A 47,097-nucleotide genomic window follows, 5' to 3' on the forward strand; every position below is an offset into this window, starting at 1 on the left:
TCCCCCTCCCCAAGCAAGCTTGGGGAGGAATTAAACTCAACCCAGCTTCTCCATGACCTCGTCGGATACTTCGTAATTGCCCCATACGGTCTGGACGTCGTCGTCATCGTCGAGTGCGTCGAGCAGCTTGAACAGCGTCGCCGCATCGTCTTCGCCAACCGACACCATCGTCTGCGGCCGCCATGCGAGCTTGGCACCTTCCGCCTCGCCCAGCACCGGCTCCAGCGCCTTGGCGACTTCGTGCAGGTCGCCCTGCGCAGTCCAGATTTCGTGGCCGTCCTCGCTCGACGTCACGTCCTCGGCCCCAGCTTCCAGCGCCGCTTCGAACACCTTCTCGGAATCGCCCGCCTTGGCGGGATAGTTGATCAGACCGACCCGGTCGAACCCGTGGCTGACCGATCCGGCCGTGCCCAGGTTGCCGCCATTCTTCGACACGGCGGTGCGCACGTTGGTCGCGGTGCGGTTGCGGTTGTCGGACAGCGCTTCGATGATGAGCGAGACCCCCGCCGGGCCAAAGCCTTCGTAGCGGATTTCCTCGTAATTCTCCATGTCGCCCTTCGACGCCTTGTCGACCGCGCGCTGGATATTGTCCTTGGGCATCGACTGCGCCTTGGCGGCGTTGATCGCCGCGCGCAGGCGCGGGTTCATGTCGGGATCGGGCAGGCCCATCTTCGCTGCGACGGTGATTTCGCGGCTGAGCTTGGAAAACATGCCCGACCGCTTCTTATCCTGCGCACCCTTGCGGTGCATGATGTTCTTGAATTTGCTATGGCCTGCCATCGGTGCCTCTTTAGGTTCCTGCCCGCTCTTAGGCGGTAGGCGCGGTTCGCGCCAGCGCGTCGATCTTCGCCTCCAGCGCCGCCAGCCGGTCGATCACGTCGGTGTCGAGCTTGGCATGCAGCGCGAGGATATCGATCTCTGCCCGCAAATTGGTTTCATAGTCCAGCCGCGCCGCCAGCCGATCCTTTTCCGACTGCCGGTTCTGGCTCATCATGATGACCGGCGCCTGGATCGCGGCCAGCGTCGACAGCATCAGATTCAGGAAGATGTAGGGGTACGGATCGAACGCCAGTCCGAAATGCGACAGTATATCGGAGTTGAGCAGCATCCAGCCGAGCAACACCGCCGTGAAGGCGATGATGAACCCCCACGACCCGCCGACCGCCGCGACGCGGTCCGCCAGCCGGTCGCCGAAGGTCGAGCGCAGGTCCGATTCGTCGGCAGCATCGCGCGAGATCGGCGCGCCGCGTTCGATCGCGGACAGGACATGCGCTTCCTCCTCGCCATGCGGATCGCCATGCCCTTTCAGCAGGCGCGTCGCGAAGTGAAAGACACTGGCCATGTCCCTGCCCCCTTCGATCGGTGATTAGATACCGAGTGCCTGCTTGTAGGTTTCGAGCAGCATGTCCGCTTCGTCGCGGTGATGCTTTTCCATCCGGCGCAGGCTGATGATCTTGCGCATCGTCTTCACGTCGAATCCGGTCGATTTGGCTTCGGCATAGACGTCCTTGATGTCGTCACTGATGCCCTTCTTCTCTTCTTCCAGCCGCTCGATACGCTCGATCAGCAGGCGGAGTTGTTCCGCCGAAACATTGTCGGTCATGCAGTCCTCGGAATTCATATGAATAGGGAACGGGCGCGCCTAGCCGATCCGCGCGCGCGCCTCAACCGATCAACGCGGTTCGGTGATCGCCGGCGGGTCGCTGGCCGGGAAACTGTCCTCCAGCGCTTCGTCGAGCGCGTCGTCGGTGCGGTTCTTTGCGACGCTCGCTTCCATCTTCGCGATCTGTTCGGGGGTGGCGGGAAGCTGGTGCGTCGCCTTCCACTGGGCATAGGGCATGCCGTACACCGCCTCGCGTCCGGCTTCCTTCGACACGCCGGCCGCCTCGCCCAGCCAGTCGCCCAGGCAGTTTCGGCAGAATCCGGCGAGGCCCATCAGGTCGACATTCTGCGCATCGGTGCGATGTTGCAAATGGCGGACCAGCCGGCGGAACGCGGCGGCCTGAGCCTGCTCGCTGATTGAATCGATTGTTGCCATCACATCGGCCTCCAAGGTTGAACCTTTACGAATAGGCTTTAGAGGCAGGCGCGCAACGCCCGGAGAGTGATTATGACCAAGGCCATCAGCCCCCGTTCGCGCAAGGTCCGCGTTCTCGCCACACTCGGCCCCGCCAGCAACACACCGGAAATGATCGCCAAGCTGTTCGAGGCAGGCGCCGACGCGTTCCGGGTCAATATGAGCCATGGCGACCAGCAGTCGAAGGTCGCGGTCATCGAAGCGATTCGCGGGCTGGAGCGCCAATATGGCCGCCCTACCACGATCCTCGCCGATCTTCAGGGACCCAAGCTGCGCGTCGGCCGCTTTGCCGAGGGCCGCGTGATGCTGGAAACCGGGCAGCACTTCACGCTCGACCGGTCGAGCGAGCCGGGTGATGCGACCCGTGTCGAACTACCGCATCAGGAAATCTTTGCCGCGATCGCGCGCGACGCGCGCCTGCTGCTCGACGACGGCAAGCTGGTGCTGCGCGTGCTCGACCATGACGACGAAAAGATCGTGACCGAAGTCGTGGTCGGCGGCGCACTGTCCAATTCGAAGGGGCTGAACGTCCCCGACGTCGTGCTGCCGATGGCGGCGCTGACGCCAAAGGATATTTCCGACCTGCATTTCGCGGTCGAACAGCGGGTCGACTGGATCGCGCTGTCGTTCGTGCAGCGGCCCGAGGATCTGGCCGAAGCGCGCAAGCTCATCCAGGGCAAGGCGGCGCTGCTCGCCAAGATCGAGAAGCCGTCGGCCGTCGCGCGGCTGGAGGAGATCGTCGAGCAGTGCGACGGCGTGATGGTCGCTCGCGGCGATCTGGGCGTCGAACTGCCGCCGCAATCGGTGCCGCCGCTGCAGAAGCGCATCGTCGAAACCGCCCGTCGCCTCGGGCGTCCGGTCGTCGTCGCGACGCAGATGCTCGAATCGATGATCGCCTCGCCTTCGCCGACCCGGGCGGAAGTGTCGGACGTCGCGACCGCCGTCTATGACGGTGCCGATGCGATCATGCTGTCGGCCGAGAGCGCGGCGGGAAGCTGGCCGGTCGAATCGGTCGCGATGATGAACGACATTTCGCACGCCGTCGAACGCGACCCGGCGCATGGCGACCGCGTCCACTTCACCGTGCTGCGTCCCGACCCCACCACCGCCGACGCACTGGCCGAAGCCGCCAAGAACATCGCCGCGACGGTCGATGCGAAGGCGATCCTGTGCTTCACCAAGTCCGGTTCGACCGCCCGTCGCATCGCGCGCGAACGTCCCGCCGTGCCGATCATGGTGCTGACGCCGCAGATCGACACCGCGCGCCGGCTGGGACTGCTCTGGGGCGTCCATGCGGTCCACACCCGTGACGTCGCCTCGTTCGAGGAGATGGTGGCCAAGGCCAAGCGTATGGTGCTGCGTCACAATATCGCCAAGGCCGGCGACCGCGTCGTGGTCTGCGCGGGCGTGCCGTTCGGGACGCCGGGGTCGACCAACGTGCTGCACGTCGTCCAGATCGTCGGCGACGAATTGAAGAACTACAAAGGCTTCGAAGCGTAACTCCAAGCTCCTCCCCGGCACGGGGAGGAGTTCAGGCTTCCTCTACCCTGACATCGACGTCGAGGACTTCTTCGCCGGCGCCCATGCGCACGCCCGCAATAGGCGCTGCACCGGCAGCGTCGAGCGCGACCGCGACGCGGATATGGTCGAGGCCCGATCGCCCGCCCATCGCCGGGTCGAACGCATACCATCCGCCCGCGACATGCGCCTCCGCCCAGGCGTGCGGCGCGGCGGTACGGCGTTCGTCATCGCCCGACAGGCTGTATCCCGACACGTAGCGCGCCGGCACGCCTTGCGCCCGCGCAGCCGCGACGAAGATCTGCGCCATGTCGCGCGATGACAGCCGTTCGCCAGCCGCCGCCTCGATCGCACTTCGGATTGCCGGGGCCGGTTGCCGGTCGACCGACCAGCGACCATGGATCGCACCCGCCAGCGCGGTCATCCCCGCCAGATCGCTACCTGTCGCCAGAGCGGCGATCGCGTCGTCGGCGCCGGTCAGCGGCGTCACCCGCCGGAACAGATCGGGCGGAAACGGCTCGTCGGTCGCCTCGCTTGGGCCGTCGCTTTCGCTCAGCAGCGCTTCGCCGCTTACGGTCAGGCGCAGCGTTTCGACCGGTCCCTCGGCATAGAGCATCCGCGTCAGGTTGCCGTAACCATCGATGCTCTCACGCAACCGCGCATCGCAATCGACGTCGATCCGCCAATTGACTACCGTCTGGTGGCTGGTGTCGCCGGGAAAGAGGCGCAGCAACTGGACGATGCGCGCCTGCGGTTCGGTGAAGCGATACCGCGTTTCGTGGCTTACCGACAGCCGCATCAGATGAAGCGGAACTGGCGGGCGATCGCGGCGTCGAGCATCGCATTCTCCCGGATGAAGGCGGTCAGATATTCGTGCAGCCCGTTGACGATTACTTCGTGCGCGCGGGTCTTCTGCATTCGGGCCAGCCGGGCGCGGGCCATGCGGTCGGCCTCTCCCTGAAAGCCGGTTCGCTTGCCGAGCATGTTGAGCATCTCGACCGTCTCGTCGACGCACGCCGCCAGACTGCGTGGCACTTCGCCGCGCGACAACAGCAATTCGATGACGCTCGCCGGCTTCAACCCGTCGCTATACAACCAGCGATAGGCGGTGACCGCCGACACGGTCTGCAGGATCGTGGTCCATTGATCGCGGTCGATCGCACCGCCGATCCGTTCCCCTTCTGGCAGCAACAGGTGGTATTTGACGTCGATCAGCCGCGCGGTGTTGTCGGCCCGCTCGATCGCGGCGCCCAGCTGCACGAACCACGTCGCCTCGTTCTTCATCATGCGCTGCACCGCGCCTTCGAAACCGCGTGCCTCGGCCTTGATCGCCTCGACCAGGTTGAGAATGTCCTCACCCTCTTCACCACGCGGCGAATTGAACACGATCCATGCCCGGTTGATCGCGGTCCACGCGTCGCGGGTCAGCGCGGTGCGCACCGCCTTCGCATTATTGCGCGCAGCGTCGAGGCACCACAGGATCGATCCGGGATGGCTGCGGTCGCAGGTCAGGAACCGCGCGACCGATCCTTGGCCCACCGCCTGTCCGGTCTCGGCGAAACTGTCCTCGGTATAGCTGACCGCCAGCGCGCTGGCCCAGGCCGCGTCGCCCGCCGGACGCGACGACAGTGCATCGAGCCGTACCGTCGCCTCGACCAGCCGGGCGAGAAAGTCGGCACGTTCGACATAACGGCCCAGCCAGTAGAGCGAGGCGGCGGTGCGCGACAACATCGCCATGTCAGCGCCGTCCCTGCGACTGGGTCATGCCGCCCATCGTCTGCGTCTGTGTCTGTGCGGGCGCATCGTCCATCAGCACGAAACTGTCCTTCGTCCCGCCGCCTTGGCTGGAATTGACGACCAGCGATCCTTCCTTCAGCGCGACACGGGTCAGCCCGCCCGGCACCACCTGCACCTTGTTCGCGCCGGTCAGCACGAACGGGCGGAAATCGACATGGCGGGGGCTCAACCCCGCATCGGTCAGCGTCGGCACGGTCGACAGCGCCAGCGTCGGCTGCGCGATATAGCGTTGCGGTTCGGCGATCAGCGCGCAGCGGAACTCCTCGATCTCCGCCTTCGACGCCGTCGGACCAACCAGCATGCCATAGCCGCCCGACCCGTCGACCAGCTTCACCACCACCTGATCGAGATGGTCGAGGACATATTTGAGCGCCTCCGGCTCGCGGCAGCGCCACGTCTCGACATTGGGTAGCAGCGGATCGGTTTCCGAGTAAAAGCGGACAATCTCCGGCATATAGCTGTAGATCGCCTTGTCATCGGCGATGCCGTTGCCCGGCGCATTGACCAGCGCGACATTGCCCGCACGATAGGCGGCGATCAGTCCTGGCACGCCCAGCAGCGAATCGGGCCGGAAGACGACGGGATCGATGAAGTCGTCGTCGATCCGGCGATAGATGACGTCGACCCGCACGCGTCCGGCGATCGTCTGCATCCACACGACATCGCCATCGACGACCAGATCGGCCGGCTCGACCAGCTCGATCCCCATCGAGTCGGCAAGGAAGCTGTGTTCGTAATAGGCCGAATTGAAATGCCCCGGCGTAAGTACGACGCAGGTCGGATGCGCCCCCGCCCCCGGCGGCGCGACCGATCGCATCGTTTCCAGCAGCAGGTCGGGATAGCTGTCGACCGCCGCCACGCGGAAATTGCGGAACAGTTCGGGACACAGCCGGATCATCGCCTCGCGATTTTCCAGCATGTACGATACGCCCGACGGGGTGCGGGCATTGTCCTCCAGCACGAAGAATTCGTCCGGCCCGGTCCGCACCAGATCGATGCCACAGATATGCGCCCACACGCCGTGGGGCGGGCGGATGCCGGCGATTTCCGGTCGGAACTGGCTGTTGCCGAAGATCAGGTCGGGCGGCAGCACCCCGGCTTTCAGGATGCGGCGTTCGCCATAGATATCGTCGAGAAAGGCATTGATCGCCTGCGTCCGCTGGATCAGCCCCTGCGACAGGCGGGCCCATTCAGCGGCCTTGAACACGCGTGGCACGATATCGAACGGGATGATCCGTTCCGCTGCCTCGCTCTCGCCATAGACGGCGAAGGTGATGCCGAGCTGGCGAAAGGTCGCTTCTGCCGATTGCAGGCGTCGCTTCAACTCATGGGGCGGCACCTCGCGCATCCAGCGTGCCAATGCCGCAAGGTCGTCGCGCGGATTGTCCGGCCCACCCTGTCCCCAAATTTCGTCGAACGCCTGCCCCATCCGTTCTCCAACGCCGCCAGCCGGGAATTTCTCCCCATGCTGCGATGCAAAAACGACGCTGGCAAGCGGGTTCGGATCTCAGGAAACCAAATCGGTCAGCGTGGCGGGCGTAAGTACCTGTGGCAGCACCCGTGCATCGCCGCTGCCTGGCGCATAATAAAGATAGAGCGGCACGCCGGCGCGGTTGTGCGCCTCGATAAACCGGCCCAGCACCGGGTCGCCATCGGTCCAGTCGCCGACCAGAACCTTGACCCCGCCCTTGCCGAACGCATCGGCCACCGCCCGGGTCTCGATCGCGGCGCGTTCGTTGACCTTGCAGGTCAGGCACCAGTCGGCGGTGAAATAGGCGAAGACCGGCTTGCCCTCGGAACGCAACGCGGCCAGTCGCGCCTCGCTGAACGGTTCGGCCCCGGCGATGCCGGTCGGCGCGGCGCCGGCGGGGGCGGCGCGCTCGACCAGCGCGGTCGTCCCGATCGCCAGCACCAGCGCCGCCAGCCCCGGCCACCATGGCCGGTCGCGCCCGCGCAACTGCCGCCGCCCGGTCCACCACAGGCCCAGCGCCGCCAGCAGCAGCGCGGCAAGCCCCATCGCCATGCCGTCGACGCCCGACTGCCGCCCCAGTATCCATGCCAGCGCCAGTGCGGTCAGGAACATGGGCACTGACAGGACTCTGCGAAACACGTCCATCCATGCGCCCGGCCGCGGCAGCCGGCGGCGCAGCGCGGGCACGAAACCGAGCAGCAGGAACGGCAGCGCCAACCCGAAGCCCAGCCCGGCGAACACCGCCATCGCCGCGACCGGCGGCAGGACCAGCGCCGATCCCAGCGCCGCGCCCATGAACGGTCCGGTGCACGGCGTCGCGACGAACGCGGCCAACGCGCCGGTGGCGAACGCCCCACCCCGGCCGCTGCGCGTGCCGACTTGCGGCGTCGGCAGCTCGAACAGTCCGGCGAGGTTCAGCGCGATCGCGCCGGTCAGCACCAGCAGCAACAGCACGACGCGCGGATCGGTCAGCTGGAACGCCCAGCCCGCCGCGACCCCCGCCGCCCGGATGACAAGCAGCACGCCGCCCAGCGCCAGGCACATCACCACCGCCCCGGCGGTGTATGCCACCCCTTCCGCCCGCGCATGCACCGCCGACTCGCCCGACCGCGCAAGGCTCAGCGCCTTCAGGCTCAGGATCGGAAATACGCAGGGCATGATGTTCAGCAGCAGCCCGCCGAGCAACGCGCCGGCAAAGGCGATCAGCGCCGCGCGCAACGGGGCCGGTTCGGCGGGTGCGGCAACGGTGCCGGGCGTGGCGCGGATTGCGAACCCTTCGCCCGGTCCGGTCGCCAGCACCCCTTCCAACACCCCCGGGCTGCCATTGCCCTTCGTCGCCACGACGATCGCGTCGCCATCGCGCTCGATGCGCTGCGGCGCGTCGTAATCCAGCGCATTCTCGGTCAGCGGGAAAAAATAAGCTTTGCCGATCGCGACATCCGCCGGAAATGGTACCCGCAAGCGCAACTGCTCGCCCGGCTGGAACACCGCCGGCGATCCGATCGGCTTGGGCAGGGCGCGCCGCCAGCCATCGAACTGCGCCCGCCGCACCGGATCGATCACGCCGTCGCCGATCGTCAGGTCGGTGGTCAGCGTCGCCTTCTCCGGCACGCAGATCTCGCGGGTACAGACCAGATAGTCGATCGCCAGCCGCACCGGCAGCTTCGTGCCCGGTGCCAACCCCGCCGGCACGCGGAGCTCGGTCAGCACCGTCCACGGCCGTTCATAGACATAGTTCATGATCCCGGCGACGGTCAGCCGTTCGGGCACCGGATAGCGCAGCTCGCCGACGCCGGCGCCTGTGGGCAGCGTCCAGTCGAGCCGGGGTTGCGTCCCAACCGCGCCGGGATTGCGCCAATAGCCGTGCCAGCCGGCATCGGGCACCGACACCAGCGCGATCGCGACGGTCCCCCCCGCCGCCGGCGTGTCGCTTTCCGCGACCATCCGCATCTGGACATGCCGCTGCCCCGGTGTCTGCGCCACCGCCGGCAATGCGCCGAACAGCAACGCGAGGAGCAGGACGATTCGATACCATACTATTCTTGCTGCTGTCATGGACGCGGAGTAGCGGAGTTCTCGGACGGATGCACCGTCCGCGGAGTACCCGATGCGTCTCGTTTCCCTCGCCGCGCTGTTGCTGGCGACCGTTACCCCCGCCTTCGCCCAGACCGCAGCACCGGCGCTCGCCGCCCAGTCAACGCCGCCGACTTATCCGGCGACTCCGCCCAAGCTGATCGTCGCGATATCGGTCGATCAATTTTCGGCCGATCTGTTCGCCGAATATCGCGGCCGCTTCACCGACGGCTTCGCGCGGCTGATGCAGGGGGCGGTCTTTCCCTCCGGCTATCAAAGCCATGCCGCGACCGAGACCTGCCCGGGCCACTCGACGATCCTGACCGGATCGCGCCCGTCGCGCACCGGCATCATCGCCAACGACTGGATCGACCAGCGCAGCAACACCCGCCCCGGCTTCAAGGTCTATTGCGCCGAGGACGAGCGCGTGGCCGGCTCCACCTTCGACGACTATACCGTGTCCGACGTCCATCTGATGGTGCCGACGCTGGGCGAGCGGATGAAGGCAACCGATCCGCGCACCCGTGTCGTTTCGGTCGCTGGCAAGGACCGCGCGGCGGTGATGATGGGCGGGCACAAGGTCGACGAATTGTGGTGGTTCGGCAAGAACGGCTTCGTCAGCTATGCCGGCCGCGCGATGCCGCCGGTCGTCACCCGCGCCAACGCCGCCGTCGCCAAACGCATCGCAACGGCGCAGCCGGCGATGACGCTGCCGACCTTCTGCCAACCGCTCGCCCGTGCGGTGCGGGTCGGCGACAAGACGATCGGTACCGGCCGGTTCGAACGCGCTGCGGGCGACGTCGCGAATTTCCGCCGATCGCCCGAATATGACGCTGCCGTCCTCGCGCTCGCCGCCGGGCTGATCCAGGACATGAAACTCGGACAGGGACCGCAGACCGACATCATCTCGATCGGCGCATCGGCCACCGACTATGTAGGCCATGGCTATGGCACCGAGGGCAGCGAAATGTGCCTGCAACTCACCTCGCTCGACCAGAGCCTCGGCGAATTCTTCCGCGTGCTCGATGCGACCGGCGTCGATTATCAGGTGGTGCTGACTGCCGATCACGGCGGCAGCGACGCCAGCGAGCGACTGGCCGCCCATGCCGTGCCCGACGCGGTCCGACTCGACGGCGAGTTCACCGTCGACCGCATCGGCAAGGCGATCGGCGAGAAACTGAAGATCGCCGGCCCCGTACTGTTCGGCGGAGTGAACGGCGATGTGTGGTACGACATCAAGCTGACCCCCGCGCAAAAGGCTGCGGTCGAGCGCGAGGCGATCGCCATGTTCACCGCGCACCCGCAGACGCAGGCGGTGTTTACGCGGGCGCAGATCCTCGCGACGACCGTACCCAGCACGCCGCCCGAAACCTGGTCGCTCCTCGAACGTGCGCGGGCGTCCTATTACCCACCGCGCTCGGGCGACCTGCTGGTCGCGATGAAGCCGCGCGTGTTGACTATCCCGCATCCGGTCGTCGGCACGTCGGTCGCGACACATGGTAGCTTCTGGGACTATGACCGGCGCGTGCCGATCCTGTTCTGGCGAAAGGGTCAGGGCGGGTTCGAGGAGCCGTTCGGCGTCGAGACCGTCGATATCCTGCCGACCCTGGCGGCGACGATCCGCCTGCCGGTGCCAAAGAACGAGATCGACGGCCGCTGCCTCGATCTCGATCCGGGCGAGGGAACGACGTGTAAGTAACCCGGAAGCCTTGCGAAACGTTCGTCGGGAACCGCACCCGACGGACGGTTCGTCAGGGAAGCGTCACCAACGCGGTCGCCGCCGACGACGGGTCCAGCCGCTCCCGCAACGACGCAACGATCGCCGCCGCCGTACGCGGCACCCGGCCGTCTAACGCTTTCCGACCGTTGACGATCACCCGCACCCGCCGGTCGAGATTCAGCAACCGGTCGGACAGACGCAAGGTCGTCCCGGCCGGAACCTTTCCGGTCAGGGTGATCGTCTGCCCGTCGACGGCGGCATCGATCCGATCCCCGGCCTTCGCCGCCACGGCGTCGGGGATGCGCAGCCAGTAGAAGCGGTCATGGGGCACGTCGTCCTGTACCCACACGATCCGCTTCGGCCACGGGTTGCGCGTGAACTGCGCCATCCATGGCAGTGCTTCGGCGTCCTTGCGGTCCATCCAGTGCGGCAGTCCCGGGTAGATACGCGTCATCGATACATAGCCCCCCGGATCGGCGGCATGCAGCCGTTCCAGTTCGGCGCCACGTTCCGCCGCGATCCGGTTGCGGTCATAGGCGCTGTCGGCCCCGCCCATAAAAATTGCGAACGGCAGGTTGCGCAGCGATGCGACGCCCGCCTCGTTCGGATGTCCGGCCATCATCGCCGCCGCGGCGAACCGGTCGGCCATGCGCGGTGCCAATTGCCACACGCCGTCACCTCCCGCCGAATAGCCGAGCAGATAGACGCGATCGGGATCGACACCGTTCACCGCCACCTGCACATCGATCAGGCGCTGGAACAGCGGATCGATATGCGCCTCATGCCACAGGTTCCACGTATCGGTCGGCGCACGCGGGGCAAGATAGATGCCCTCCGCCGGCTGATAGAGACCGATCTGGTTGCGCCATTGCCGGTCGTTGACGGACGAGGCGGCATTGCCGCCGCCATGCATCGATATCCACAGGCTGCGCTTGCCGAACGGCGCATCGCCGAAGCGGCGGCTTTCCCAGCGGAGCGTCCGGTCGCCGATCGTGATCGCCTTGGCACCGATCGCCGACTTCGCCGAAGCAGCAATCTTACGCCCTCGCGCGGCGTCCAGCAAGTCGACGGCCGTCTCGGCTTCCGCTCGCGACAGTGACCGCCGCAAGACCGGCGCGTCGAGGGATTGCGCGTCAGGCCGCATCGCCCAGTTGGACAGTTCGTTCAAGGTTCGCGCCGGCGGCGATTGAGGCGGTCGGGCCGGAACCGGGAGGGCGAACAGCAATGTCAGCGGAGCAAGGATGAAACGGTTGCGCATGCGTGCAGAGCTACCGCTTGCCGCGCGATAGTAGAAGCGGAAACCATATTCCCTCACTGGCGCCCCCGACCATGCGCACGGGGCGCCGCGTGACCGGCGCCATTCACACGATAATCGGAATGGAACGACTTTCTGTTCGAGGATCAACGCTTCTCGAACGTCCGCACCCCCGGCCCCAACCGGTTCGTCCCGACCGCGACGCCGTCGCCGGTGTAATCCGCGACGAACGCCGGGCTTTTCGTCATGCCCGGAGCCAGTCGCGCATCGTTATCCTCGACACGCAGGCCGCTCGCCGGGAAGGTCTGCTTTTCCGCACCGACGACGATGAAGCCGGTCCAATTCTCCTTCGCCTTGCCCTGGACGAAGGTGTTGCGCGCGATCAGCCCGGTGGCCCCTTCGGGAAGGTCGATCATATAGTTGGTCCTGCTGCCGCGGCTGTCGTCGAAGCTCGAATCGGTGATCTCGATCCGGGGGGCGCGGATCTTCACATAATGGCCGCCGGTGCCGCGTTCGAAGCGCGAGCGCTTGATGACGATCGCGCCGTTATTGCCCAGATAGACCGCATGCGAGCAATCGGTCGTCTCGCACTGGCCAAGCCCGGCAAAGGTCGATCGGTCGATGGTGATGCGCTGCTGCCCGTTGGGATTGCCGCCCAATATTCCTTCCTGACTGTCGAGGAAGGTCGAGTTGGTAACGGTCAGGTCACCGATCTCGGTACGAATGCCGGCGCCATTGCCATCGGGCACGCGAATTCCACGAAAGATGATGCCGTCGACCGTCGAGCGCCGCCCCCGCAGGACGAAGGTCGCCTTGCCCTCGCACGCACCGCCATCGAAGATGACGGTGCCCGGCACGCGCGCGCGGAACGTGATGTCGCCGCCTGTCTGGACGGTGCAGTCGCGATAGGTGCCGGGCGCGATTAGGATCGTCGCCGTCCCGTCGCGTACCGCGCTGACCGCCGCGTCGATCGTCGGATAGCTATCGCCGGTCTGTTCGATCACGAACGGCGCGGCGCGTTGCTGCGCGGGCAGCGGCGCCGCGCCCAGCAGCAGGACGATCGGCAGGAAGCGGCGTAGGGTCATGCGGCGGGCCTCGATAAGGATCGGCCCGCTATGCGCCGTGCGCGCGGCCGACGGAAGCGGCGGATATGTATCGCTCCCGTCCCAGCGCGATTCGTCCGATCAGACGTTCAGGCGCGCGCGCATTTCCTTACCCGGCTTGAAATAGGGAACGCGCTTGGCATCCACCTCGACCGCTTCGCCGGTGCGCGGGTTACGGCCGGTGCGCGCATCGCGAGCGCGGGTCGAGAAGGCACCGAAGCCACGCAGTTCCACCCGGCCGCCGTTGCGCAGTCGTTCGGTAATGGTGTCGAAGAACGTCGATACGATCCGTTCGACATCGCGCAGCGGTAAGGTGGGGTTTTCCTGCGCAATCTTCTGAACCAGTTCGGAACGGATCATCTTTCCCTCGGCATTCCAAGCATCTAGGCCCAAACCGGTCCGGTTTGGTGCGCCACGCCTAACCTGAATTTATTTGAAACGACAATCCGCCTTTCGAATGAACGAAAAACGGGGCGCTCCGATTTGGAGCACCCCGTTGATCGTCCTGCAAAGGAAGGAGAAGCTTACTTCTGCTCGCCGCGAGCCTTCAGCGCTTCGCCGAGGATGTCGCCGAGCGACGCGCCCGAATCCGACGAACCGTACTGCGCAACGGCCTGCTTCTCTTCGGCGATCTGCATCGCCTTGATCGAGAAGGTCGGCTTCTTCGAACGATCGAAGCCGGTAACCATCGCGTCGAACTTCTGGCCGACCTGGAAACGCTCCGGACGCTGTTCGTCGCGGTCGCGGCCGAGATCGGTGCGCTTGATGAAGCCGGTCGCGCCATCGTCGCCCTGCTGCACTTCGAGGCCCGCATCGCGGACTTCGAGCACGGTCACGGTCACGGTCGCGTTCTTGTTCAGGCGATCACCCGCCTGCGCTGCGACCGGGCCACCACGCTCCAGTTGCTTCATGCCGAGCGAGATACGCTCCTTGTCGGGCTCGACCGCCAGCACGACGGCCTGAACCGTCTCGCCCTTGCGGTGCAGGTTGAGCGCGTCCTCGCCCGAAATGCCCCATGCGATGTCCGACATGTGGACCATGCCATCGACGTCGCCGTCCAGGCCGATGAACAGGCCGAATTCGGTCGCGTTCTTGACTTCGCCCTCGACGGTCGAACCGACCGGGTGATCCTCCGCGAACTTCTCCCACGGATTGGCCTGTGCCTGCTTGAGGCCCAGCGAGATGCGGCGCTTGTCCTGATCGACTTCGAGGACGATCACGTCGACTTCCTGGCTGGTCGACACGATCTTGCCCGGATGGACGTTCTTCTTGGTCCAGCTCATTTCCGACACGTGGACCAGACCTTCGATGCCCGGCTCCAGTTCGACGAACGCACCATATTCGGTGATGTTCGTGACGCGGCCCGACAGCTTCGCGCCGACCGGATACTTGGCACCGGCGCCATCCCACGGATCGCTTTCAAGCTGCTTCATGCCGAGCGAGATGCGCTGCGTGTCGCGGTTGATGCGGATGATCTGAACGCGGACGGTATCGCCGATGTTCAGCACTTCCGACGGGTGACCGACGCGCTTGTACGACAGGTCGGTGACGTGCAGCAGGCCGTCTATGCCGCCCAGGTCGACGAACGCACCGTAATCGGTGATGTTCTTCACGACGCCGTCGATCACCTGACCTTCGGCCAGCGACTGGATCAGGCCCGAACGCTGCTCGGCGCGGGTTTCTTCCAGCACGGCACGACGCGACACGACGATGTTGCCGCGCTTGCGGTCCATCTTCAGGATCTGGAACGGCTGCGGAATGTCCATCAGCGGCGTGACGTCGCGCACCGGACGGATATCGACCTGCGAACCCGGCAGGAACGCCACGGCGCCCGACAGGTCGACGGTGAAGCCGCCCTTGACCCGGCCGAAGATGACGCCTTCGACGCGCGCGGTCTTCGCGAATTCGGTTTCCAGCTTGTCCCACGCGGCTTCGCGACGGGCGCGATCGCGGCTCAGCATCGCTTCGCCGTTCGCATTCTCGACGCGGTCGACATAGACTTCGACTTCGTCACCGACCTTCAGATCGGCCTTCTGGCCCGGCGCCGCGAATTCGCGCAGCGGCACGCGGCCTTCCGACTTCAGGCCGACGTCGATGACGGCAAGGTCGTTTTCGATGCCGGTGACGGTGCCGATGACAACGCGGCCCTCGAAGCTTTCCGAGGCACCGAACATGTCGTCGAGCATCGACGCGAAATCGTCACGGGTGGGATTTGCCATGCTGGCCATATAAATCTTGGTTCCTAAACGTACTAATTTCCGGCCGGCCGGTTGTCTCCGGCGGTCTTTGACCGGGATTGCCCCGTGCGCCGAATGCGACACGCAGCATCCGGCGATCATGTCGTCACGAAAGGCATGACCCGGCTATGCGGAAAGGACGCAGGAGCGCCCGGCCTTCGCGAGTCTGTGCTCGTCGAACCGGCGCGCCATACGCCTTTTGGCGGTGGCGCGCAACGGTTGGCGGTGCGGCGTCGGGGGCGAAGGAACGGTCGGTTCACACGAAGGCGCGAACACACGGAGAAGAACATAGATTTCGCGCAGAGGCGCGAAGGCGCAGAGAGGTTGCTTACCGGGCGACTGATACATTCCCGGCGAAGCCTTCACACTTCGCTGCGACGATAGAGGATGGCCGCTGACGCGGCAGAGAGCCGCCCCGTGTGCAACCTCTCTGCGCCTCTGCGCCTCTGCGCGAAATCCACCTGCTTCTTCTTTCGTGTATCCGCACCTTCGCGTGGAAGAATCTTTCTTACACCGACCGGAAGATCAACCCCGGCGCCCGCCGCGATACGGCTTGGCCGCATGGCGCGGCGGCGCACCGCTGGTCCGGCGCTGCGGTGCCGCCGGCGGACCCGACATCTGCTCGAACATAAGATCGTCGTCGGGCGTCGCCGTCCGCTTGACCGATGCCATGAACTTGCCCGCGATCGCCTTGGGAATCTCGAATGCTGATTCGTCGTTGGCGATGCGGATCGCGCCGATCTCGCCCTTGGTGATATGGCCGCGACGGCACAGCAGCGGCAGCAGCCAGCGCGGATCGGCATTGTGGCGCCGGCCGACATTCATGCGGAACCAGACGGTATCCTCAAAGCCGGGGCGCGGCCCTTCCTGCCGCTCACGCCGTTCGGGCATGCCACCCGCCGACAATTCCTCGGGCGCAGGTAGCTTGGCGCGATAGGCCCGGACCAGCAGCGCGGCGATATCTTCGGGCGTCTTTTCGGTCAGCAGGCGTGCGCCCAGTTCGACATCGGCTTCGTCGAATTCGACCGGCTCGGCCAGCTTGGCGAGCAGACGTTCGCGATCGGCGGCATGAATCTGTTCGGGCGTCGGCACGCCGATCCATTCGGCATTGATCTTAGCATCGCGCAACAGACCCTCGACCCTGCGACGGCGCTGGAACGGGACGATCAGTGCGGCGATGCCCTTTTTGCCCGCGCGACCGGTACGGCCCGAACGGTGCTGAAGCGCCTCGGCGTCGCGCGGCAGTTCGACATGGACGACAAGACTGAGCGACGGCAGATCGATCCCGCGCGCGGCGACATCGGTCGCGACGCAGACCCGCGCACGACGGTCACGAAGGGCCTGCAACGCATGGTTGCGCTCCGACTGCGAATGCTCGCCCGACAGCGCGACCGCGTCGAAGCCACGCTCGACCAGATTGGCGTGCAAGTGGCGCACCGCCTCGCGCGTCGCGCAGAACAGGAACGCGGTGTCCGGTTCGTGCAGGCGCAGCAGGTTGACGACGGCATTCTCGATATCGTTCGGCGCGACGGTCATCGCCTGATAGCTGATGTCACCATGGCCGCGCTCCGCCTCGCGCGTATCGATGCGGAACGCGTCCTTCTGATAGCGCTTGGCGAGCGCCACGATCGGCTTGGCGAGCGTCGCCGAAAACAGCAGCGTGCGGCGCTCCGCCGGCGTGCCGTCGAGAATGCCCTCGAGATCCTCGCGGAAGCCCATGTCGAGCATCTCGTCGGCTTCGTCGAGGATCGCGACCTTCAGCCCCGACAGGTCGAGCGCGCCACGTTCTAGGTGATCGCGCAGACGGCCGGGCGTGCCGACGACGATATGCGCACCGTGGCTCAGGTTCCGGCGTTCGCGTGCGGCGTCCATGCCGCCGACGCACGATACGATGCGCGCACCGGTGGGGCCATAGAGCCACAGCAGCTCACGCGCGACCTGCAATGCCAGTTCGCGAGTCGGCGCGATGGCGAGCGCGAGCGGCGTACCGGCGCGCGGCATCTTGTCGTCGGCGTCGAGCAGGTCGCGCGCCATGGCGAGACCGAAGGCAACGGTCTTGCCCGATCCGGTCTGTGCGGACACGAGCAGGTCGCGTCCCTCGGCTTCGGGGGTCAGGACGGCCGCCTGCACGGCGGTCGGGGCTTCATAGCCGCGCGCGGATAGCGCCGCGGATAGCGGTTCGGGCAACGTCGAAAAAGGCATAATGCGCCAGATGGCCCCAAATTGCGGCTACGGCAAGGCCGCGCATCGTCCAATCTTGGCGTTCGGCACACACGTAGCGCCGTTTGGGGCCGGAATTGCTTTGCTTGGTCGGCTTGCGTACCCGGCGTTGCCGCCCGCCGCGTGCGAACCCACATCGGCGAAACGAAAGGATTTGCCATGTCGATCGACCGCCGCCGCCTGCTCGAACTGACCGGATTGTCGGGCCTTGCCGCCCTGATCGGCTGCGCGCCCGAGACGAGCGAGGCCGCACCGAATTTCCCGTTCAAGCTGACCGATGCGCAGTGGAAGGCACGGCTGACCCCGGCGCAATATAATGTGCTGCGACAGGAAGGGACCGAGCGACCCTATAGCAGCCCGCTTAACGGCGAAAAGCGCAAGGGCGGGTTCGCCTGCGCCGGCTGCGGCCACCCGCTATTTTCCTCAATGACCAAGTTCGAAAGCGGCACCGGCTGGCCGAGCTTCTATGCGCCGCTGAACCGTGCAGTGGTCACGAAGACCGATCGCTCGCTGATGATGACGCGGACCGAAGTGCTGTGCGCGCGTTGTGGCGGGCATCTCGGCCATGTGTTCGACGACGGTCCCCGCCCCACCGGCAAACGTTACTGCATGAACGGTGTGGCGATGACCTTCCGCCCCGCCTGAACCGACGCAAGCTCAGTCGTTGAGCGCGACGACCTGCCGGGCATGCCCCGGCTGGACGCTCGCACCGCCGGTCGGTGCCGGCGGATCGACCTTCGCGATTTCCATCGGTGCGGAGAATTCGGCAGGTGCCGGGGCATGGCCAGAATAGATGAAGCCGTTGGTCGGATAGGCCGAGGTGCCAAGGCCACCGAGCGGACCGAACCACACCTTCACTTCGCTCCAGTCGCCTGCCGTTGATACGTCGATCGCACGAACGTCGCGCTCGATGCCGCCGCGCTGCGACCAGTTGGCATGGGTCAGCAGCACTTCGCGCTCGCTGACGACCTTCGACACCATGGCGACATGACCGAAGCGCATCTTGGACGTCGCGGCGAACGACAGGACGGCGCCTTCCTTCGGGGCATGACCGCGTTCGTACTTGCCAGCGGCCTGGCTCCACCAGGTGTGGGCGTTGCCGAAAATCTCGACGCCCGAGATTTCGCGGGCATAGGGCGCGCATTGCCAGAACCGGGCCTGAGCCGGAGCCACCATCGCCAGAGCGCACGAAACCACCAGCGCGAAACGCGCTGCCAAAGCACCAAAATTCATCTGACCCCCACGGCCCCACGAATGTCTCGAGCGGCATGAAGCAGGGTTTCGCGCCTCCGAAAACCCCATGACCGGCCAAACGGGAACCAATTCCGACGAAGCGTGTTTGCGCGGCGATGACTGGCGGATGAACCGATCCCTCGTACTCGTTCAGCCTCCTCGACCTCCGATACATCGCTTCGTCCGCTTCCGCACGATGCGACGAACCGCGTGACAATGATGTTGCAATGCAGCACGCGACATGATCGGATATGTCGTCGACCGGTTTTCGCAACGATCGTTCAGCAAGCTGTTAACCGTTTCCGCGTAACATCCGGTCGTTGGCTATTTGGGCGGGGAGTTGATGATGGCGATTGCACGCAGACCAGCCGAAGGTGCGATGACGCTGGCCGAGATGAAGGAATTCGCGACATTCTCGTCGGCGACGCAGCGTTATATCCGCCGCTCGCTCGACATCGGCCTCGATCGTGACGACGCGATTCGCCGCTGGTCGCGCGACGTGGTGGAGGCCGCCAGCATCCGCGCACAGGCGCGCATCTACGACCGCCTGCCCGATATTCGCGCGTGCATTCCCGAAGACAGCGGCCTCGATGCGACCGAACCGTTCATGACGCCGTTGTTGATGGTCACCGCCTTCGATCTGGGTCAGGGTCGGTTGACGACCTTCGGCGCCTATCGCTTTCTCTACGAACGGCTGGTCGGGGCCGAGGCGCGGCCATGGTTGCCCGCCGCCTTCTGCGCGTCGGCTGCGCTACCGCATCTGCACCCCGAACTGCGCCGCAAGTTGTTGCAGTCGCTCAGCGAAGCAGCAGCAACCGCGTCGGGCTGGTCGCTGCGCCAACCGGCCTTCTATCCGGCCTGGGTCGAAAAGGTCGAAGCCGGCGCACCGATGCATTGACCGGTCGGCGGGGTCAGCGACACGCCCCGCCGAACCCGCGCGCCGCCTGATCGAAGTGAAAATGGTCGCGGTGCGCGGCGTTGTAATCGGGGGACAACACCGTCGAGAACACGCCGCACGCCCCGTCGCGCACCTCGCGCAGGAACGCCGCCTTGGCCGCGTCGTCACGTCCCTGCCCTGCCGTCCAGTCGCCGACGACGCTGATCCGGCGACCATCGTCCAGCACGAAGGCGGCGATATCCAGCGCGTTGGCGGTCGCGTGTTCGCTGAACGCGCCGCTGTCGCGCCCGTACAGGCGACGGCAGTTATAGCTGCCGAAATTCTGGATGCGCGCGACCTGCGTGCCGAAATGCTTCTGCGCCGCGGGCTGCACTACCTGCCATTCCCATAGCGCCATGCCGGTCGCAACCCGGCACGACACGCCGACATCGGGGGTAACGGCAATGGTGCGCGATCCGCCGCCGCGCATCCGCACCGCATCGTCATAGCCGCATTGCGCAGGCCCCTCTCGCGGCGGCAGCGCGGTATAGCGCACGCCGGCTGCATCGAGCAGCGCCTGACACCCGGCAAAGTCGCCACGCAGATCGCCGATCTTGGCTCGGGTGAACATGCCGATCGGCTGCGACAGGTCGAGCGGCGTCCACGGCACGTCCTGTGGCCGGCTGCGGGCAAAGGCATAGAGCGCAAAGGCGATCGCGGCGAGGATGGCGAGCCAGACGAGCGTGCGTATGCCCGCCGACAGCGCCTTCATCCACGCACCGCGCGCGACGCCGGTTCGGCTGTGACCGGATAGCCGAGTTCGTTGGGAATGCAGATCCAGTCGCCATCGGCACGCGTTTCGACCCATGGCGTGATCGTCCGTACCGGCCAGCGCGCTGCCGATGCGAAGGCGGCATCGCTATCGCTATGTTCGGCCAACCGCTCCAACACGCGCCGGGTCGGAAACAGCAACATCGCCTCGCCCCGATCCGCCGCAGCCAGCGCCGCCGAAGCGCTCGTCCATAGCACGCGGCGATTCTCGGTCGCATCGACCCGCGCCTCGGGTGCCGTGTCGGGCAGGCGCGAGAGGAAGAAATGCGTATCGAACACCCGCACCGGCACATGATCGGGGCGCCACCGGGCATAGGGAACGAGGGGGCTCGGATCGACCGGGCCGAGTGTGGCGAGGGTCGCGCCGCCAGCAAGCGCGGTCCGCATAGCCTCGACATCGCCGTCGATGCCGATCGCGATGCCGGCTTCCTCGATCGTCTCGCGAATCGCCGCCAGTCGCGGAGCCAGATCAAGGTCACCCATTGCCATAGCCAACGCCTCGTCCCCAGGGTCGATCCGCCCGCCGGGAAACACCAGCGCCCCGCCGGCAAAGGCCATCGTCGCCGCACGCTCGACCATCAAGATGTCGGGCGGGCCGTGCGGTCGATCGCGCAGGACGATCAGCGTGGCGGCGGGAATGGCGGCGGTCATCACCGCCGACTTGGGGAATGGCGGGTCCGATGTGAAGTCAGTTCGGCGCCACGGGCAGCGGAGCGGGCGGCGTTATGGGCAACGGTGCGGCCGGCGGGGCGACCAGCAACCGCCAGCCATCGGGCAGATAGTCGAGCGACATGTAGTAATAGAAGACACAGGAACCATCGGGGCGGTAGCTGCCGCCTTTCAACAATCCGATCGCGGTCCCGCCCAGAAACACCGGACCGCCGCTGTCGCCGCCCCGACATCCCGGCCCCGCCACGGCCACCCAGGTCGGCAGGCACGGTCCGCCGCACAGATCGCCCGCTGGCGCGAAATCGACCATCATCACCTCGGCACAGCTATAGCCGCTGCTCTCGCCGCGATGACATACGATGTCGCCTACGCGCGTACTCGCCCGGCTGCGCTGGGCCTCGACGGTACGGATGTGCGTCCGGGCCGCGTCGGCGAAGAATAGCGGACGGACGGCGTCCGGCGTCGCGTTGACCTGTACGTCGTGAAAGCCCCAGCCCCATTGCCCGACGAAGCGGGTCGGCGTGACCGACCGGTCGGGCGCGATATGGTCCAGCTGATCGGGACAGTGGGCGGCCGTCACGATGCCGGTCTGCGTGCCATCGGTTACCACGAACCCGGTCGTGCAATAATAGCGGCGACCATTTGCCGGATCCGGACCGATCAACCGCGACCCGCCGATCACCTCGCCCGCCAGATCGAGGTCGGGCCGCCCGGTCGTCGCCAGGCGGATCGGCACACCGGTCAGTTCGGTCAATCGTCGCCGCAACGCCGCGACATCTCCGCCGGCATCGGCCGCACCGATCTGGATCAGCAACGTACCTTGCCGGGCGTCGATGCCGATCGCTGGTGGCCGGCGCAGCATCGCGCGAATATCCGCCTGATGGCGGTTCAGCGCGGCGAGCAATTCCACCCGCGTCGATTTGGCACCGATGCGGAAGCGGACCGGTATCGTCAGGTCGCCCGTACGGATTTCGGCATCGGCAACCGGGCGATTGCCGGTCAACAGCACCGATACCGCGCCGTCGGTTTCGATCGCGATGCCGGCCAGTCGTTCGCGATAGCGCCCCTCGATCCAGTCGGTCGCGGCGATGCTGGCGACCTGTTTGCGCAGCAGGACCAGCGCGGCGGCCGGATCGATTCCGCGAATGCGCGCGACGTCGGCGGCATCCTGCGCCAGTGCCGCCTCGGCAGAAACGACGGTGGCGGCGTCCTGCGCCGCGGCGGGACTGCCCGCCACCAGCGCATGCGCCGCCACCATCCAACGCAGCATGTCGATCAGTCGAGACGCCGCGCCAGTTCCTTGTTCAGAGCCAGCGCCGCCAGCGTGCCGAACGCACCCGACAACAGGTACAGGCCCGACGCGATCAGGCCCAGCTTGTCGGCCAGCGCCAGCGCGACCAGCGGCGCGAAGCCCGCGCCGAACAACCAGGCGAGGTCCGACGTCAATGCCGCACCGGTATAGCGCGAATCCTTGGCGAAGTTTGCGGCGACCGTACCCGACGACTGACCGAACGACAGGCCGAGCAGGATGAAGCCGGTGATCATGAACGCGATTTCACCGGCATCGCCACCGTTCAGCAGCAACGGCGCAAGCCCCGAGAACAGCGCGATGGCGACCGCACCGATGCCCAGCAGCGTCCGGCGGCCGACATGGTCGGCAAGGACGCCCGAGATGATGATCGCGAAGATGAAGAAGATCGCGCAGGCGGTTTCGATCCACAGGAAGCGCGCGATTTCCTGTTCGGTGAACAGCAGGATCCACGACAGCGGGAACACGGTGACCATGTGGAACAGCGCGAAGCTGGCCAATGGCACCAGCGCGCCGATCACGATCGTCTTCCACTCACGACCGACGGTCGGCAATACCGGCGATGCCTTCAACTCGCGATTCTCGAACAGTGCGGTATATTCGGGCGTCACGACGATGCGCAGCCGGGCGAACAGCGCGACGACGTTCAGCGCAAAGGCGACGAAGAACGGATAGCGCCAGCCCCAGCTGATGAAATCCTCGGCACTCATATAGGCGGTGAAGAACGCGAACAGGGCGCTGGCGACCATCAGGCCCAGCGGCGCGCCGAGCTGCGGGATCATCGCATACCAGCCGCGCCGATCCTGCGGCACGTTGAGCGCGAGCAGCGAGGCAAGACCGTCCCATGCCCCGCCGAGCGCAATCCCCTGCAGGATGCGCAGCGCCGCCAGCAGGATCGCCGACCATGCCCCGGCCTGCGCATAGCTGGGCAGGAAACCCATCGCCACCGTCGCGGTGCCGAGCAGGAACAGCGCCATGGTCAGCTTGGTACCGCGCCCGTGCCGCCGGTCGATCCACATGAACAGCAGCGTTCCAAGCGGGCGCGCGAAAAACGCCAGCGGAAACAGTGCGAAGGAATAGAGCGTGCCGGTCAGCCGGTCGACATAGGGGAACACCAGCTGCGGGAACACGATCACCGACGCGATCGCATAGACGAAAAAGTCGAAGAATTCCGACGTACGCCCGATGATGACGCCGATCGCGATCTCTTCGGACTGGACGTTCACCTCACCGTCGCCACTGTTGACGGCGCGAGCGTCGGCCTCGATCTCGCGGGAATGGACGGCCTCGGCCATAGGGACTCCAAGAGCAGCGCGAAGCACGCGCGGTAAGATTGAATGTGTGCCCGTTATCGCAATGCACCAAACGCGGGGATAGGACAAAATGTCCTATCGCAGTGCAGCATCGCTCGGCATAGGGCGCGGCCATGATCCTGCCCCGCTCGCTTCCGTGGCAACGGCCACTGCGTTCGCTCCTGCCTTTCGCGGCATTGCCGTTGCTCGGCGGGTGCGACATGGTCGTGCTCAATCCCGCCGGCGACGTCGCGCGCCAGCAAGCCGACGTCCTGATGATCTCGGTCGGCCTGATGTTGCTCATCATCATTCCGGTGATGGCGCTGACCGTCTGGTTCGCGTGGAAATACCGCGCGTCCAATGAAAAGGCGACGTACAAGCCGAACTGGGATCATTCGACCGCGCTCGAACTGGTCATCTGGTCGGGGCCGCTGCTGATCGTCATCGCGCTCGGCGCGCTGACGTGGATCAGCACCCACCTGCTCGACCCGTATCGCCCGATCGGTCAGATCGCGCCGGGCAAGCCGGTGCCGGAGAATCAGAAGCCGCTGGAGATCCAGGTCGTCTCGCTCGACTGGAAGTGGCTGTTCATCTATCCGGAACAGGGCATCGCGACCGTCAACCGCCTGGTCCTGCCGGTCGATCGCCAGGTCAGCTTCCGCCTGTCGTCGTCGTCGGTGATGAACACCTTCTACGTCCCCGCGATGGCGGGCATGATCTACACCATGCCGGGCATGGAGACGAAGCTCCACGCCGTGATGAACAAGCCGGGCACGTATGAGGGCATGTCGGCGCACTATAGCGGCGCCGGCTTCTCCTATATGAACTTCAAGACGACCAGCACCGACACCGCCGGCTTCGACCGGTTCGTGGCCGGCGTGAAGGCGATGCCGAACCGGCTCGACACCGCGCGCTATCTCGAACTGGAAAAGCCCAGCGAGAAGGTGCCGCCGATGGGCTTTGGCGGCGTCGAACAGGGCTTGTTCATGCGCATCGTCCAGATGTGCGTGAAGCCCGGCACGCCGTGCATGACCGAGAGCATGCACCATGGCGGCGGCCATGGCTCGGCGGTCAACAGCCGCCTGCCCGAGGACGGCGAGCGCACCAAGGGCGCACTCGAAAAGGCGCCGTCCGATTATGGCGTCAGCCCGCACAGCAGCGGCGACGCGCCGCAAGGGTCGAAGGCCGCCCCCGGCGCCGCCGATCCGGGCAGCGACGCCAACCGCAACATGACCCGCATCGCGCCGCCGCGCGCGATGCCGGGCCGCCCCGCTTCGGCGCAAGGCTGAGACACGAGATCATGTCCGATACCCTTACCAAGCTGATCTTCGGGCGACTGACGCTCGAAAGCTTCCCGATCCACGAACCGATCGTCGTCATGACCTTCATCGCGGTCGCCATCGGCGGCGCGGCGTTGCTGGCGGCGCTCACCTATTTCAAGCTGTGGGGCTATCTCTGGAAAGAGTGGTTCACGACGGTCGATCACAAGCGGATCGGGATCATGTACATGATCCTCGGCATCGTCATGCTGCTGCGCGGCTTTGCCGACGCGATCATGATGCGCGGGCAGCAGGCGATCGCGTTCGGCGCGAACGAAGGCTATCTCAACGCCCATCACTATGACCAGGTGTTCACCGCCCACGGCGTGATCATGATCTTCTTCGTGGCGATGCCGCTGGTCACGGGTCTGATGAACTACATCGTCCCGCTCCAGATCGGCGCGCGCGACGTGTCGTTCCCGTTCCTGAACAATTTCAGCTTCTGGATGACCGCGTCGGGCGTCGTGATCGTCATGGCCAGCCTGTTCGTCGGCGAATTCGCCCGCACCGGCTGGCTGGCGTTCGCGCCGCTGTCGGGGCTGGATTACTCGCCCGACGTGGGCGTCGACTATTATATCTGGGCGCTCCAGCTGGCTGGCGTCGGCACCTTGTTGTCGGGCGTCAACCTGATCGCGACCATCGTCAAGATGCGCGCGCCGGGCATGGGCCTGATGAAGATGCCGATCTTCACCTGGTCGGCGCTAGTCACCAACATCCTGATCGTCGCCGCCTTCCCGGTCCTGACCGCCGTGCTCGCGCTGCTGTCGCTCGACCGCTATGTCGGCACCAACTTCTTCACGAACACGCTCGGCGGCAACCCGATGATGTACGTGAACATGATCTGGATCTGGGGCCACCCCGAAGTCTACATCCTGATCCTGCCGGCATTCGGCGTGTTCTCGGAAATCGTATCGACCTTCTCGGGCAAGCGGCTGTTCGGCTATACGTCGATGGTCTACGCGCTGCTGGTCATCACCATCCTTTCGTACCTCGTCTGGCTGCACCACTTCTTCACCATGGGGTCGGGGGCGAGCGTCAACTCGTTCTTCGGCATCACGACGATGATCATCTCGATCCCGACGGGCGCGAAGATCTTCAACTGGCTGTTCACCATGTATCGCGGTCGTATCCGCTACGAACTGCCGATGATGTGGGCGATCGCCTTCATGCTGACCTTCACCATCGGCGGCATGACCGGCGTGCTGCTCGCGGTGCCGCCTGCCGACTTCGTCCTGCACAACTCGCTGTTCCTCGTCGCCCACTTCCACAACGTCATCATCGGCGGCGTGGTGTTCGGGATGTTCGCAGGGATCAACTACTGGTTCCCCAAGGCGTTCGGCTTCAAGCTGGACAAGAAATGGGGCCTGGTCAGCTTCTGGTGCTGGTTCGTCGGCTTCTGGGTTGCCTTCACCCCGCTCTATGTGCTGGGCCTGATGGGCATCACCCGCCGTCTCCGCCACTTCGACGATCCGAGCCTGCAGATCTGGTTCGTCATCGCCGCCGTGGGTGCCGCGATCATCGCGGTCGGCATCGCCGCCTTCCTGGTGCAGATCGCCGTCAGCATCATGAACCGCGACAAGCTGCGCGACTTCACCGGCGATCCGTGGAACGGTCGCAGCCTCGAATGGGCGACGTCGTCGCCGCCGCCGGACTATAACTTCGCGTTCACGCCCGTCGTCCACGACATGGACGCGTGGTACGATATGAAGGAGCACAAGTACGCCCGACCGGTCGATGGCTTCACCGCCATCCACATGCCGAGCAACACCTGGGCCGGGATCGTGCTAGCGGGCCTGTCGACCGTCTTCGGTCTGGCGATGGTCTGGTACATCTGGTGGCTGGCGGCGCTGTCGTTCGTTGCGGTGATCGGCGTCGCGATCTTCCACACCTTCAACTACAAGCGCGACTTCCACATTCCGGTCGAGGAAGTCATCGAGACGGAGCGCCGGCGTACCGCCGACCTCCAGGCCGCGGGGGCGTAAGGAATATGAGTTCGTCGGTTCAAGTCCCCGCAGGTGCGTCCGAGCGCGCCTATCATCTGGCGGAGGAGCATGAGCATGAAGCTGGGTCGAGCACGATGCTCGGCTTCTGGCTCTACCTGATGAGCGACTGCCTCATCTTTGCCATGCTGTTCGCGTCCTATGGCGTCTATTCGGCCAGCACCGCGGGTGGCCCGGACGCCAAGGAGTTGTTCGACCTGCCGCTTGTCGCGCTCAACACCGCGATGCTGCTGTTCTCGTCGATCACCTACGGCTTCGCGATGATCGCCGCCGAACAGGGTAAGAAGGCAGCGACGCTGCGCTGGCTCGCGATCACCGGCGTGTTCGGCCTGTGCTTCCTCGGCATCGAAATGTACGAGTTCAGCCACCTGATCCACGAAGGTGCCGGACCGCAGCGCAGCGCGTTCCTGTCGGCGTTCTTCACGCTGGTCGGCACGCACGGCCTGCACGTCACCTTCGGCATCGTCTGGCTGGTGACGCTGATGGTGCAGGTCGCGAAGTTCGGGCTGGGTGCTGCAAATATGCGCCGCCTGATGTGCCTGTCGCTGTTCTGGCACTTCCTCGACGTCGTCTGGATCGGCGTCTTCACCTTCGTCTATCTGCTGGGAGTGCTGTAATGGCCGGCCACGCACATCACGACGCGCACGGACATGGCCATGGCGGTCATGGCGATGCGCCCGCGCACGGCTCGCGCCGCGAATATGTCATCGGCTTCCTGTTGTCGGTGGTGCTGACCGCGATTCCCTTCGCGCTCGTCATGACCAACGCTTTTGCCGACACGCGGATCACCGCTGCGATCGTCATGATCTGCGCGGTCGTGCAGATCGTCGTGCACATGATCTACTTCCTGCACATGAATACGAAGTCCGAGAATGGCTGGACGCTGATGGCGCTGATCTTCACCGTCATCCTGGTGGTCATCGTGCTCGCCGGGTCGTTGTGGGTCATGTACCATATGAACCTGAACATGATGCCGCAGATGTCCGGAGAAATGAGCGCGATGTGACCCGGCCGGTGGCCATGCGACGCATCCTGATCGGAACCCTGATCGGATGCGTCATCGCCGGCCTCCTCGCGCTGGGGGTGTGGCAGTTGCAGCGTCGGACGTGGAAGCTGGACCTGATCCAGCGTACCGAAACGATGCTGCGCTCCCCCCCCGTCCCCGCCCCGCCCCCATCGGCATGGGGCGCGATCTCCACGGACGACGTCTATCGCCCGGTAACCGTTACCGGCCGCTACCGGATTGACTCCGACAGCTATACCCAGGCCGCGACCGCGCTCGGCGGCGGCTTCTGGATCCTGACCCCGCTCGATACCGGGCGCTTTACCGTCCTCGTCAATCGCGGCTTCGTGCCGCCTGAACAGCGCGGCAAGGTACCGCCCCCGTCCGGCACCGTGACCGTTCGCGGACTGCTGCGCATGACGGAGCCAAGCGGCGGCTTCCTCCGCAACAATGATCCCGCCGCCGACCGCTGGTATTCGCGCGACGTCGCCGCGATCGCCGCCAAGCGCGGCGTGTCCAACATAGCCCCCTATTTTATCGATGCCGCCGCGACGCCCGGCACGGCATGGCCACGCGGCGGGCTGACGGTGGTCAGCTTCCGCAACAATCATCTCGTCTATGCCCTCACCTGGTTCGGCCTTGCCGCGCTGCTGGTGGGCATGACATGGTTTGTCGCGCGGCCGAACAAACGGGCGTAACATGCGCCCGATGCAACCCGCCGCTTCGCCAACCCAATATGTTCCGCCGGCCGAGGGGGTCGGGCGCAACATGCTGTTGCTGGTCCAGCTCCGCTGGTTGGCGGTCGGCGGGCAGCTGGCGACGATTCTCGTGGTCGATGGTTTGCTCGGCATCCGCCTGCCGCTGGTACCGATGGCGAGCGTGCTGGCAGCGCTGGTGCTCCTCAACCTCGTCACCCTTGCCCGCCGGTCCAGGTGGAGCGACACCAACCTGCCGCTCTTTGCCGCGCTCGTCCTCGATGTCGCGGCACTGACCGCGCAGCTCTACCTGTCCGGCGGGGCGCGCAACCCGTTCGTGTCGCTCTATCTGTTGCAGGTGGTGATCGGCGCGATCCTGCTGGAAGTCTGGTCGAGCTGGGCGCTGGTCGCGATTACCAGCCTCACGTTCGCCCTGCTCGGCCCTTTTCACCGGCCGCTGCAACTGCCGCCGACCTATGCCAGCAGCCTGTCGGATGCGTTCCTGTTCGGCAACTGGATCAATTTCGTGCTGGCAGCCACGTTGCTGGTGGCCTTCGTCACGCGTATCGCCGCCAATCTGCGCGACCGCGATACCAAGGTCGCGCAACTTCATCAGCGCGCGGTCGAGGAGGAGCACATCGTCCGGATGGGCCTGCTCGCCAGCGGGGCGGCGCATGAACTGGGCACGCCACTTTCGTCGATCTCCGTGCTGCTCGGCGACTGGAAGAACGAACCGGCGGTCCGTGGCGACCCCCGCTTCGCCGCCGAAGTCGACGACATGCGGGCCGAGGTCGCGCGCTGCAAGGAAATCGTGTCGGGCATCCTGTTCGCCGCGGGCGAGGTGAAGGGGGAGGCCCCAACCCGGACGACCCTGCGCACCTTCCTCACAAACACGCTCGACCGCTGGCGCGGCAGCGACCCGATGCGCGCAGGATTCGAGGACCGGCTCGGCCCGGACGTCCCCATCGTCGCCGACCGCGCGCTGGCCCAGGCGCTGACCAATCTGCTCGACAACGCCGTCGAGGCCGGCGGCCGCGACATCGCGCTGATCGCCCTGCGCGATGGCGCCATGCTGCACCTGACCGTCCGCGATGACGGCAATGGTTTTGCCGACCGCATTCTCTCCAGCCTCGGCAAGCCCTATAATACGAGCAAGGATCGGCAGGGCGCCGGGTTGGGCCTCTATCTCGCCACCAATGTGCTCCGACCGCTGGGTGGTACTATCGAGGCAGTTAACCGGGACGGTGGCGGTGCGGAAACGACACTAATCCTGCCGATCGAGTCGCTGGCGCTGGAGAAGACAAGATGACCGATCGCCGCCTGCTGATCGTCGAGGATGACGCGACCTTTGCCCGCACCCTGTGCCGATCGTTCGAACGGCGCGGCTATGTGGTCGAGGTGATCGACGGCCCCGACCGGCTGGACGATGTCGCGCGGGCGTTCGAACCCGAATATGCGGTCGTGGATTTGCGGCTGGGCGGCGCGTCGGGCCTCGCCTGCGTCTCGGCGCTGTCGGCGATCGACCCGACGTTGCGTATCGTCGTCCTAACCGGCTTCGCCAGCATCGCAACCGCGGTCGAGGCGATCAAGCTGGGGGCCACCAACTATCTGACCAAGCCCGCCAACACCGACGAGATCGAGGCAGCCTTTGCCAAGGTCGAAGGGAACCCGGAGGCCGACCTGACCGCCGCGCCGACCTCGATCAAGACGCTGGAATGGGAGCATATCCACCAGACGCTGGCGGATACCGGCTTCAACATCTCCGAAGCGGCGCGGCGGCTGGGCATGCATCGCCGCACCCTCGCCCGCAAACTGGACAAGCGGCATCTTTCCTGAAGCATAGGGGTTCGAAACCGCTCCCGGCTTGTGGTAACAGGACGCCAAAGGGGAACGGTTCATCGTGCGGCAGGTTGGAATCCGTATAGGACGATCGTCGTACCAAAAGAGTCTGGGATGAAAGCGATTACCGATCACCACCTCTGTTTCGTCGCCACGCTGCGGCGCGCCCTGCTCGCCGGCGCGGGCCTGACACTCGCGAATGCCGCAACGGCGCAGGTGCTGCCGCCGCCGGTTGTGCCAACCGTACCGACGACCATGCCGATGGTGCAGCCGATCCCGGCACCCCTGCCGCTGCCGACACTGACCGCGGCGCAGGAAAGCGAACTTGCCCGCCTGCTAGCGCGCGATGCCGTGGCGCAGGGACTCAAGGACCGCGAGCCGTTGCTCGGTGCGCTGAGCGGATCGGCACTGGTGCAGGCCGCGCTGGACCATGCCCATGCGGTGCGCGCCGGACGTCTCGACACCGCCGATTTCCAGAAGGACTGGGCAATGCGCCCGCAAAGCTATGATCCGCTGCCTGCCTTCCGCGATGCGGTGGCGAAGGGTCGGCTGGCGGCGTGGGTCGCCTCGCTGCCGCCGCCCTATGCCGGGTACGACACGCTGGTCGCCGGCCTCGCCCGCTATCGCAAGATTTCGGCGAATGGCGGCTGGCCGACCGTGGCCGCCGGCTCCGAACTGCGCATGGGTGGCCGCGGGGCGCAGGTCGCGGCGCTGCGCAAGCGGCTTGCGGTCGAAGACCCCGACTTGTCGGCCAGCGGTGAAACCTTCGACCAGTCGCTGCTCGACGCGGTCCGCCGCGCACAGCGCCGTTATGGCCTCAACCCCGCCGGACAGGTCGGTGCGCAGACCATCGCCTCGCTGAACGTGCCGGTCGGAGAACGGATCAAACAGATCAAGGCGAATATGGAGCGGTGGCGCTGGCTGCCGACCGAGCTGGAAAAGAACCGTATTCAGGTGAATATTGCCGCGGCGGTGCTGACGGTGTTCGACGGCGACCAGCCGGTGACCTCGATGAAGGCGGTAACCGGGCGGCCCGGTGACGAGACGCCGATGCTGACCTCGACGATCCATTCGATCGTGCTCAATCCGCCGTGGAACGTACCGTCGTCGATCGCGGACAAGGAATTGTGGCCGAAGGAACGCGCCAATCCCGGCTATCTGAAGCGCAACGGCTTCCGCGTCATCGAGACAGAGGGCGGCGGCCGTCGCCTGCAACAGGCGTCGGAACGCAGCGCGCTCGGCCGGTTCAAGTTCGATTTCGACAATCCGTTCGCGGTCTATCTCCACGACACGCCGGCGCAGTCGGGCTTCGCCAATTTCGACCGGCTCGCCAGCCATGGCTGCGTCCGCCTCGAAAAGCCCGAGGATCTGGCGCGCCTGTTGCTGCGGACCACACCGGACTGGCCGGCCGAGCAGATCGACACGACGCTGGCATCGGGCAAGACCGTACGGGCACGGGTCGCCGATCCGGTAAAGGTCTATCTGCTCTATTGGACCGCGTTCGCGACGCCCAACGGCACGATGAGTTTCCGCGAGGATCCGTATAAATGGGACGGCGTGCTGGCGAACAAGATCGCCGCGCGCGCCGAGGCCAGCCAGTTGGCGGCACGATAAGGGGATGACGATGAAGAGCGGATGGCGCGTAGCGCTGCTGGCCGGCAGCGGCCTGTTGCTGGCGACCGGCCTCGCGGCCTGTTCGAACGACAATGTCGACGAAGCGCCGATCGAAAACAGCGCGTTCGATGAAGAAGCGCCCCCGCCAACGCCACTACCCGAGGACAATTACGAAGCCGCGCCGCCGGTAACCGAAAATCTGAGCGCAGTAGCGCCGGCAGAGGAACTCCCCCCGCCCCCGCCGATCGAACCGGACCAGCAGGTGCTGGACGACGCGTCCGCCACCGGCATGACGTCGCGCTCGACGCGTGGCGAAGCGCAGCCGGCGGACGACGCGGTGGTCGATGACGATGCGATGGCGAACCAGCAGGGGGAATGAGGGAGACTGCCGACGGCTTATCCGCCCTGCGCGGGCGATGCATCGACCGGGCCGATCGATGCCGGGCCGGTAGCACCCGGCTACATCGCTTCGATACGGGTTCTCGACTTCGCTCAGCCGCTACTCAGCACGAACGGTTCTACCTACTGCCCTCACAGGCTATAAGTCCGCTTCAAGGTAGTCCCGCGAAAGCGGGACCGTTGCCAAACACGAACCCTCGATCGCAAATCTATCGCGCCCCGGCTAAGGCCGGGGTGCTGTTGGCAGGCCTTACAAATATACGGGCATACCCCAACCGGTCTCGGCCTTCGCCGGGGTAGGGAAATGAGAGTTTCGCGGCGGTATCGCCCATACGGGTCGCAGCAGAGTTTGCGTTGGCCCAGGACGTTCGGATCCATGGCCACGTATAAAGTTTTGTCAGTACGCCCCCTGGCCGGACGTCGAAGTACTATCGACGCGACAAGCCGCCGACCGCACCGCCATGATCAACACGGCAACCTCAAGCCGCCGCGGCAGCGATCTCCACGCTTGGGGCGCTATCGGAATAGGCTTTGTCGAGGTACAGGTTGGCCAGTTCGTAATGCGCATGCACAACCTGTTCATGGTTGGCCTGCTGCGCCAGTTCCAACTGCTGTTCCGCACGGCGTACAAAATAGGACATTTCGTCCGGTCCGACTAAAGACACGACAACCTCTCATAGGGCGTTTGCCGCCCGTTATTGAACTCGCCCGGTGCAACCGAACCTGCCTGAAACGCATGACGGCCACGAGGGATGCCTGTCGCTGCGAAATCTGACGTGGTCATTACACCGGTCGGCGCCGGTTCAGATGCGGCGATGCTTTCCGCCATAGCGGCCGCCGATATACGCGCCCAGCCTGTTCATCTCGCTGGCGGCGGCGACCACCGCATCGGATTGGCAGGGCAGCGGATCGCGGTCATGTTCGGCGGCACGGCTCGCGACCTTGGCAGCAAGCTCTTCGATATCGGCGCGCGACAACAGGTTTTTCTCGCGCAGCAGGCAGAGCAGGCTTTGCAGGATCACCATGCTCTTTTCGCCCGCGGCATCGCCCGGCTCGATCGGATTCATCGTTCCTCTCCTTATATTTATACACGGGAGGATATGCCGATCGCCGGGCGATGCAAGAGGGGTGGCTAGTTCAAGCCGCCACCGAGTGTCCGGTACAGGGTCACCAGATTGGTCGCACGGGCCAGCCGCGTCTGCACCAGCGTCTGCCGCGCGGCATAGCTGGTCCGCTGGGCATCCAGCGTGTTCAGGAACGAGTCGATCCCGGCGCGATAGCGCGCGTCCGACAGGCGTTCTGCGGTCGCCGCCGCCTGCGCCCGCGCGGTTTGTGCCGACAATTGCTCGCCGATCGTGCCGCGCGTCGCCAGCGCATCGGCGACTTCGCGGAACGCCGTTTGCAGCGTCCCTTCATAGGTCGACACCGCCGCCAGCTGCTGCGCACGAGCTACCTCGACATTGCCACGCCGCTGGCCGCCGTCGAACAGAGGCAGGGTAGCAGCAGGCGAGATCGAAAAGTTCTGCGTACCCGCGCCGAACAATCCACCCAGCGCGGTGCTGATCGTACCCAGCGTCGCGGTCAGCGAAATCGTCGGAAACAGTGCCGCTCGCGCCGCGCCGATATTGGCGTTGGCGGCATAGAGGCGGCGTTCGGACTGCAACACGTCGGGCCGGCGCAGCAATACCGCCGACGACACGCCGGTCGGCAGATCGGCGAGCACCGCGCCCCCCTCGCCCAGTTCGGCGGGAAGCTGTTCGAGCGGCACCGTCGTGCCGGCGAGCAGGTTGATCGCATTCTGATCCTGCGCGATCTGCGCGGTCAGCGTGGCGATGTCGTTGCGCGCCTGCTGATAGCTGGTTTCGGCCTGCTGCACCTCCAGTTCGGAGATCACGCCGACGCGGAACTGGGCGCGGGTCAGCTCCAGCGTCCGCCCGAAACTGCTCAGCGTCTCGCGCGACAGGCGCAACTGGTCCTGATCGGCAGCCATGGTCAGCCACGCCGTCGCGACTTCGCCGACCAGCGAGATGCGGGCGGCGCGTTGCGCTTCCTCGGTCGCGAAATATTCCTGAAGCGCGGCCTGGCTCAGATTACGGACGCGGCCGAACAGGTCGAGTTCGAAGGCGGAGAAGCCGACCGACGCCTGATAGATTTCGAGATTGCCGGTCTGCGCCGGAACCCCGCCCGCGCCGCCGGCCTGTCCACCGGCGCCCCCGGCCCCGCCCAGCGCACCGAACGGGTTGTTGGTATAGGTGATGCCGCCATTGGCCGACGTCGTCGGTACCTGGCTGGCGCGCGTCACGCGATATTGCGCGCGCGCGATCAGCACATTGGCCGCCGTGACGCGGTAGTCGCGATTATTCTCCAGCGCGGTCGCGATGACCGACTGCAACCGCGGGTCGGTGAAGAAGTCGCGATAGGCGATTGCGGTCACGTCGGCCTGTTCGGCACCCAGCGGCGGATAGGCCCCGCCCTGTGGCAGCGTCAGCGGGATCGCCCCCTCCGGCCGGACATTCTTCGGCGCGAGGTTGCATCCCGCCAGCGCGGTCGTGGCGGCAAGGAGGATCAGGCTACGCAGCGTCATCATGTTGCTCATGGTCATGCCCCCTGCGGCGCAGGCTCGCCGCCGTCGGAGGACCGGTTGCCGCCATCGGGTTCGATGTCGCGGTTGGCGGACGGGGTGTCCTTGTCGCCGCCGCCATGGCCGAACAGGCGCAGGACGACGACGAAGAACATCGGCACGAAGAAGATGGCGAGGATCGTCGCCGACAACATGCCGCCGACCACCGCGCGCCCGATCGCATTCTGCCCACCGGCACCCGCGCCGGTCGACAGCGCCAGCGGCAACACGCCGAAGACGAAGGCGAGCGAGGTCATCAGGATCGGCCGCAATCGCAACCGCGCCGCTTCCGCTGCCGCATCGATCGGCTTCATGCCGTCCGCCATCCGTTCCTCGGCGAATTCGACGATCAGGATCGCGTTCTTCGCCGACACGCCGATGGTGGTGATCAGGCCCACCTGCAGATAGATGTCGTTGTTCAGACCCGTCAGCCACGCCGCCAGCAGCGCGCCGAGAATGCCCAGCGGCACCACCAGCATGACCGAGATCGGCACCGACCAGCTTTCATACAGCGCGGCCAGGCACAGGAACACGATCAGCAGCGACAGCCCGTACAGCGCCGGTGCCTGCCCACCCGACAGCCGTTCCTCGAACGACAGCCCGGTCCATTCGAGCGCGGTGCCCGGTGGCAGCTTGGCATGGATTTCCTGCATCGCCTCCATCGCGGCACCGGTGCTCAGGCCCGGTCCCGGCGACCCTTGCAGCTGCATCGCCGACTGCCCGTTATAGCGGGTCAGCTGAACCGGCGCATTGGCCCATTCCAGCGTCGAGAAGGCGGTGAACGGCACCATCTGTCCGGTCGCGTTCCGGACATACAGGTCGCCGACATCCTCCGGGCTCAGGCGGTACGGGGTATCGGCCTGGATATAGACCCGCTTCACGCGACCACGGTCGATGAAGTCGTTGATGTAGCCGCCGCCCCATGCGGTCGAGATCGTCGAGTTGACGTCGGCGAGGTCGAGGCCCAGCGCGCGTGCCTTGTCCTCGTCGATATGGACCTTCAACTGCGGCGCATCGTCGAGGCTCAGCGGTCGCACCTGTGCCACGCGCCCATCCTGCGCGGCCATGCCGAGCATCATGTTGCGCGCCTGCAGCAGCTTGTCATGACCGATGCCGCCGGTATCGACCAGCTGCACGTCGAAGCCAGTCGCATTGCCCAGTTCCTGCACCGCCGGCGGGACGAGCGCGAAGATCAGCCCATCCTTGTACCCGGCAAAGCTGCCCATGGCGCGGCCGACGATCGACTGCGCCTTGTTCTCCGCTCCGCTGCGCTCTTCCCACGGCTTCAGGTTGACGAACACCAGACCGGCATTCTGCCCCTGTCCCGCAAAGCTGAACCCGTTGATGGTGAACACGCCCGCGACGTTGCCGCTTTCCTGCTTCAGGAAATGGTCGCGGACCAGATTCAGGCCCTTTTCGGTCCGTGCGCTGGTCGAACCCGCCGGCCCCTGCACCAGCGCCAGCACCGTCCCCTGATCTTCCTCGGGCAGGAAGCCCGATGGCAGGCGGGTGAACACGAACACCATGCCGCCGACGATCAGCAGATAGACGAGCATCGACCGCTTCCAGTTGCGCGTGGTGCGCCGGACGCCGCCTTCATATTTGTGCTGACCGCGTTCGAACCGGTCGTTGAACCAGCGGAAGAAGCGCGCGAGCAAACCATTGCCCTGCTCATGCTTGTGCGGATCATGCGGTTTCAGGATCGTCGCGCACAGCGCCGGCGTCAGGATCAGCGCGACCAGCACCGACAACACCATCGCCGACACGATCGTGATCGAGAACTGGCGATAGATGACGCCGGTCGACCCGCCGAAGAACGCCATCGGCAGGAACACCGCCGACAGGACGAGGCCGATACCCACCAGCGCGCCGGTGATTTCGTCCATCGACTTGCGCGCCGCTTCCTTCGGCGACAACCCCTCGGTCTGGATCAGGCGTTCGACGTTTTCGACCACGACGATCGCGTCGTCGACCAGCAGGCCGATCGCCAGCACCATGCCGAACAACGTCAGCGTGTTGATGGTGAACCCCGCGACCGCCATCACCGCAAAGGTGCCGAGCAGCACCACCGGCACCGCGATGGTCGGGATGATCGTCGCCCGCCAGTTCTGCAGGAACAGGAACATGACGAGGAAGACGAGCACCACCGCCTCGATCAGCGTGTGGATGACCTGTTCGACCGACAGGCGGACGAACGGCGTCGTGTCGTACGGATAGATGACCTTGACGTCGCTCGGCAGCGTCTTGCCGATCTCCTGCGCACGCGCCTTGACCAGTTCGACCGTGTCGAGCGCGTTCGCCCCCGCCGCCAGCCGGACGCCGAAGCCCGATGCCGGACGGCCGTTATACTGCACGTCGAAGCCGTAATTCTCCGCGCCGATCTCGACGCGGGCGACGTCGCCCAGCCGGACGACCGCGCCACCGGCGTTGGTCTTCAGGCGGATATTGGCGAATTGTTCGGGCGTTTGCAGGCGCGACTGGACGCTGACCGTGGCGTTCAGCATCTGCTCCTTGGGCGCCGGCTGTGCGCCGATCTGCCCGGCGGAAACCTGTGCGTTCTGTGCCTGCACCGCCGCCGTCACGTCGCCGATCGTCAGCTGATAGCTGTTCAGCTTCAGCGGATCGACCCAGATGCGCATGGCATATTGCGCGCCGAACACCTGCAATTCGCCGACGCCGGACACGCGGCTGATCGGATCCTGGAACTGCGACACGACCATGTCGGACAGGTCGTTGTTGCTGTGCGACCCGTCGGTCGACACGAGGCCGACGACGACGAGGAAGCTGGCGGCGGACTTGGTGACCTGGATCCCCTGCCGCTGGACTTCCTGCGGCAGCAGCGGGGTCGCCGCCTGCAACTTGTTCTGGACCTGCACCTGCGCGATGTCGGGATCGGTGCCCTGTTCGAACGTCAGCGTGATCGTGACCGTCCCCGCCGAGGAGGACGAGGACGAGAAATAGCGCAGGTTATCGATGCCGCGCAGCTGCTGTTCGATGATCTGGGTCGTCGTGCGCTCCAGCGTCTCCGCGTCCGCCCCCGGATAGGTGGCGGTGATCGCGACCGCGGGCGGCGCGATTTCGGGGAACTGCGCGATCGGCAGGCTGCGGATCGCGATCGCGCCGGCCAGCATCATGACGACGGCGATGACCCATGCGAAGATGGGCCGGTCGATGAAATAGCGGGACATCAGCGGTTACTTCGCCTGTGCCTGCGGACCGCCGGCGGCACCGGGGGCGGCGCCCTGCGGTGCCGCTCCGGCAGTCTGCGGATTCCATTGGTAGCCCTTCACCGGGGTGCCCGGCTGGAGCATCTGCGCGCCTTCGACGACGACCCGGTCTCCGGCCTGCAACCCGCCGGTCACCAGCCATGCGTCGCCGATGGTGCGGTCGGTGGTCAGCGGACGCGGGGCGAGCTTGCCGTCGGGACCGATGACCAGCACCGTCGCGCTCCCCTTGGGATCGCGGGTCACGGCGCGCTGCGGCACCAGCATCCCGTTCGCCCTGGTCCCTTCGACCAGTTCGGCGCGGACATACATGCCCGGCAGCAACAGCCCGCGCGGATTGGCGAAGACCGCGCGGATCGCCTGCGTCCCCGTTGCCGGGTCGACGGTCACGTCGGTGAACTTCAGCGTCCCCTCGATCGGATAGGTGCTGCCATCCTCCAGCTTCAGCCGGACGCGCGCCGCGCCGCTTCCGCGCGACAGGTCGCCGTCGATGATCTGCTGGCGCAGCTTGAGCAGGTCAGCACTCGACTGCTGGATATCGACATAGATCGGGTCGAGCCGCTGGATGGTGGTCAGCGCCTCGGTCTGCGCCGCCGATACCAGCGCGCCGGTCGTATAGACCGACCGTCCGATCCGGCCCGAAATCGGCGCCTTGATCGTGGTCCGCGACAGGTCGATCTGCGCCTGCTGGAGCGCGGCACGCTGCGCGGCGATATCCGCCTCGGCCTGCTGCGCGCCGGTTACCGCATTCTCATATTCCTGGCGGCTGATCGCGTTGATCTTGACCAGCTCGCCATAGCGGCGGGCGAGGTTGCGGGTCGATGCGATCGACGCCTGTGCCCGCGACAATGCGGCGCGCGCGCTCGCCACCGCCGCCTGATAGGGCGACGGATCGATGCGATAGAGCGGCTGGCCCTGCCGGACGTAATCGCCCTCCTGGAACAGCCGGGCGAGGATCAGGCCGTTGACCTGTGGGCGCACATCCGACGTCTCATAGGGTGCGGTACGGCCCGGCAACTGGGTGGTCAGCGTCACCGGCTGCGCCTGAACGGTCACGAACCCGACCTGCGGCGGCCCTTGCGGCGCGCCCTGTTGCGGTTGCGACTCGCCGCCGCTCCCGCCACAGGCCGAAAGGATGAGCGCCAGTGCCAATGGGGCCATGCGATTTTTCATGAACGTCCTCGACGGATGTGCTAAACGTGAGTGATCGATCACTCACACATTGGCGTCGCGTACGCCCGCCGGCGGAAACTGGCAAGAGGTTACAGGTGAATCTGACGTGAATTTGTTGCAGTGCGGAGCGGCATGTCGGGCAAGCAAGGCCGTGGCCCGGCGCGAAAAACTGGTTTCGGTGGCGCGGACGCTGTTCGCCGAACATGGCTTTCACGGGACCGGCGTCGCGCAGATCGCGGCCGTTTCGGGGATCAAGGTCGGGCAAATCTACCGCGATTTCGCCGATAAGGAGGCGATCGTCGCCGCGATCGTCGAATCCGACCTCGCGACCTTCCTTCACGAAGCCGAGATCGAGCGGGCGGTCGAAACCGACAACATTGATGCGATCCGCGAATGGCTGCGAATGTTTTTGCAGTGCGGCAGGGACATCGAGTCGCGACAGTTGATGCCGGAGATCATTGCCGAGGCCGCGCGCAACGACCGGATCAAGGCGATCGCCCACAGCATCAATCGCCGGGTGAAGCAGGCGCTGATCCTGTCGCTCACCGGCCTTGCCCCCCGCCCCGATCAGGCCGGGTCGCGCGCCGAGCTTGCCGAAATGATCCTGACGATCGGCGCGGGCATCATGCACCGACGGGTGGCGGACCCCGATTTCGACGATGCCGGCGCCTATTCGCGGTTGACGACGCTCGTCGAGCGCTGGGTTGACCAATTGTTGGACAGTCCGGCGTACCCGGATCTCCAAAAGAACCATTGCGGATTTGTTGCAGTGGATTAAACCGGTCTTGCGCACTCCCTTGCGCTGCCGTCGCAGGCCCCGTCCGGTCCCCCGGGCGGGGCTTGTCGTTTGGGCGGTCATCGCGGCAGGCCGCGTTCCAGCACCATGAACGACAGCATCTGGCGCGGCAGCCCGAACCGTGGATCGTCCATCGGGAACGGTCGTGTCTCGCCAGTGCGGACATAACCCTGCCGTTCATACCATGCGATCAGTTCACCGCGCGCGGCGATGACTGTCATCTCCATCCGCCGCGCGCCGAATGCCTGCACCGCATGGTCCTCCGCTGCCTGCACCAGCCGCCGGCCCAGACCGCCCGCCTGAGCATCCGGCCGCACCGCGAGCAACCCCAGCGCCGACCGGTCCGGCGCGACCCGCGACACCTGTACGCACCCGGTCGCGTCGTCGATCATCAGGACGGTGCGGTCGGGATCGGCGATCGCCTCCGCCAGTGCAGCGCGATCGGTACGCTGCCCGTCGAGCAGATCGGCCTCATGCGTCCACCCGCCCCGCGCCGAGTCGCCGCGAAACGCCGACTCGACCAGTGCATGCAGCGCGGGAATGTCGTCCGCCGTCGCCATGCGGATCATGTCCCCGCCCCCCAGCCACCGCCCATTGCCTGATACAGCGCGACCAGCGCCGTCAACTGATCCGCACGCACCTGTTCCAGCGACAATTCGGCGCTGAACAACGCCCGCTGCGCATCCAGTTGCTCCAGATAGGGACTGTACCCGGCCCGGTAGCGATTGGTCGCATGGCGCAGCGCCTCGGCCGTCGCGGTGCGTTGCGTCTCCAGCGCGCGACGCTGCACCGCCAGCCGGTCGACCGCCGCCAGCGCGTCCTCGACCTCGCGAAACGCGGTCAGCACGCTGCGTTGATAGGCGAAGGCGGCCTGATCGCGCCGCGCCGTCGCCGCATCGTAATTCCCACGCAACTGTCCGCCCCGGAACAGCGGTGCCAGCACACTCGCCCCGACCGACCAGATGCCGACCGGACTGGGCAGCGCGCTCGACAAGACTTCGCCGGTCGATCCGGTCAGCCGCAGCGACGGCAGGAACTGCGCCCGCGCGCCGGCCAGCGACGCATCGCTCGCCGCCAGCGTCGCCTCGGCCTGCGCGATGTCGGGCCGGCGGCGGAGAAGATCGGATGGCAGGCCCGCCGGAACAGGCGGCGGCACCAGCGCATCGAGCGCCCGTCCGCGATCGATCGCACGCGGCGGAGTTCCGGTCATCAGTGCCAGGGCATTTTCCTGCCGCCGCGCGAGCAACTCCAATTGCGGCAACGTCTGCGTCACCCCGGCATATTCCGCCTCGGCCTGCCGCAGTTCGAGTTGCGAGGTATAGCCGACCTCCGCCCGCGACCGGGCGATGCGCAGCGCCTCGCCCCGCGACGCGATCGTCGCCCGCACCGTATCGATCCGCGCATCGAGGCCGCGCAGCGTCACATAGCCGCTGGCGGTGGCAGCAGCGACCGCCAGCCGCGCGCTGTCGGCAGCGGCAGCGGCGGCATCGCCGTTCAGCCGCGCCGCCTCGATCGTCTGCCCCACCCGCCCGAACAGGTCGATCTCGTACGCCGACTGGAACACCGGTTGCAGCGAGGTGCCGGTCGTGGCCGATCCGAACGCATTGAGGGCGCGTTGTTCGATCAGGCCCACCCCGGCGTCCAGCGAAGGGAAGCGCGCGGCCCGCGCCACCCGCTCCTGTCCGCGCGCTTCCGCCACCCGCGCGGCGGCGATGGCGATGTCGGGATTGTTCGCCAGCGCCGCCTCGACCAGCCGGGTCAGTTCCGGGTCGCCGAACGTCTGCCACCAGTTTGCGGTGATCGGCACGCTACCGGGCAGCGAGGTACGCCATGCCGGCGGCGGAGCGACCGCCGCCGCCTGCGGCCGGGGCCGCTCGGCCGGGGCGCAGCCAGCCAGCATCACGAGCGCCCCCAATGCGATCGCCCCTCTCATCGTGCCGCCGGCGACACGCCGTTACGGGTATCGACCCGTGCCTCGACCGACATGCCCGGCCGCAGTCGCTGGAACAGCGGGTCGCGGGCATCGATCGCGATGCGTACCGGAATACGCTGGGCCACCTTCACGAAATTGCCGGTGGCGTTATCGGCACGAATCACCGCGAACTCGTTGGCGGCGGCAGGCGCAATGCGTTCGACCCGCCCGCGCAACTCGGCGCGGTCGAGCGCATCGACCCGGATCGTCGCCGGCTGGCCCGGCGCCATACGCGCGGTCTGTGACTCCTTGAAATTGGCGGTGACCCAGACCGTCGGCGGCACGAGGAACATCATCTGCGTCCCCGCCGTGACATATTGGCCCAGCCGTACCCCGACCTCCCCCAGCCTTCCGTCCTGCGGTGCGCGGATGACGGTATTGGCCAGATCGATCTCCGCCAGCCGCACCGCCGCTTTCGCATTCTCGACCGCCGCGTTCAGCCCGCCGCGCCCGACCGTTACCGTGCGCACCTGTTCCTGCGCGACGCTGCGCTGCGCCTGCGCCTGCAACACGCCCGCCTGTGCCGCGCGCAGCGCCGCCAGCGTCTGATCGCGTTCGCGCAGCGACACCGACCCCTGCGCCACCAGATCGTTGACCCGCGCCATATCCGCCTGCGCCCGCGCCAGCTGCGCCCGCGCATTCTGCACCGCTGCCGCTTGTCCGCCCAGGCTCGCCTCGCTCGACCGCTCGCTCTGCTGCGAATTGGCAAGGTTCGCCTGCTGCGCCGCCAGCCCGGCCTGCGCCTGATCGACGCGCTGGCGATAGATGCGGTCGTCGATCCGCGCGAGCACTTGGCCCGCCTTCACGTCCTGAAAATCGCGTACCGTAACCTCGGTCACGTACCCGTTGACCTGCGGCGCGATGATCGTCGTCTGCCCGCGGACATAGGCATTGTCGGTCGCCTGGATCGTGCTGCCGAACGGCCACAGCCCCCATGCATACAGCGCCAGCGCAATGCCGCCGAGCAGCAGCGCGACGAAGCCGATGGTGGATTTCAGCGATCCGCGCGGCGGCGCCCAGCCGCGTGCGCGCGTCGGTTCGCGCGGCACCTCGACCGGATCGGTCAGCCGCTGTTTCTCGTCTTCGGTCAGTTGGGTATCGGTCATGACATTTGCTGCTGTCGCATGCGTTGCACGGCGGCGAGATCGGCGGCGAGCGGGTTCACGCCCTTCAGGCGGAAGCGCAGCCACAGGGCGCCCAGCCACACCACCATCGCCGCCGACAGGATCGCGACGCCCATAAACACGTCGTTATAGGCAAGGATATTGGCTTCGCGCGTCACCTGTTGCCCGAGCAGCCCCGCGCCAGATGCCTGCCGGAGCGCCGGATCGCCCAGCACGCGGGCATAGGCGCCGCCCAGCTGCTGAATACGCTGCACGACCAGCGGGTCGGTAGCGGTCAGGTTCTGGGTCAGTTCGAACGCATGAACCTTCTCGCGAACGATCTGGAACGATCCCAGCAGCGCGGTGCCGGCAAGCCCGCCCATCGTCTGCGAAATGCTGAAGATCGCCGAGAAGCTGACGATATGGCTCGGCCCCCGCGCCAGTGCGCGGAAGATGCCGATCATCACCATCGGCCCCAGAAAGTAGAGCGCGGCAAAGGCGATGATTGCCTGACTGACATACAGGCTCGACGGGCGGGTCAGGTTGGTTGAATCCGAATCCATCCACGCACCGATGCCGATCAGCGCGACGGCGATCACCACCGGTTTGTACAGATCCTGCATGTTCAGCGTCTTCAGACAGACGACCAGCCCGGCGATCGACGCCAGCGTCATGACGAGGCTGAGCGTCACCAACTGGTCGTTGCCCATACCGACGACGGTCAGCAGACCGACCGTGCCGAATGTCTGTTCCGACAACAGGATGCGCAACGACGCGGCGACGATTGCGAAGCGGACGATGTTACGCCCCAGCATCCAGCGCGTGTTGAGGAGCGGATTGGCGCGATTATGCTCGATCAGCAGCGCGCCCCCGATCAGCGGAATCGCGGCGGCGGTGGCGTAGCCCAGCCACGGCGTCGACCACCACTGGATCCGCCCCTGCACCAGCACCGCGCACAGCAGCGCGATCCCCGGCGCGAACAGCGCGAAGGTCAGGAAATCGATCCGCTCGAACGCCGGCGTCCGCTCCGACGGCGGCAGCCTCAGCAGTGCGACCGAGCCGAGGCACATCAGCGTCAGCCCCAGTTCGAACAGGAACAGCGCCTCGATCCGCCCATCGGCCAGCAGCAGCGGCGACAGCGTTCGCGCCAGCGGCAACGCCACCTGCGACGCGCCAAAGCCGATGATCATCCCCGACAGCCGCGCGGCGGCGGGCAGCGCCTGCATGATATAGAGGAAGCATAAGGTCGTCAGCGCACTGCCCGCGACCCCGGCGGCCCCGCGCACCAGCAACTGCACGCCATAGCTGTGCACGAACACCTGCAACACGTTCAGGATCAGGAAGGCGAGCAGGAAGATGCGCGTGAACCGCTGCAACCCGAATTGCTGGCGGAACTTGATGAGCAGCATCGACATGCACACGCTGGTCATCGAATAGATCGCGGTCAGCCACCCGCCCTCGACCGGAGTCAGCCCCAGCGACCCCTGGATCTGCGGCAGATTGGCGATCAGCAGCCCGTTGTTGAACCCGCCGGTGATGCCCAGCAACATGCCGATCGCGAAATAGCCGATGCGACGCGCGAACGGATGCTCGGGCGTGGCAGGCGAACCGGGCAGGAACGGCCGTTCGTGCGGCTTGAATTCATAGGCCGTGGCGATCGCCGTGGCTCCATACAGGGATATTGCGGAGCAACAACTTGTTACGGAACGGATCGTTCCGGTTGGGGAATGGATTGTTCGTCGACTCCCCTCCCTGACAAGGGAGGGGAGAAGGCTGGCGTCGCACCGCACATCCGCTACCATGCCGTCATGCGTCTCCTGATCCTCGCCGCCACCCTCCTCGCCACCGCCGCCAATGCCCAGACCCCGCTCGAAGCGCCCCTGCCGCCGGTCCGCCCATGGCATGGCGCGAGCGAGAAGCTGGTCGCGAAACCCAACGACCCGTGGATCACCCCGGCCGAGGCCAGCAACTTCGTCACCACCCCCAGCTATGCCGCGACCCGCGCGTGGATCGACAAGCTGGTCGCCGCCTCCCCGCTGCTGACCATCGAGACGTTCGGCAAAAGCCCGCAAGGCCGCGACCTCTACGCCGTCCGTGCGCACAAGGGCGCGGCGGGCAAGCCGGACGTGCTGGTACAGGCCGGCATCCATTCGGGCGAGATCGAGGGCAAGGACGCCGGGCTGATGCTGCTGCGCGACATCGCGCTACGCGGCAAGGACGACTTGCTCGACACGGTCGATCTGGTGTTCGTCCCCATTTACAATGTCGACGGCCATGAACGCTCCGGCCCGTACAACCGCCCGAACCAGCGCGGGCCGAAGGACATGGGCTGGCGCACCACCGCGCAAAACCTGAACCTCAACCGCGATTACGTGAAGGCCGACGCGCCCGAGACGCAGGCGATGATCGGCCTGATCCGTCGCCTCGACCCGGTCCTGTATCTCGACCTGCACGTCACCGACGGCATCGATCATCGCTACGATGTGACCTACGCCTTTTCCGGCTGGCGGGGATTTTACGCGCGATCGGCGGCGATCGGCCGCTTCCTCGACACGCGGCTGCGCCCGGCGATGGATGCAGCGCTGAAGCGGAACGGCCATATTCCCGGCTATTATGTCAGCACGCTCGATAATCGCGCGCCGGAAAAGGGCATGAGCCAGGACGTCGACACGCCGCGTTTCTCGACCGGCTATGGTGACATTGCCCATATCCCGACCGTGCTGGTCGAAACGCATTCGCTCAAACCCTATCGCCAGCGCGTGCTCGGCACCTATGTGTTCGTCGAGGAATCGCTGCGCATTGCCGCCGACCGCGCGGCCGAACTGCGCGCGGCGATCGATGCCGACCGTGCCGACCGCCCGGCGACCGCGACGATGACGTGGAAGCCGAACCCGACCCCGCTCTACAGCGTCGATTTTCTCGGGCTGGCGCATGACAGCTATCGCTCGCCCGCCTCCGGCCGCGACGAACTGCGCTGGCTGTCCAAGCCGGTGACGTTCAAGATGCCGGTGTTCGGCAGCCTGCCCGACAAGACCGTCACTTTGCCCCGCGCATGGTGGGTTCCCGCCACCCTGCCGCACGTCGTCGACCTGCTGAAGCTGCATGGCATACGCGTCGAACCGATCGACACCCCCCGCACGCTCGACCTCGACATGGCGCGCGCGACCGAACCGAAGCTGCAACCGGCCAGCGAAGGCCATGTACCGCTGGAGGCCAAGATCGTCCACGAACGCCGCCGCGAGACGATGCCGCCCGGATCGGTCCGCGTCCCCGCCGATCAGCCGCTGGGGCTGCTCGCCGCCTTCCTGCTCGAACCCGAAAGCGAGGACGGGGTGCTGGCATGGAACATGGCCCCCGCGATCCTCGCCCGCACCGAATATATCGAAGGCTATACGATCGCCCCGCTCGCCGACCGGATGCTGGCAACCGACCCTAAGCTCAAGGCCGAATTCGACGCGAAACTCGCCGCCGACCCCGCCTTTGCCAAGGATCCGACGGCGCGGCTGCAATGGTTCTATGCCCGCACGCCCTATTATGACGAACGGTTTCTCCTGTATCCGATCGGGCGCGAGACGAATTGACCGGCCGGCGATCAATGCTTAGCCCAAGCCATTCTCCCCTCCCTGACAAGGGAGGGGTCGGGGGGGGGGAGGCCCGC

At 66.1% G+C, this 47,097-nt stretch carries 42 protein-coding genes; 15 read left to right on the forward strand and 27 right to left on the reverse strand.

Annotated features, from left to right (window positions below):
- Positions 1–36: 36 nt before the first annotated feature.
- From ASE59_RS11925 to ASE59_RS11940, 4 genes are all read right to left on the reverse strand, one after another.
- Positions 37–780, reverse strand: coding sequence for a YebC/PmpR family DNA-binding transcriptional regulator (locus tag ASE59_RS11925; RefSeq protein ID WP_056456310.1), 744 nt, complete (start codon positions 778–780; stop codon positions 37–39).
- A 28-nt stretch (positions 781–808) separates the two neighbouring features.
- Positions 809–1,342: a DUF1003 domain-containing protein gene (locus ASE59_RS11930; protein WP_056456311.1), complete on the reverse strand. Its 534-nt coding sequence runs from the start codon at positions 1,340–1,342 to the stop codon at positions 809–811.
- A 24-nt stretch (positions 1,343–1,366) separates the two neighbouring features.
- Positions 1,367–1,603: a DUF2312 domain-containing protein gene (locus tag ASE59_RS11935; RefSeq protein WP_055763225.1), complete on the reverse strand. Its 237-nt coding sequence runs from the start codon at positions 1,601–1,603 to the stop codon at positions 1,367–1,369.
- 69 nt (positions 1,604–1,672) lie between these two features.
- Positions 1,673–2,038, reverse strand: a complete 366-nt coding sequence (locus ASE59_RS11940) for a DUF1244 domain-containing protein (protein ID WP_056456313.1) — start codon at positions 2,036–2,038, stop codon at positions 1,673–1,675.
- A gap of 72 nt (positions 2,039–2,110) precedes the next feature.
- Between ASE59_RS11940 and pyk the strand changes: the two genes are divergently transcribed.
- A complete protein-coding gene (gene pyk, locus ASE59_RS11945) occupies positions 2,111–3,577 on the forward strand; it encodes a pyruvate kinase (RefSeq protein ID WP_056456316.1) in 1,467 nt (488 codons plus the stop codon).
- A 31-nt stretch (positions 3,578–3,608) separates the two neighbouring features.
- On the opposite strand, the gene ASE59_RS11950 is transcribed toward pyk, so the two are convergent.
- From ASE59_RS11950 to ASE59_RS11965, 4 genes are all read right to left on the reverse strand, one after another.
- Positions 3,609–4,394, reverse strand: a complete 786-nt coding sequence (locus tag ASE59_RS11950) for a transglutaminase family protein (protein ID WP_056456318.1) — start codon at positions 4,392–4,394, stop codon at positions 3,609–3,611.
- Entirely contained in the window at positions 4,394–5,326 is a 933-nt protein-coding gene (locus ASE59_RS11955) for an alpha-E domain-containing protein (protein ID WP_200913263.1), read from the reverse strand. Before ASE59_RS11955 ends, ASE59_RS11950 begins: the two co-directional genes overlap by 1 nt.
- Before the next feature lie 7 nt (positions 5,327–5,333).
- A complete protein-coding gene (locus ASE59_RS11960) occupies positions 5,334–6,821 on the reverse strand; it encodes a circularly permuted type 2 ATP-grasp protein (RefSeq protein ID WP_056456322.1) in 1,488 nt (495 codons plus the stop codon).
- A gap of 78 nt (positions 6,822–6,899) precedes the next feature.
- The gene (locus ASE59_RS11965; RefSeq protein ID WP_056456323.1) at positions 6,900–8,918 is read right to left on the reverse strand and encodes a protein-disulfide reductase DsbD family protein; all 2,019 of its coding nucleotides are present in this window, start codon (positions 8,916–8,918) and stop codon (positions 6,900–6,902) included.
- 52 nt (positions 8,919–8,970) lie between these two features.
- On the opposite strand from ASE59_RS11965, the gene ASE59_RS11970 reads away from it, so the two are divergent.
- On the forward strand, positions 8,971–10,635 hold the full coding sequence (locus ASE59_RS11970) for an alkaline phosphatase family protein (protein ID WP_056456325.1): 1,665 nt from the start codon (positions 8,971–8,973) through the stop codon (positions 10,633–10,635).
- A 52-nt stretch (positions 10,636–10,687) separates the two neighbouring features.
- Here ASE59_RS11970 and ASE59_RS11975 read toward each other — a convergent pair whose 3' ends face one another.
- From ASE59_RS11975 to ASE59_RS11995, 5 genes are all read right to left on the reverse strand, one after another.
- A complete protein-coding gene (locus ASE59_RS11975) occupies positions 10,688–11,824 on the reverse strand; it encodes an alpha/beta hydrolase (RefSeq protein ID WP_156360046.1) in 1,137 nt (378 codons plus the stop codon).
- Between the two features lie 233 nt (positions 11,825–12,057).
- On the reverse strand, positions 12,058–12,996 hold the full coding sequence (locus ASE59_RS11980) for a right-handed parallel beta-helix repeat-containing protein (RefSeq protein ID WP_056456329.1): 939 nt from the start codon (positions 12,994–12,996) through the stop codon (positions 12,058–12,060).
- A 99-nt stretch (positions 12,997–13,095) separates the two neighbouring features.
- Positions 13,096–13,374, reverse strand: coding sequence for an integration host factor subunit beta (locus ASE59_RS11985; protein WP_056456331.1), 279 nt, complete (start codon positions 13,372–13,374; stop codon positions 13,096–13,098).
- Positions 13,375–13,538: 164 nt separating this feature from the next.
- Positions 13,539–15,242, reverse strand: coding sequence for a 30S ribosomal protein S1 (gene rpsA, locus ASE59_RS11990; protein ID WP_056456333.1), 1,704 nt, complete (start codon positions 15,240–15,242; stop codon positions 13,539–13,541).
- A 534-nt stretch (positions 15,243–15,776) separates the two neighbouring features.
- Entirely contained in the window at positions 15,777–17,453 is a 1,677-nt protein-coding gene (locus ASE59_RS11995; protein WP_056456335.1) for a DEAD/DEAH box helicase, read from the reverse strand.
- A gap of 177 nt (positions 17,454–17,630) precedes the next feature.
- Here ASE59_RS11995 and msrB point away from each other — a divergent pair, with 177 nt between their 5' ends.
- The gene (msrB, locus tag ASE59_RS12000) at positions 17,631–18,116 is read left to right on the forward strand and encodes a peptide-methionine (R)-S-oxide reductase MsrB (protein WP_056456336.1); all 486 of its coding nucleotides are present in this window, start codon (positions 17,631–17,633) and stop codon (positions 18,114–18,116) included.
- A 12-nt stretch (positions 18,117–18,128) separates the two neighbouring features.
- Here msrB and ASE59_RS12005 read toward each other — a convergent pair whose 3' ends face one another.
- The gene (locus tag ASE59_RS12005; protein ID WP_056456338.1) at positions 18,129–18,704 is read right to left on the reverse strand and encodes a CHAP domain-containing protein; all 576 of its coding nucleotides are present in this window, start codon (positions 18,702–18,704) and stop codon (positions 18,129–18,131) included.
- Between the two features lie 346 nt (positions 18,705–19,050).
- On the opposite strand from ASE59_RS12005, the gene ASE59_RS12010 reads away from it, so the two are divergent.
- Entirely contained in the window at positions 19,051–19,602 is a 552-nt protein-coding gene (locus tag ASE59_RS12010; protein WP_056456474.1) for a hypothetical protein, read from the forward strand.
- A gap of 13 nt (positions 19,603–19,615) precedes the next feature.
- Here the strand turns inward: ASE59_RS12010 and ASE59_RS12015 are convergent, their stop codons facing one another.
- From ASE59_RS12015 to ASE59_RS12030, 4 genes are read right to left on the reverse strand one after another with little or no spacing between them, the layout of a single operon-like run.
- A complete protein-coding gene (locus tag ASE59_RS12015) occupies positions 19,616–20,353 on the reverse strand; it encodes an extensin family protein (RefSeq protein ID WP_056456341.1) in 738 nt (245 codons plus the stop codon).
- Positions 20,350–21,063, reverse strand: coding sequence for an NUDIX hydrolase (locus ASE59_RS12020; RefSeq protein ID WP_056456342.1), 714 nt, complete (start codon positions 21,061–21,063; stop codon positions 20,350–20,352). The genes ASE59_RS12015 and ASE59_RS12020 overlap by 4 nt, the downstream gene beginning before the upstream one ends.
- Before the next feature lie 37 nt (positions 21,064–21,100).
- On the reverse strand, positions 21,101–22,351 hold the full coding sequence (locus ASE59_RS12025; protein ID WP_200913252.1) for a hypothetical protein: 1,251 nt from the start codon (positions 22,349–22,351) through the stop codon (positions 21,101–21,103).
- A gap of 5 nt (positions 22,352–22,356) precedes the next feature.
- The gene (locus ASE59_RS12030) at positions 22,357–23,685 is read right to left on the reverse strand and encodes an MFS transporter (RefSeq protein ID WP_056456344.1); all 1,329 of its coding nucleotides are present in this window, start codon (positions 23,683–23,685) and stop codon (positions 22,357–22,359) included.
- 131 nt (positions 23,686–23,816) lie between these two features.
- On the opposite strand from ASE59_RS12030, the gene cyoA reads away from it, so the two are divergent.
- The 9 genes from cyoA (at position 23,817) to ASE59_RS12075 (ending at position 32,531) form a co-directional block, all read left to right on the forward strand.
- Positions 23,817–24,971 (forward strand): ubiquinol oxidase subunit II, encoded by a 1,155-nt coding sequence (cyoA, locus tag ASE59_RS12035; RefSeq protein WP_156360047.1) that lies wholly within the window; start codon positions 23,817–23,819, stop codon positions 24,969–24,971.
- A gap of 11 nt (positions 24,972–24,982) precedes the next feature.
- Positions 24,983–26,983: a cytochrome o ubiquinol oxidase subunit I gene (cyoB, locus tag ASE59_RS12040; RefSeq protein WP_082458307.1), complete on the forward strand. Its 2,001-nt coding sequence runs from the start codon at positions 24,983–24,985 to the stop codon at positions 26,981–26,983.
- Between the two features lie 5 nt (positions 26,984–26,988).
- Positions 26,989–27,618, forward strand: a complete 630-nt coding sequence (gene cyoC, locus ASE59_RS12045) for a cytochrome o ubiquinol oxidase subunit III (protein ID WP_056456346.1) — start codon at positions 26,989–26,991, stop codon at positions 27,616–27,618.
- Complete coding sequence (cyoD, locus tag ASE59_RS12050; RefSeq protein ID WP_056456348.1) at positions 27,618–28,007, forward strand: cytochrome o ubiquinol oxidase subunit IV; 390 nt, start codon at positions 27,618–27,620, stop codon at positions 28,005–28,007. Before cyoC ends, cyoD begins: the two co-directional genes overlap by 1 nt.
- A gap of 14 nt (positions 28,008–28,021) precedes the next feature.
- Positions 28,022–28,702: an SURF1 family protein gene (locus ASE59_RS12055; RefSeq protein WP_056456350.1), complete on the forward strand. Its 681-nt coding sequence runs from the start codon at positions 28,022–28,024 to the stop codon at positions 28,700–28,702.
- 10 nt (positions 28,703–28,712) lie between these two features.
- Positions 28,713–30,008, forward strand: a complete 1,296-nt coding sequence (locus ASE59_RS12060; RefSeq protein ID WP_056456480.1) for an ATP-binding protein — start codon at positions 28,713–28,715, stop codon at positions 30,006–30,008.
- The gene (locus tag ASE59_RS12065; RefSeq protein WP_056456352.1) at positions 30,005–30,535 is read left to right on the forward strand and encodes a response regulator transcription factor; all 531 of its coding nucleotides are present in this window, start codon (positions 30,005–30,007) and stop codon (positions 30,533–30,535) included. Before ASE59_RS12060 ends, ASE59_RS12065 begins: the two co-directional genes overlap by 4 nt.
- 117 nt (positions 30,536–30,652) lie before the next feature.
- The gene (locus tag ASE59_RS12070) at positions 30,653–32,152 is read left to right on the forward strand and encodes a L,D-transpeptidase family protein (RefSeq protein WP_082458311.1); all 1,500 of its coding nucleotides are present in this window, start codon (positions 30,653–30,655) and stop codon (positions 32,150–32,152) included.
- 10 nt (positions 32,153–32,162) lie between these two features.
- The gene (locus ASE59_RS12075) at positions 32,163–32,531 is read left to right on the forward strand and encodes a hypothetical protein (RefSeq protein ID WP_082458333.1); all 369 of its coding nucleotides are present in this window, start codon (positions 32,163–32,165) and stop codon (positions 32,529–32,531) included.
- 499 nt (positions 32,532–33,030) lie between these two features.
- On the opposite strand, the gene ASE59_RS20390 is transcribed toward ASE59_RS12075, so the two are convergent.
- From ASE59_RS20390 to ASE59_RS12095, 5 genes are all read right to left on the reverse strand, one after another.
- Positions 33,031–33,192: a hypothetical protein gene (locus ASE59_RS20390; protein ID WP_200913255.1), complete on the reverse strand. Its 162-nt coding sequence runs from the start codon at positions 33,190–33,192 to the stop codon at positions 33,031–33,033.
- 162 nt (positions 33,193–33,354) lie between these two features.
- A complete protein-coding gene (locus ASE59_RS12080) occupies positions 33,355–33,618 on the reverse strand; it encodes a hypothetical protein (RefSeq protein WP_056456356.1) in 264 nt (87 codons plus the stop codon).
- Between the two features lie 65 nt (positions 33,619–33,683).
- Entirely contained in the window at positions 33,684–35,147 is a 1,464-nt protein-coding gene (locus ASE59_RS12085) for an efflux transporter outer membrane subunit (protein ID WP_235515737.1), read from the reverse strand.
- A gap of 2 nt (positions 35,148–35,149) precedes the next feature.
- Positions 35,150–38,359 (reverse strand): efflux RND transporter permease subunit, encoded by a 3,210-nt coding sequence (locus ASE59_RS12090; protein ID WP_056456358.1) that lies wholly within the window; start codon positions 38,357–38,359, stop codon positions 35,150–35,152.
- 6 nt (positions 38,360–38,365) lie between these two features.
- Positions 38,366–39,568 carry an efflux RND transporter periplasmic adaptor subunit gene (locus ASE59_RS12095; RefSeq protein WP_056456360.1) on the reverse strand — a complete coding sequence of 401 codons (1,203 nt, stop codon included), beginning with the start codon at positions 39,566–39,568 and terminating at the stop codon, positions 38,366–38,368.
- A 151-nt stretch (positions 39,569–39,719) separates the two neighbouring features.
- Between ASE59_RS12095 and ASE59_RS12100 the strand changes: the two genes are divergently transcribed.
- On the forward strand, positions 39,720–40,346 hold the full coding sequence (locus ASE59_RS12100; protein ID WP_056456362.1) for a TetR/AcrR family transcriptional regulator: 627 nt from the start codon (positions 39,720–39,722) through the stop codon (positions 40,344–40,346).
- Positions 40,347–40,423: 77 nt separating this feature from the next.
- On the opposite strand, the gene ASE59_RS12105 is transcribed toward ASE59_RS12100, so the two are convergent.
- The 4 genes from ASE59_RS12105 to ASE59_RS12120 are packed head-to-tail and all read right to left on the reverse strand — an operon-like array spanning position 40,424 to position 44,989.
- Positions 40,424–40,933 carry a GNAT family N-acetyltransferase gene (locus ASE59_RS12105; RefSeq protein ID WP_056456363.1) on the reverse strand — a complete coding sequence of 170 codons (510 nt, stop codon included), beginning with the start codon at positions 40,931–40,933 and terminating at the stop codon, positions 40,424–40,426.
- A complete protein-coding gene (locus ASE59_RS12110) occupies positions 40,930–42,297 on the reverse strand; it encodes an efflux transporter outer membrane subunit (RefSeq protein ID WP_056456365.1) in 1,368 nt (455 codons plus the stop codon). The genes ASE59_RS12105 and ASE59_RS12110 overlap by 4 nt, the downstream gene beginning before the upstream one ends.
- The gene (locus ASE59_RS12115) at positions 42,294–43,442 is read right to left on the reverse strand and encodes an HlyD family secretion protein (RefSeq protein WP_082458316.1); all 1,149 of its coding nucleotides are present in this window, start codon (positions 43,440–43,442) and stop codon (positions 42,294–42,296) included. Before ASE59_RS12115 ends, ASE59_RS12110 begins: the two co-directional genes overlap by 4 nt.
- Positions 43,439–44,989, reverse strand: a complete 1,551-nt coding sequence (locus ASE59_RS12120) for an MFS transporter (RefSeq protein ID WP_235515738.1) — start codon at positions 44,987–44,989, stop codon at positions 43,439–43,441. Before ASE59_RS12120 ends, ASE59_RS12115 begins: the two co-directional genes overlap by 4 nt.
- Before the next feature lie 258 nt (positions 44,990–45,247).
- On the opposite strand from ASE59_RS12120, the gene ASE59_RS12125 reads away from it, so the two are divergent.
- The gene (locus tag ASE59_RS12125) at positions 45,248–47,020 is read left to right on the forward strand and encodes a M14 family metallopeptidase (RefSeq protein WP_056456367.1); all 1,773 of its coding nucleotides are present in this window, start codon (positions 45,248–45,250) and stop codon (positions 47,018–47,020) included.
- Positions 47,021–47,097 lie beyond the last annotated feature (77 nt).

The organism is Sphingomonas sp. Leaf10 (assembly GCF_001421245.1).
Lineage (GTDB): Bacteria > Pseudomonadota > Alphaproteobacteria > Sphingomonadales > Sphingomonadaceae > Sphingomonas.

Excerpts from the sequence above, each read along its gene's own strand:
- ASE59_RS11960 (WP_056456322.1), bottom strand. The coding sequence starts at position 6,821 with ATGGGGCAGGCGTTCGACGAAATTTGGGGACAGGGTGGGCCGGACAAT.
- ASE59_RS12010 (WP_056456474.1), top strand. The coding sequence starts at position 19,051 with ATGGCGATTGCACGCAGACCAGCCGAAGGTGCGATGACGCTGGCCGAG.
- ASE59_RS12115 (WP_082458316.1), bottom strand. The coding sequence starts at position 43,442 with ATGACCGATACCCAACTGACCGAAGACGAGAAACAGCGGCTGACCGAT.
- ASE59_RS12020 (WP_056456342.1), bottom strand. The coding sequence starts at position 21,063 with ATGACCGCCGCCATTCCCGCCGCCACGCTGATCGTCCTGCGCGATCGA.
- ASE59_RS12030 (WP_056456344.1), bottom strand. The coding sequence starts at position 23,685 with ATGGCCGAGGCCGTCCATTCCCGCGAGATCGAGGCCGACGCTCGCGCC.
- rpsA (WP_056456333.1), bottom strand. The coding sequence starts at position 15,242 with ATGGCCAGCATGGCAAATCCCACCCGTGACGATTTCGCGTCGATGCTC.
- ASE59_RS12125 (WP_056456367.1), top strand. The coding sequence starts at position 45,248 with ATGCGTCTCCTGATCCTCGCCGCCACCCTCCTCGCCACCGCCGCCAAT.
- ASE59_RS11965 (WP_056456323.1), bottom strand. The coding sequence starts at position 8,918 with ATGACAGCAGCAAGAATAGTATGGTATCGAATCGTCCTGCTCCTCGCG.
- ASE59_RS12090 (WP_056456358.1), bottom strand. The coding sequence starts at position 38,359 with ATGTCCCGCTATTTCATCGACCGGCCCATCTTCGCATGGGTCATCGCC.
- ASE59_RS12095 (WP_056456360.1), bottom strand. The coding sequence starts at position 39,568 with ATGAAAAATCGCATGGCCCCATTGGCACTGGCGCTCATCCTTTCGGCC.
- ASE59_RS11955 (WP_200913263.1), bottom strand. The coding sequence starts at position 5,326 with ATGTTGTCGCGCACCGCCGCCTCGCTCTACTGGCTGGGCCGTTATGTC.
- ASE59_RS12080 (WP_056456356.1), bottom strand. The coding sequence starts at position 33,618 with ATGAATCCGATCGAGCCGGGCGATGCCGCGGGCGAAAAGAGCATGGTG.
- ASE59_RS12070 (WP_082458311.1), top strand. The coding sequence starts at position 30,653 with ATGAAAGCGATTACCGATCACCACCTCTGTTTCGTCGCCACGCTGCGG.
- ASE59_RS11940 (WP_056456313.1), bottom strand. The coding sequence starts at position 2,038 with ATGGCAACAATCGATTCAATCAGCGAGCAGGCTCAGGCCGCCGCGTTC.
- cyoB (WP_082458307.1), top strand. The coding sequence starts at position 24,983 with ATGTCCGATACCCTTACCAAGCTGATCTTCGGGCGACTGACGCTCGAA.
- ASE59_RS12075 (WP_082458333.1), top strand. The coding sequence starts at position 32,163 with ATGAAGAGCGGATGGCGCGTAGCGCTGCTGGCCGGCAGCGGCCTGTTG.
- ASE59_RS11935 (WP_055763225.1), bottom strand. The coding sequence starts at position 1,603 with ATGACCGACAATGTTTCGGCGGAACAACTCCGCCTGCTGATCGAGCGT.
- ASE59_RS11950 (WP_056456318.1), bottom strand. The coding sequence starts at position 4,394 with ATGCGGCTGTCGGTAAGCCACGAAACGCGGTATCGCTTCACCGAACCG.
- ASE59_RS11930 (WP_056456311.1), bottom strand. The coding sequence starts at position 1,342 with ATGGCCAGTGTCTTTCACTTCGCGACGCGCCTGCTGAAAGGGCATGGC.
- ASE59_RS12025 (WP_200913252.1), bottom strand. The coding sequence starts at position 22,351 with ATGCTGCGTTGGATGGTGGCGGCGCATGCGCTGGTGGCGGGCAGTCCC.
- ASE59_RS12055 (WP_056456350.1), top strand. The coding sequence starts at position 28,022 with ATGCGACGCATCCTGATCGGAACCCTGATCGGATGCGTCATCGCCGGC.
- ASE59_RS12085 (WP_235515737.1), bottom strand. The coding sequence starts at position 35,147 with ATGAGCAACATGATGACGCTGCGTAGCCTGATCCTCCTTGCCGCCACG.
- ASE59_RS12060 (WP_056456480.1), top strand. The coding sequence starts at position 28,713 with ATGCAACCCGCCGCTTCGCCAACCCAATATGTTCCGCCGGCCGAGGGG.
- cyoD (WP_056456348.1), top strand. The coding sequence starts at position 27,618 with ATGGCCGGCCACGCACATCACGACGCGCACGGACATGGCCATGGCGGT.
- cyoC (WP_056456346.1), top strand. The coding sequence starts at position 26,989 with ATGAGTTCGTCGGTTCAAGTCCCCGCAGGTGCGTCCGAGCGCGCCTAT.
- ASE59_RS12105 (WP_056456363.1), bottom strand. The coding sequence starts at position 40,933 with ATGATCCGCATGGCGACGGCGGACGACATTCCCGCGCTGCATGCACTG.
- pyk (WP_056456316.1), top strand. The coding sequence starts at position 2,111 with ATGACCAAGGCCATCAGCCCCCGTTCGCGCAAGGTCCGCGTTCTCGCC.
- ASE59_RS11995 (WP_056456335.1), bottom strand. The coding sequence starts at position 17,453 with ATGCCTTTTTCGACGTTGCCCGAACCGCTATCCGCGGCGCTATCCGCG.
- ASE59_RS12005 (WP_056456338.1), bottom strand. The coding sequence starts at position 18,704 with ATGAATTTTGGTGCTTTGGCAGCGCGTTTCGCGCTGGTGGTTTCGTGC.
- ASE59_RS11925 (WP_056456310.1), bottom strand. The coding sequence starts at position 780 with ATGGCAGGCCATAGCAAATTCAAGAACATCATGCACCGCAAGGGTGCG.
- ASE59_RS11985 (WP_056456331.1), bottom strand. The coding sequence starts at position 13,374 with ATGATCCGTTCCGAACTGGTTCAGAAGATTGCGCAGGAAAACCCCACC.
- cyoA (WP_156360047.1), top strand. The coding sequence starts at position 23,817 with ATGATCCTGCCCCGCTCGCTTCCGTGGCAACGGCCACTGCGTTCGCTC.
- ASE59_RS12110 (WP_056456365.1), bottom strand. The coding sequence starts at position 42,297 with ATGAGAGGGGCGATCGCATTGGGGGCGCTCGTGATGCTGGCTGGCTGC.
- ASE59_RS11980 (WP_056456329.1), bottom strand. The coding sequence starts at position 12,996 with ATGACCCTACGCCGCTTCCTGCCGATCGTCCTGCTGCTGGGCGCGGCG.
- ASE59_RS12120 (WP_235515738.1), bottom strand. The coding sequence starts at position 44,989 with ATGTTGCTGGGCATCACCGGCGGGTTCAACAACGGGCTGCTGATCGCC.
- ASE59_RS20390 (WP_200913255.1), bottom strand. The coding sequence starts at position 33,192 with ATGTCCTATTTTGTACGCCGTGCGGAACAGCAGTTGGAACTGGCGCAG.
- ASE59_RS12065 (WP_056456352.1), top strand. The coding sequence starts at position 30,005 with ATGACCGATCGCCGCCTGCTGATCGTCGAGGATGACGCGACCTTTGCC.
- ASE59_RS12015 (WP_056456341.1), bottom strand. The coding sequence starts at position 20,353 with ATGAAGGCGCTGTCGGCGGGCATACGCACGCTCGTCTGGCTCGCCATC.
- msrB (WP_056456336.1), top strand. The coding sequence starts at position 17,631 with ATGTCGATCGACCGCCGCCGCCTGCTCGAACTGACCGGATTGTCGGGC.
- ASE59_RS11970 (WP_056456325.1), top strand. The coding sequence starts at position 8,971 with ATGCGTCTCGTTTCCCTCGCCGCGCTGTTGCTGGCGACCGTTACCCCC.